Annotated in this window: 58 protein-coding genes (1 of these 58 cut by a window edge); 32 read left to right on the forward strand and 26 right to left on the reverse strand. The window is 47.6% G+C overall.

Features of this window, described 5'->3' with window-relative positions; genetic code table 11:
- Positions 1–99 precede the first annotated feature (99 nt).
- From ACM64D_RS12530 to ACM64D_RS12575, 10 genes are all read right to left on the reverse strand, one after another.
- Positions 100–789, reverse strand: a complete 690-nt coding sequence (locus tag ACM64D_RS12530; protein WP_415063561.1) for a hypothetical protein — start codon at positions 787–789, stop codon at positions 100–102.
- 33 nt (positions 790–822) lie between these two features.
- Positions 823–1,464, reverse strand: coding sequence for a sulfite exporter TauE/SafE family protein (locus ACM64D_RS12535; RefSeq protein WP_415063562.1), 642 nt, complete (start codon positions 1,462–1,464; stop codon positions 823–825).
- Positions 1,461–2,864 carry a cytochrome c oxidase accessory protein CcoG gene (gene ccoG / locus ACM64D_RS12540; RefSeq protein WP_415063563.1) on the reverse strand — a complete coding sequence of 468 codons (1,404 nt, stop codon included), beginning with the start codon at positions 2,862–2,864 and terminating at the stop codon, positions 1,461–1,463. The genes ACM64D_RS12535 and ccoG overlap by 4 nt, the downstream gene beginning before the upstream one ends.
- A gap of 9 nt (positions 2,865–2,873) precedes the next feature.
- Entirely contained in the window at positions 2,874–3,449 is a 576-nt protein-coding gene (locus tag ACM64D_RS12545) for a cbb3-type cytochrome c oxidase N-terminal domain-containing protein (protein ID WP_415063564.1), read from the reverse strand.
- A gap of 1 nt (position 3,450) precedes the next feature.
- Complete coding sequence (locus tag ACM64D_RS12550; RefSeq protein ID WP_415063565.1) at positions 3,451–3,615, reverse strand: cbb3-type cytochrome oxidase subunit 3; 165 nt, start codon at positions 3,613–3,615, stop codon at positions 3,451–3,453.
- The gene (gene ccoN / locus ACM64D_RS12555) at positions 3,612–5,735 is read right to left on the reverse strand and encodes a cytochrome-c oxidase, cbb3-type subunit I (RefSeq protein WP_415063566.1); all 2,124 of its coding nucleotides are present in this window, start codon (positions 5,733–5,735) and stop codon (positions 3,612–3,614) included. Before ccoN ends, ACM64D_RS12550 begins: the two co-directional genes overlap by 4 nt.
- A complete protein-coding gene (gene ccoS, locus ACM64D_RS12560) occupies positions 5,732–5,887 on the reverse strand; it encodes a cbb3-type cytochrome oxidase assembly protein CcoS (RefSeq protein ID WP_415063567.1) in 156 nt (51 codons plus the stop codon). Before ccoS ends, ccoN begins: the two co-directional genes overlap by 4 nt.
- Positions 5,884–8,157 (reverse strand): heavy metal translocating P-type ATPase, encoded by a 2,274-nt coding sequence (locus ACM64D_RS12565; RefSeq protein ID WP_415063568.1) that lies wholly within the window; start codon positions 8,155–8,157, stop codon positions 5,884–5,886. Before ACM64D_RS12565 ends, ccoS begins: the two co-directional genes overlap by 4 nt.
- Positions 8,158–8,344: 187 nt before the next feature.
- The gene (locus ACM64D_RS12570; RefSeq protein ID WP_415063569.1) at positions 8,345–9,049 is read right to left on the reverse strand and encodes a Crp/Fnr family transcriptional regulator; all 705 of its coding nucleotides are present in this window, start codon (positions 9,047–9,049) and stop codon (positions 8,345–8,347) included.
- Between the two features lie 15 nt (positions 9,050–9,064).
- Complete coding sequence (locus ACM64D_RS12575; RefSeq protein ID WP_415063570.1) at positions 9,065–9,799, reverse strand: hypothetical protein; 735 nt, start codon at positions 9,797–9,799, stop codon at positions 9,065–9,067.
- A 114-nt stretch (positions 9,800–9,913) separates the two neighbouring features.
- Between ACM64D_RS12575 and ACM64D_RS12580 the strand changes: the two genes are divergently transcribed.
- The 9 genes from ACM64D_RS12580 to ACM64D_RS12620 all read left to right on the forward strand — a co-directional run bounded on the left by ACM64D_RS12580 (position 9,914) and on the right by ACM64D_RS12620 (position 19,140).
- On the forward strand, positions 9,914–10,768 hold the full coding sequence (locus ACM64D_RS12580; RefSeq protein WP_415063571.1) for a DUF1524 domain-containing protein: 855 nt from the start codon (positions 9,914–9,916) through the stop codon (positions 10,766–10,768).
- Between the two features lie 9 nt (positions 10,769–10,777).
- The gene (locus tag ACM64D_RS12585; RefSeq protein ID WP_415063572.1) at positions 10,778–11,689 is read left to right on the forward strand and encodes an ADP-ribosylglycohydrolase family protein; all 912 of its coding nucleotides are present in this window, start codon (positions 10,778–10,780) and stop codon (positions 11,687–11,689) included.
- Positions 11,690–11,792: 103 nt separating this feature from the next.
- Positions 11,793–13,082, forward strand: coding sequence for a putative Na+/H+ antiporter (locus ACM64D_RS12590; protein WP_415063573.1), 1,290 nt, complete (start codon positions 11,793–11,795; stop codon positions 13,080–13,082).
- A 116-nt stretch (positions 13,083–13,198) separates the two neighbouring features.
- Positions 13,199–13,966, forward strand: a complete 768-nt coding sequence (locus tag ACM64D_RS12595) for a TIGR02147 family protein (RefSeq protein WP_415063574.1) — start codon at positions 13,199–13,201, stop codon at positions 13,964–13,966.
- Positions 13,967–14,019: 53 nt separating this feature from the next.
- Positions 14,020–14,997 carry a hypothetical protein gene (locus tag ACM64D_RS12600; RefSeq protein WP_415063575.1) on the forward strand — a complete coding sequence of 326 codons (978 nt, stop codon included), beginning with the start codon at positions 14,020–14,022 and terminating at the stop codon, positions 14,995–14,997.
- Positions 14,998–15,138: 141 nt separating this feature from the next.
- Complete coding sequence (locus tag ACM64D_RS12605) at positions 15,139–15,399, forward strand: hypothetical protein (RefSeq protein ID WP_415063576.1); 261 nt, start codon at positions 15,139–15,141, stop codon at positions 15,397–15,399.
- Entirely contained in the window at positions 15,392–17,866 is a 2,475-nt protein-coding gene (locus ACM64D_RS12610; protein WP_415063577.1) for a hypothetical protein, read from the forward strand. The genes ACM64D_RS12605 and ACM64D_RS12610 overlap by 8 nt, the downstream gene beginning before the upstream one ends.
- Positions 17,867–18,029: 163 nt before the next feature.
- Positions 18,030–18,617: a hypothetical protein gene (locus ACM64D_RS12615; RefSeq protein WP_415063578.1), complete on the forward strand. Its 588-nt coding sequence runs from the start codon at positions 18,030–18,032 to the stop codon at positions 18,615–18,617.
- A 154-nt stretch (positions 18,618–18,771) separates the two neighbouring features.
- Positions 18,772–19,140 (forward strand): cupin domain-containing protein, encoded by a 369-nt coding sequence (locus ACM64D_RS12620; protein ID WP_415063619.1) that lies wholly within the window; start codon positions 18,772–18,774, stop codon positions 19,138–19,140.
- Positions 19,141–19,218: 78 nt separating this feature from the next.
- On the opposite strand, the gene ACM64D_RS12625 is transcribed toward ACM64D_RS12620, so the two are convergent.
- The 5 genes from ACM64D_RS12625 to ACM64D_RS12645 form a co-directional block, all read right to left on the reverse strand.
- Positions 19,219–19,428, reverse strand: coding sequence for a hypothetical protein (locus ACM64D_RS12625; protein ID WP_415063579.1), 210 nt, complete (start codon positions 19,426–19,428; stop codon positions 19,219–19,221).
- Between the two features lie 87 nt (positions 19,429–19,515).
- Positions 19,516–20,973, reverse strand: coding sequence for a sensor histidine kinase (locus ACM64D_RS12630; protein ID WP_415063580.1), 1,458 nt, complete (start codon positions 20,971–20,973; stop codon positions 19,516–19,518).
- Positions 20,951–21,637: a response regulator transcription factor gene (locus ACM64D_RS12635; RefSeq protein ID WP_415063581.1), complete on the reverse strand. Its 687-nt coding sequence runs from the start codon at positions 21,635–21,637 to the stop codon at positions 20,951–20,953. The genes ACM64D_RS12630 and ACM64D_RS12635 overlap by 23 nt, the downstream gene beginning before the upstream one ends.
- The gene (locus ACM64D_RS12640; RefSeq protein ID WP_415063582.1) at positions 21,618–23,735 is read right to left on the reverse strand and encodes an LTA synthase family protein; all 2,118 of its coding nucleotides are present in this window, start codon (positions 23,733–23,735) and stop codon (positions 21,618–21,620) included. Before ACM64D_RS12640 ends, ACM64D_RS12635 begins: the two co-directional genes overlap by 20 nt.
- A 56-nt stretch (positions 23,736–23,791) precedes the next feature.
- Positions 23,792–24,181: a hypothetical protein gene (locus ACM64D_RS12645; RefSeq protein WP_415063583.1), complete on the reverse strand. Its 390-nt coding sequence runs from the start codon at positions 24,179–24,181 to the stop codon at positions 23,792–23,794.
- An 89-nt stretch (positions 24,182–24,270) separates the two neighbouring features.
- Here ACM64D_RS12645 and ACM64D_RS12650 point away from each other — a divergent pair, with 89 nt between their 5' ends.
- The 5 genes from ACM64D_RS12650 to pdxH all read left to right on the forward strand — a co-directional run bounded on the left by ACM64D_RS12650 (position 24,271) and on the right by pdxH (position 28,102).
- Positions 24,271–24,510 (forward strand): twin-arginine translocase TatA/TatE family subunit, encoded by a 240-nt coding sequence (locus tag ACM64D_RS12650; protein WP_415063584.1) that lies wholly within the window; start codon positions 24,271–24,273, stop codon positions 24,508–24,510.
- Positions 24,507–25,556 carry a selenide, water dikinase SelD gene (gene selD, locus ACM64D_RS12655; protein WP_415063585.1) on the forward strand — a complete coding sequence of 350 codons (1,050 nt, stop codon included), beginning with the start codon at positions 24,507–24,509 and terminating at the stop codon, positions 25,554–25,556. The genes ACM64D_RS12650 and selD overlap by 4 nt, the downstream gene beginning before the upstream one ends.
- On the forward strand, positions 25,549–26,697 hold the full coding sequence (gene mnmH, locus ACM64D_RS12660) for a tRNA 2-selenouridine(34) synthase MnmH (protein ID WP_415063586.1): 1,149 nt from the start codon (positions 25,549–25,551) through the stop codon (positions 26,695–26,697). The genes selD and mnmH overlap by 8 nt, the downstream gene beginning before the upstream one ends.
- A gap of 125 nt (positions 26,698–26,822) precedes the next feature.
- Positions 26,823–27,515, forward strand: a complete 693-nt coding sequence (locus tag ACM64D_RS12665; RefSeq protein ID WP_415063587.1) for an FKBP-type peptidyl-prolyl cis-trans isomerase — start codon at positions 26,823–26,825, stop codon at positions 27,513–27,515.
- A complete protein-coding gene (pdxH, locus tag ACM64D_RS12670) occupies positions 27,515–28,102 on the forward strand; it encodes a pyridoxamine 5'-phosphate oxidase (RefSeq protein ID WP_415063588.1) in 588 nt (195 codons plus the stop codon). The genes ACM64D_RS12665 and pdxH overlap by 1 nt, the downstream gene beginning before the upstream one ends.
- A gap of 47 nt (positions 28,103–28,149) precedes the next feature.
- On the opposite strand, the gene ACM64D_RS12675 is transcribed toward pdxH, so the two are convergent.
- From ACM64D_RS12675 to ACM64D_RS12690, 4 genes are all read right to left on the reverse strand, one after another.
- Positions 28,150–28,716, reverse strand: a complete 567-nt coding sequence (locus tag ACM64D_RS12675) for a GNAT family N-acetyltransferase (RefSeq protein ID WP_415063589.1) — start codon at positions 28,714–28,716, stop codon at positions 28,150–28,152.
- On the reverse strand, positions 28,688–28,996 hold the full coding sequence (locus ACM64D_RS12680; protein WP_415063590.1) for a hypothetical protein: 309 nt from the start codon (positions 28,994–28,996) through the stop codon (positions 28,688–28,690). The genes ACM64D_RS12675 and ACM64D_RS12680 overlap by 29 nt, the downstream gene beginning before the upstream one ends.
- Positions 28,997–29,117: 121 nt before the next feature.
- Entirely contained in the window at positions 29,118–29,507 is a 390-nt protein-coding gene (gene apaG, locus ACM64D_RS12685) for a Co2+/Mg2+ efflux protein ApaG (protein ID WP_415063591.1), read from the reverse strand.
- Positions 29,508–29,589: 82 nt separating this feature from the next.
- Positions 29,590–30,621, reverse strand: coding sequence for an endonuclease/exonuclease/phosphatase family protein (locus tag ACM64D_RS12690; protein WP_415063592.1), 1,032 nt, complete (start codon positions 30,619–30,621; stop codon positions 29,590–29,592).
- Between the two features lie 55 nt (positions 30,622–30,676).
- Here ACM64D_RS12690 and ACM64D_RS12695 point away from each other — a divergent pair, with 55 nt between their 5' ends.
- On the forward strand, positions 30,677–32,227 hold the full coding sequence (locus tag ACM64D_RS12695) for a M17 family metallopeptidase (RefSeq protein WP_415063593.1): 1,551 nt from the start codon (positions 30,677–30,679) through the stop codon (positions 32,225–32,227).
- Between the two features lie 50 nt (positions 32,228–32,277).
- Here the strand turns inward: ACM64D_RS12695 and ACM64D_RS12700 are convergent, their stop codons facing one another.
- From ACM64D_RS12700 to ACM64D_RS12720, 5 genes are all read right to left on the reverse strand, one after another.
- Positions 32,278–32,616, reverse strand: a complete 339-nt coding sequence (locus ACM64D_RS12700) for a carboxymuconolactone decarboxylase family protein (protein WP_415063594.1) — start codon at positions 32,614–32,616, stop codon at positions 32,278–32,280.
- Positions 32,617–32,791: 175 nt separating this feature from the next.
- On the reverse strand, positions 32,792–34,384 hold the full coding sequence (locus tag ACM64D_RS12705) for a hypothetical protein (RefSeq protein ID WP_415063595.1): 1,593 nt from the start codon (positions 34,382–34,384) through the stop codon (positions 32,792–32,794).
- A 54-nt stretch (positions 34,385–34,438) separates the two neighbouring features.
- Positions 34,439–35,995, reverse strand: coding sequence for a hypothetical protein (locus ACM64D_RS12710; RefSeq protein ID WP_415063596.1), 1,557 nt, complete (start codon positions 35,993–35,995; stop codon positions 34,439–34,441).
- 65 nt (positions 35,996–36,060) lie between these two features.
- Positions 36,061–38,172 (reverse strand): RCC1 domain-containing protein, encoded by a 2,112-nt coding sequence (locus ACM64D_RS12715; RefSeq protein ID WP_415063597.1) that lies wholly within the window; start codon positions 38,170–38,172, stop codon positions 36,061–36,063.
- A gap of 149 nt (positions 38,173–38,321) precedes the next feature.
- Complete coding sequence (locus tag ACM64D_RS12720) at positions 38,322–38,651, reverse strand: KH domain-containing protein (RefSeq protein ID WP_415063598.1); 330 nt, start codon at positions 38,649–38,651, stop codon at positions 38,322–38,324.
- A 145-nt stretch (positions 38,652–38,796) separates the two neighbouring features.
- Here ACM64D_RS12720 and ACM64D_RS12725 point away from each other — a divergent pair, with 145 nt between their 5' ends.
- The 17 genes from ACM64D_RS12725 (at position 38,797) to ACM64D_RS12805 (ending at position 55,689) form a co-directional block, all read left to right on the forward strand.
- Positions 38,797–39,630, forward strand: a complete 834-nt coding sequence (locus ACM64D_RS12725) for a hypothetical protein (protein WP_415063599.1) — start codon at positions 38,797–38,799, stop codon at positions 39,628–39,630.
- A gap of 9 nt (positions 39,631–39,639) precedes the next feature.
- Positions 39,640–42,570, forward strand: a complete 2,931-nt coding sequence (locus ACM64D_RS12730) for a glycine-rich domain-containing protein (protein WP_415063600.1) — start codon at positions 39,640–39,642, stop codon at positions 42,568–42,570.
- Positions 42,571–42,640: 70 nt separating this feature from the next.
- Complete coding sequence (locus ACM64D_RS12735) at positions 42,641–43,297, forward strand: hypothetical protein (RefSeq protein WP_415063601.1); 657 nt, start codon at positions 42,641–42,643, stop codon at positions 43,295–43,297.
- 118 nt (positions 43,298–43,415) lie between these two features.
- Entirely contained in the window at positions 43,416–44,225 is an 810-nt protein-coding gene (locus ACM64D_RS12740; protein WP_415063602.1) for a hypothetical protein, read from the forward strand.
- Complete coding sequence (locus tag ACM64D_RS12745) at positions 44,207–45,406, forward strand: hypothetical protein (RefSeq protein WP_415063603.1); 1,200 nt, start codon at positions 44,207–44,209, stop codon at positions 45,404–45,406. The genes ACM64D_RS12740 and ACM64D_RS12745 overlap by 19 nt, the downstream gene beginning before the upstream one ends.
- A complete protein-coding gene (locus ACM64D_RS12750) occupies positions 45,390–46,904 on the forward strand; it encodes a hypothetical protein (protein WP_415063604.1) in 1,515 nt (504 codons plus the stop codon). The genes ACM64D_RS12745 and ACM64D_RS12750 overlap by 17 nt, the downstream gene beginning before the upstream one ends.
- Before the next feature lie 12 nt (positions 46,905–46,916).
- Entirely contained in the window at positions 46,917–47,531 is a 615-nt protein-coding gene (locus ACM64D_RS12755) for a hypothetical protein (RefSeq protein WP_415063605.1), read from the forward strand.
- A complete protein-coding gene (locus ACM64D_RS12760; RefSeq protein WP_415063606.1) occupies positions 47,518–48,357 on the forward strand; it encodes a hypothetical protein in 840 nt (279 codons plus the stop codon). The genes ACM64D_RS12755 and ACM64D_RS12760 overlap by 14 nt, the downstream gene beginning before the upstream one ends.
- 17 nt (positions 48,358–48,374) lie before the next feature.
- Complete coding sequence (locus ACM64D_RS12765) at positions 48,375–49,571, forward strand: hypothetical protein (protein ID WP_415063607.1); 1,197 nt, start codon at positions 48,375–48,377, stop codon at positions 49,569–49,571.
- Positions 49,572–49,610: 39 nt separating this feature from the next.
- Entirely contained in the window at positions 49,611–49,820 is a 210-nt protein-coding gene (locus tag ACM64D_RS12770) for a hypothetical protein (RefSeq protein WP_415063608.1), read from the forward strand.
- Between the two features lie 74 nt (positions 49,821–49,894).
- Positions 49,895–50,215: a hypothetical protein gene (locus ACM64D_RS12775; protein WP_415063609.1), complete on the forward strand. Its 321-nt coding sequence runs from the start codon at positions 49,895–49,897 to the stop codon at positions 50,213–50,215.
- Positions 50,212–52,071: a hypothetical protein gene (locus ACM64D_RS12780; RefSeq protein ID WP_415063610.1), complete on the forward strand. Its 1,860-nt coding sequence runs from the start codon at positions 50,212–50,214 to the stop codon at positions 52,069–52,071. Before ACM64D_RS12775 ends, ACM64D_RS12780 begins: the two co-directional genes overlap by 4 nt.
- Positions 52,072–52,098: 27 nt before the next feature.
- Positions 52,099–52,506, forward strand: a complete 408-nt coding sequence (locus ACM64D_RS12785) for a hypothetical protein (RefSeq protein WP_415063611.1) — start codon at positions 52,099–52,101, stop codon at positions 52,504–52,506.
- A gap of 87 nt (positions 52,507–52,593) precedes the next feature.
- Entirely contained in the window at positions 52,594–52,974 is a 381-nt protein-coding gene (locus ACM64D_RS12790; RefSeq protein WP_415063612.1) for a hypothetical protein, read from the forward strand.
- Positions 52,975–52,985: 11 nt separating this feature from the next.
- Positions 52,986–53,309, forward strand: coding sequence for a hypothetical protein (locus ACM64D_RS12795; protein WP_415063613.1), 324 nt, complete (start codon positions 52,986–52,988; stop codon positions 53,307–53,309).
- 444 nt (positions 53,310–53,753) lie between these two features.
- Positions 53,754–54,554, forward strand: coding sequence for a TIGR02147 family protein (locus ACM64D_RS12800; RefSeq protein ID WP_415063614.1), 801 nt, complete (start codon positions 53,754–53,756; stop codon positions 54,552–54,554).
- Between the two features lie 121 nt (positions 54,555–54,675).
- Positions 54,676–55,689: a hypothetical protein gene (locus ACM64D_RS12805; RefSeq protein WP_415063615.1), complete on the forward strand. Its 1,014-nt coding sequence runs from the start codon at positions 54,676–54,678 to the stop codon at positions 55,687–55,689.
- A gap of 105 nt (positions 55,690–55,794) precedes the next feature.
- On the opposite strand, the gene ACM64D_RS12810 is transcribed toward ACM64D_RS12805, so the two are convergent.
- Positions 55,795–56,925, reverse strand: coding sequence for a hypothetical protein (locus ACM64D_RS12810; protein WP_415063616.1), 1,131 nt, complete (start codon positions 56,923–56,925; stop codon positions 55,795–55,797).
- Positions 56,926–57,035: 110 nt separating this feature from the next.
- Positions 57,036–57,058, reverse strand: partial view of a universal stress protein gene (locus ACM64D_RS12815; RefSeq protein WP_415063617.1) — the end only. Its footprint extends 904 nt past the window's final position; only the last 23 of its 927 coding nucleotides appear in the window; the start codon falls outside the window, past its right edge; its stop codon occupies positions 57,036–57,038.

Consider the following 57,058-nt stretch of genomic DNA (forward strand, 5'->3'; position numbering starts at 1 on the left):
CTAAACTCAGGGTATTCCCTTTTATTTAAAAGTCCACTTTTTGGGGTACAGATCATATGAACTCTCCTTCTTTAAATAACCTTGTTGATTGTCAATGAACTAGAATGCGTAACCAAGTCGGATGACGGCGTGAGGAAGAACCTGCTTCCCTAATTTTTCAGCCAGGTCCGTGACATCTTTTTTGTTTTTAATATATTCGGGATCATTTAAGACGATGGCGTTGAGATTGCTATCATCGACTTCCACTTTCGTTGAAAGAGGAATTTGGGCTCCGACTTCAACGCCGAAATTAAGACCTGAATTGAATTGCCAAAACCATCCGACTTTGGGAGTTGCAAAGGTATTGCCTACGCGAATCTCTGCCGTTGCCGTTTCCCCAGAATACACAGCCGTTTTCTTCGCCGTCACGCCTTGGGACCCCAAAGCGCCCGCGATATAAAAGGAGCTTGTGAAAGGGTGATAGCGTCCTTCGATCGCAACACTTCCTAAGGAGACTTCCTCTTTGTCATTCAATTCATCCTTGGGGCGATACCCAAAGGCACCAAAATCCAACGCCATAGACCACGTGCGCGATTGATCCAGGTATTCAATGCCGCCATTAAGAACATGAGGGGCTCCGAATCCGCCATAAACTCCCCAAAGGCTGCGAGGCCATTCGCGAGTAGAACTTGGCGTGACTGCTTCCTGGGCCATTTCTGTTGGTGCAGCCTCAGAAGACTCTTCCTGAGCCCAGGCGGTGGTTGATAAAGTAAGAGCGACAAATGATGAAAATAAAAGAGTGTGTTTCATAGACTTTAAAGTCTAAACAATGAGGACTTATTTTCAATGGAAAAACATGAAGCTGGCCAGAGAGTAGAGTCCAGAGACGACCAAAACCAGACCGGCAATCTTCTGTTGTCGAAGCCCTGCAGATTGGACGGTTTTGCGAACCATAAATGGAACAGCACTCAGAGTGGGGAGTCCCCCCAGCCAGAAAAGAAAAAGCGTCAGTGCGCCCGCCCAGGGACTTTTTGTGGCGATAGCGGCAAGGACGTAAGTGTAAAGCCAACCGCAAGGAAGAAAGGCGGTAAGGAGTCCCACGCTAAAACCAGAACGCCCGATGTGAAAAGCCTGCGCTTTTTTGATGTAACCCAAGGCGCGATGCCCCCAGGACCATTGGTTTACTTTTTCAGAAAGAAGTTTTGGAAAGATCATCGAAAGGCCTGTGCCCAAGAGGATCAGCGCCAAGAGTCCGCTAGAGATCCAACGAAGGGCCACAAAATCACTATTTAAAAAAACCTGACCCACACCTCCAGCGATGGTGCCTAGCAAGGTGTAAGAAATAAGGCGCCCCAGATTGTAGGACCAAAGACTTTTTCGGGTGCTCATCAGGGTGGCGATCGGACCACACATTCCCGCACAGTGCCAGCTTCCAAAAAAACTTGAGGAAAGAATGCCCAATGCGAGAAAAGTGGTTGAGATCACTGTTTCGGTCCTACCAAGATCAGATCTCTTTGTGAGGTGTAACCTTTTTCGCTTAGGAGATCGCGAATTTGGAGTTTGGCTTTAATCTGCCCTTTGGGGTCGAACAAACTTGGTTTTACTCTGATAAAGAAATACCACTCTCGGAACTCGCCGGGCTTCAAAGAGACCGGATTTTCAGCGACGGTGAGTTCGACACCTGTTTCAATGAATTCAGGGGGAAGTGTCAGGAAGTAAAGGGCCGGGGCTTGTCCCTGATTTTGAATGTGAACTCGGAATTGATTCAATACCAACTCTTCGTTATTGGCACCTTTAACGAAGGAGTAGGGAAGTCCACGACCACGAAGAATTGTAAAGTCAGCCGGCTCGCGGGTGACAATGGCATAAGTGAGGCCACCGATCAGAGCCAGAATCGCAATCATATAGAGAATCGAGCGAGGTTTAAAAAGAGAGATCTTGCTGCCATCCAAGGTGTCATAGCGAATAAGCCCTGTGGGTTTTTTCACTTTCGTCATGATTTCGTCGCAGGCATCAATACAAGAAGTACAAGCGATGCACTCCATTTGCAGACCATTGCGAATATCAATTCCAGTTGGGCACACTTGCACGCAGCGATTGCAGGCAACGCAGTCTCCGGTTTTTTCGCCCGGCTGAGCCGTGCCTTTACGGGGTTCTCCGCGTTGTACGTCATAGACGACAGCTAAAGATTTTTGATCAAGAAGAACGGATTGAATACGTCCATAAGGACACATGATCACGCAGAACTGCTCGCGGAACCAGCCAAAGTCAAAAAGAACAGCGGCGGTAAAGAAAACCACCAATGTGAAGTAGGTGAGATTTTCAGAAGGAGAGTTTTGAACCATCTCCAAAAGCTCTTTGGCACCGATGAAGTACGCCATAAAACTGTGAGCGATCAAAGAGGAAACAAGAGTAAAGAGGATCCATTTCGAAGTGGTTTTAAAAAACTTCTCAGAGGTCAGGGGTCCGTCACGAAGTTGGCGTCTTTTGATATAAGAGCCTTCCACCCATTGTTCAATACGACGGAAGACAGCATCGATAAAAACGGTTTGTGGGCAAGCCCAACCGCACCAAACACGTCCCCAAATAGAGGTGACAAAAGCCAACCCTAAAGTCAGCGCACCTAAAATGAAAAAGAGAAGGGGAGTATCGTGGGCGTGGAACATGGCCCCAAAGAGAGAGAATTCTCTTTGGGGGATGTTTAGTAGAACTGTTTGATAGCCATTGATGGTTGTCCAGGGAATGGCCAAGAAGATGATCAGAAGAACAATCTGAGTCCAAGTCCTATGTCGTCGAAAAAATCCGGTTACTTCGGCGGGGATGATATAGATACGGTCCCCATTTTTGTCGACGCTTGTGAGTTTGCTTGGATCCAGATTGCTCATATCTTACCTTTACTTTGTCAAGTAGTCCTCAACGGGTTCTCCTTGAGGGGCTTTTGCTCCAGCAGGCTGAGTGCCTTTTTTAGAAAGAATGAACGCTGCTACGGCGTAGATTTCTTCTTTCTTCATTACCGGTCCCCATGGTGGCATTCCTTTTTCAGCAACACCTTCGCGGATCACCTTGACGATGTCCATGCGAGTTCCTTTTCCGTGGATCCAGTATTTATCCACTAGATCAGGACCGATTAGACCACCCAACTCGGGTCCGTGGCAAGAAGCACACTTAGCAGTATACTGCTCAGCGCCCAGGGCGACAACACCGTCTTTGGCAAAAGCGGCTTGCAAGGACTCCTCGGTTTCCATAGGAGCTGCGGAAGTCGCAGTCGCTTTGGTCTTGTCGATTTCCTGCATGGCCACGTTCAACTCTTCAGTCAAAGTTTTGCCTCCGCCACCCATTTCGTAATGGATGTAGTAAATAAAGGCAAAGATGATCGTGATAAAGAACGTCGCCAGCCACCAGGTAGGAAGCGGATTGTCGTGTTCAATGATGCCGTCGTATTCGTGAAATTTTTCTTGTTTGTCGCTCATGTTATTCTCCGTCCTGCAATGGTATCTGCTCCATCTTGTGATAAATTTCTGTGCTGGATTTGCGATAAACCCAGAACAGAACTCCCACGAAGAAGATGAAGAAAATCAGAAGGCCCATACCTGTCAAATGTGTGTCGGTAAAGTACTTCAATCCTTCTTGTTTCATTGCGCTTTCCCTTTCTGACCTAGGGCTTGCAGATAAGCGATCAAAGCGATGATCTCTTTCTTCTCAAGACCTTTTGGAGCCCCATTGGATTCCAGGTCCGCAGCGATTTGTTGCGCTTGCTTTTGAGCATGGATGTCAGCGTTTGCGACCACGTCGTCAGCGTAAGGAACACCCACCATTTTCATGACAGAGAGTTTTTTACGAAGAGACAAGAAGTCCGCGTCTTTTTCAGCCAACCAAGGATAGCTAGGCATGATAGACTTCGGAGTCACCGCACGAGGGTCGACCATGTGGCTATAGTGCCATAGGTTCGGATACTTCTTACCAACGCGAGCCAGATCCGGTCCCGTACGCTTAGAACCCCATTGGAACGGATGATCGTGCATAGACTCTTCAATAGTTGAAGGTTTTCCGTAACGAAGAACTTCCGCAGCGATCGGGCGAATTTGTTGAGAGTGGCAAACGTAACAGCCTTCTTTTACGTACACATCACGGCCCGCAAGCTCAAGTGGAGTGTAAGGATCTGTGATGCTGTCAGGTCTGACATACTTATGCAAAGACAGAGTTGGATAGATCTCGATGACCGAGCCGACTGCGATCGCAAGGAACGCAAGAACAGAGAACAAGAAGCCCATACCTTCCAACTTACGGTGAGCAGTGCCGCCCACTTCGTCGTAACCAGAACGAGCCACTTCGACGGCTTTTTCTTCCTGAGCTTTTGGAGCCAACTGAATGGTTTTGTAGATATTGTAACACATCAAGATAAAGCCGATGAGGAACAACAATCCACCCAATGCACGAACCCAGTAAAGAGGCACGATGCGGATCACAGTTTCAACGAAGTCAGGGTAAACGAGGTTCCCTTGTCCGTCGATTGCACGCCACATAAGACCTTGAGTGATACCCGCTACAACCATGGAGATGTAGTAAAGAAGGATACCAGTCAGACCCAACCAGAAGTGGTTTTCAAGAAGCTTTTTAGAGTAAAGCTGAGTTTTCCAAAGGCGGGGAACGAGATAGTAGATCATTCCAAAGCCCAAGAAACCGTTCCATCCAAGCGCACCGGCGTGAACGTGTCCGATGATCCAGTCAGTGTAGTGACCCAAAGAGTTCACAGACTTGATGGAAAGAAGAGGTCCTTCGAAAGTCGACATACCGTAGAACGTGATGGCGGCGACAAAGAACTTGATCAAAGGTTCTGTTTTCAAAAGATGCCAAGAACCTTTCAAAGTCAAAAGACCGTTGATCATACCACCCCAAGAAGGAGCCCACAACATCACGGAGAAGATCATTCCCAGAGTTTGTGCCCATTCAGGCATGGAAGTGTAAAGAAGATGGTGAGGTCCTGCCCAGATATAGATGAAAACCAACGCCCAGAAGTGAATGATCGAAAGGCGGTAAGAATACACCGGACGATTCGCTGCTTTAGGTACGTAGTAATACATCAAACCAAGGAAGGGAGTTGTCAGGAAGAACGCCACGGCGTTATGTCCGTACCACCATTGAACCAAGGCATCCTGGATCCCTGCGTACACTGGATAAGAGTGCAAGAAGGAAACAGGGATTGCGATAGAGTTCACGATGTGCAGAACTGCTACCGTGATGATGGTCGCAATATAGAACCAGATCGCCACGTACATGTGTTTTTCACGACGTTGACGGATGGTCATAAAGAAGTTCAGACCAAAGATCACCCACACAACCGCGATAGCGATATCAATCGGCCATTCAAGTTCAGCGTACTCTTTCCCGTGAGAATAGCCCAAAGGAAGTGTGATCGCTGCAGCAACGATGATAAGCTGCCATCCCCAGAAGTGCATTTTTGAAAGCAAGTCTGAGAACATGCGTGTTTTTAAAAGTCTTTGAGAGGAGTGATAGATCCCCGCAAAGATCGCGTTCCCCGCGAACGCAAAGATTGCCGCATTGGTATGCAGCGGGCGCAGACGACCAAACGTGATCCATTCAAGGTTCGCGTTCAGAGGCCAATACGCCAGTTGAAGGGCTGCGATAAGACCAAATAAGAAGGCCGCACCCGCCCAAACCATAGTCGCAAGAGTAAACTTTTTGACGATGTCATCATCGTAAAAAATCTTCTCGATGAGATTTCCTGTTGTTTTCACAATTGTTTCCTTTCGTTGTCATCATTTAGAATTCTATGCGCAGGAGTCTCTAGGTCATCAAATTGACCTTTGGAAGTGGCCCAGAGAAAGGCGGAGACAAAGCCTATTCCCAGCAAAAGAGCCATTGGAATCATAATCACAATAATATTCATCGGAACCCCCACAAGGTCGATAGAATAATCGCCACGGAACTAATGGGCATTAGGATAGCGGCCATCATCGGGTTGATAAAGCCCAGCAATGCAAGGCCACCGCCTAAGGTGTTGTACACCAACGAGATAGTCAGGTTGCGAACCAGTACGCGACGTGTTTGTTCTGAAAGTTGAATCAGATCAAACAGGGGAGTCAGGCCTCCACGAGTGAAATAGACATCCGCACTGTTCAGGCTTAAGTCCACACTGCCTTTGACGGCAATACCCACGTCCGCCGACTTCAAACTGAGAGAATCATTCGCACCGTCCCCAATCATGCATGTATTGCGGTACTGATCGACGATTTCCTTTTTGTCTTCAGGGAAGAGTTCCCCATGAGAGTTCTCTCTTGGGATGCCACAGATGTCCGCCACTTGATAAACGCGGGATTTTTTGTCGCCAGAAAGCAGATAACATTGGATCCCTTTTTCTTGCAGCTTCTTTACGGCCGAAGGCGAGTCGGGGCGCAATGTATCCATGAAGTAAAGGCGGCAGATGCTATCGTGACCGCGAATCACTTCAATCGCTGTTTCGGCTTCATGAGTGCTTTCAGCCAAATGACGAATCTCGTATTGAACCCCGTCAATCGTGCCGCGCACACCGCGCCCCAGGATCTCTTGCGCGTCTTGCACTTCATAGAGGGCTGCGGGGTGAGGCCAGGCTTTACGAAGAGCAAAAGCGATCGGGTGATAGGACGGAGCTTCCAGGCTGAGGATGATCTTTTGAATATCCTGAGGAACCATGGAGGGCTCCGAGTGAGAGAATTGCAAACTGCCCTCGGTCAAAGTCCCGGTCTTATCAAAGAAGACATTTTTAATTTGCAGCATTCTTTCAAGGCTGGTGGCGTCCTTCAGAAGGATGCCGCCTTTCTGCGCCTTTTTAAGAGCAAGACCAAAGGTCAAAGGCGACCCAAAGGCTAAAGCACAAGGGCAAGCCAACACAATCAACGCCAAAGAGCGATTGAACGCTTCGGTGGCATTGATGTTCATATAGATAAGGAAGAAAAGGGCGGCGATTGAAAAGACGACAACAATCAACTTTTGCGCAAGTCGATCGGTCAACGCAATGAACTTACTTTTTGCCAAGGCGCTATTGTCGAGCTGACGAAGAAGTTGGCCGAGCTTACTTTCCGTAAAGGGGATTTTCACTTTGACTAAGATCTCTTGGTCAAGGACTTGAGTTCCCGCAAAAATCGTCATGCCTTGAGAAAAAACCTTCGGCATGGACTCACCGTTAAACAAAGACATATCCACGGTTGCATGGGCCGAAAGAAGTTCGCAGTCAGAAGGCAGGGTTTGGCTGCGCTGGATTTTTAGAGTGTCACCGGTTTGGACGGAACTCCACGGGATGTCTTGTTCGGTCTCGTTTTGAATACGGCGGTACTTCGCCGTTTGGAAGAAGGACTTAATGCGTGAAGGGGACAAGTAGTTCTGTTGCACGCGCTTTAAAATGTAGCGAGCCGACAAGATGAAGAACATGAAGCTGGCCGTACTATCAAAGTAAATAGCTTCGTTGCCGATGATCAGGTTGTAGGAGGAAAGGAAGAATCCCGAAAGCATGGCGATGACAATCGGAAGATCGACATTGATAACTTTGTATTTAAGAGAGTTCCAAGCACCGCGATAAAAAGGAATGGCGCTATAAAAAAGTATGGGAAGGAATAGAAAAAAACTCAGCCAGTTGAAAATCTGAGCCCAAGATCCTGCCAAGCCCGCATAAACCGGGATCACAAAAAGCATGGTATTGCCGGCGCAAAAACCCGCGACCGCGATGCGGTTTAAGAAAGCTCTATTTTCAATTTTATATCTTTCCGCCAAGTTGTCTTGCTTAGAAAGAAGAGTGGGGTTGTAGCCAAGTTCTTTGATGACGTGAGCGACTTGCGCCAAAGAGGCAGAGTCAGAAAGCTTCACTGCCACCGTGGACTGCGCAAAGTTCACTCGTGCACTGAGGATCTCGGGATAAAACTCGGGAAGCTTTTCTAGAAGGTGAACACAGGAAGAACAGTGCAGACCTTCGGCGAAGAAAAGATAATCATACTCTGCATCTTGATCGTGGCGATAAAGATCGCGAAACTCTTTTTGATCAAAATAAGAGTAAGGGTTTACGCCCGCTTTGAGTACCGGCAGGGGGCCTACTCGCAACGCCAAAACTTCGCAAGCACTACAGCAGTAAGCTGCCCCGGTGGTGGGTACTCCACAATAACCACAATTATGTTGAGACAAGACCTCCATACATCACTCCAAATGCCCAAAGTATGTGGACAAGCAATAATCAAGTATATGATCCAAATCATGTCGCTTGGAATTTCTTGATTCTGATCAATTTTTATTGGGAAACAGACGAAAGGCAAGTTTTAGTCGGATTCAAAAGGCAAGATGCGCAACGAAAAGTTGCGCATGAAAAACAAGCTCATGTTTCTTAGCGAATCTCAGTGCGTTCGCGCAAAAGATCTCTTGAGAGAATACGAATGCTACGGCCATCCGTCTGGTCGATCAAACCTTCTTTTTCAAACTGAGAAAGAGTGCGAATGACAGTCTCAGGTGTTGTTCCCGCCCACTGCGCGATTTCACGACGTGTCCAGTTCTGATGTGCAAAATGCTCTTGAAGGAAAAGCAAAGCTTCCGCAATACGCTCGGAAGCTCCTTTGTCCATTTGGTCCATCCATTTTTCTTCAGCCATGCGCAAATCTTTTGAGATGTGCGACAAAAGTTTCATCGCCAAGTGAGGATAACTTTTGAAGATGTTCATGATATCGGCCTTAGGAATAAAACAAAGTTCGCAGTCTTCAACCGCCACAGCCGAAGCGTGATAAGGTTCTTGCGCGAAAAGAGAACGATAGCCCAAAGCGCCGCCCGGTCCAACAAGACGAAGCGTGTGAGCAGCTCCTGACGGAGACATCACTTCCAACTTCACAAGGCCTTCTTGAATCGTGAAAATTCCCAAGGGATCGTTGCCAGAATAAAAAATAACTTGTCCCGCTTTGAAACGACAAGTGACGCGCGCCTTTTCCACCATGAGCAAAACGTCAGGAGAAGAGCATAAGAGACTTTCATTGCGCATACCGCAGGTTTGGCAAGAAGACAGATTATGGACCGAGAGGGTGGACTCTTTTTTACTTGGCATAGTACGTATATACTATCAGAGAAGAAATCTTTCGTCATGAAAGTTTAACGATAGAGCCAGGTGCAACAATTCGTCGTCTTGGGGACCTTTGTAGAGGGGGGTATTAAGCCTCTGAGTCGCGAAAAGGGCCTCCGGAGAGAGATTCCAGGGGACTAAAACGGCTTCAAAAAGGCGCATAAACTCATATTCTGCCGGTGCGGACAAAGAGGACAGCATCGGAAGGTGGTCCCGCCGTTTGAAATATCCCAGCAAAATCGCCTTGAGGGTTTTCAGGAGATGGAGAGGGACGGAGTTCATGTCAGACATAAGGTAATGGAACTCCCCGGCGAATGTGGGGTCTTGAAGAAACATCTTTTGAATCTCCGGGAGTAAGGGGATCGAACGCCAACTCAAAGAACAGAAATGATCTACAAAAGCGTGGGGGCTTTCAAGCCTGGTCAAAGACTTGGCGTGGCGCAAAGGCGGGGGAAGATTTTTGCGCAGGACTTCCACAATCTGCGCGGAGGAGATCGAGTTGTGACCTTCAACAGGCCTGGAAAACTCTTGGTTGTGCGGGCCACCTAAGAAATCTTTGGGCCGACGAAGAAATGAAAACACGAAAATATAAGTGGCGGCCATCTCCACATCAGTGAGCAGACCTTGGCGCCAGAGTTCGATATAACTTTGCAGGCATTGATGTGCCAAAAGGCTTTGATTTTTGAGAAACTCATCATCCAAAAGACGATGACGAAAACGACCGGCACGTAACATAATCTCTGTTCTATTTAAATACCTAACGGAAGTCTAACAAATTACTCGTTGCCAAAGTGTGGTAAGGCCGAATCTAATGGGGAAACAACAAATCTCTAATGGATTGGAGACTTCATGAAGACCTCGCTTCTTATGATGCTGTTGCTGGTGGCTTTGTTTGCGCCGACGGATCGGGTGCAAGCTCAGGAAACATCGGGAAATGCGCAGTTTGATAACTATTATACCGTCAAAGAACAGTCTTCTCTTTCCAGTGAACCTTCCGTTTCAATAAATCCCGTGGACGCCGCCGAAAATTTTTGGGATCTCAGTGAAAACCTTCAAGAACTCACTGCTAAAATCTACTCCTTGCTTGATTTTGATAACCATAATGAGAAATACGGAAACGTCAACGAACCCTACAGTCGCAAAAAACATTTTGGAACCTGGATTCGAGATCGCCGAGATACTAAATGTTACAACACGCGAGCTAAAGTTCTTATCCGTGACTCCGCAGTGAATGTGAATTTCAACAGCAGCGGTTGCACGGTGGCTTCGGGAAAGTGGGCGGACCCTTATTCTGGAAGGGATTATACTCGCGCCAGTGATATTCAGATTGATCACTTCGTCCCACTAAAAAATGCTTACATCAGCGGTGCTTATAAATGGGACAAGGTGAAGCGTTGTCTTTATGCTAACTTTTTAGGGAATGACTTTCATCTTCTGCCGGTCTTTGGCAATGAAAATAGCCGCAAGGGGGATAGAACTCCCGAAGAATATATGCCTTTGAACCGAGCCTACAACTGCCAGTATTTGGCGCAGTGGCTGAAGGTGAAATTGATTTGGTCATTAGGGCTGACGCCGCCAGAAAAAGAAGCGATCCTTTCTTTGGTTCGCGACAATCACTGCAATAAAACTGAATTAAGTTATACGTCTCAAGAATTAGACCAACAAAGACGTTTTATTGCTGACAATATGAACCTCTGCCAGTAAGCAGAGGTCATGATCTACTCTCAAGAAAAAGTATTAGGAATGTTGTGGGGACTTCATGCCGGGGATTCCTTAGGGGCGCCCTTGGAGTTTTTGCCGCCGTCTGCGGTGTGGAACCAACACACCGAAATTGTCGGCGGTGGAAAATTCAATTGGAAGGCCGGGGAGGCGACGGATGACACGGATCTGATGCTTTGTGTGCTTCGCTCGATTGAAAATCCTCAGACATTTTCTTTTGATATTTTAAAACAAGAGATGTTGGTGTGGTTTGCAAGCGAACCGCCGGATATCGGGACGACCACCATCAAGGGGCTGCGCAATCTCAAGGCGGGTCTGCCATTGAGGGAATGTGGTTTTGTCGATGAGAAATTTCAAGGAAATGGTTCCATCATGCGAGTGGCCCCTTTGAGTCTTTTGGATGAACAGGTGGAGGGTGTCTATCAGGGACAGTCCATCGTGTCTTTGCAAGAGGTGTTAGAGACGCAGACGAAAATGACTCATGGTCATTCTTATTGTGTGGAGGCGGATCGTGTTTTGATCGCCGCGCTGAAAGCTGCGTTACAAGGAACCTCAAAGTCCGAAATTTACCAAGCGGCTTTGCAAGAGGCGCAAAAACAGTCTCGGCTGCTTTGGCAAAGAGTGCAAGACGTTCCGGCCTTTTCTTGGGAGACACTCCCGACTTCGGGATTTTGTTTTGACACTTTGTGTGCGGGGCTTTGGACATTTCTGAATTATGATAATTTGCAGGATTCCCTGGTGGCGATCGTCAATCGTGGAGATGATTCAGATTCCTGCGGTGCTGTGGCGGGAGCTTTGTGTGGAGCTTATTACGGAAGCTCCGCGATTCCGGAGCGTTGGCTTAAGACGCTGGAATTTCGTCATGAAATTGAGTCTCTCTTGAAGGCGAAAAAACTGTTTTGTTAGCTTGCGGTGTCAAGGAATAGCGATAAGTGGACTCGACGCAAAAACGAGCCCCTTGTTTCGGTTCTCATTGGCAGCTTCTTCCGAGTTTGATTAGGATGTTCTTATGACGTACACAACGATAGAACTTCTTGGAACGATATTTTTTGGTCTTGCAGTCATCCACACTTTTATGGTGGGAAGAATTTTGCAATGGTCCCATCACTTTCCCAAAGATTCGTTATGGAGCAACGTGCTTCATCTTTTGAGTGAAATCGAGGCGGTTTTTGCCATTTGGGCTTCGTTGTTCATGGTCATTTACATTGCCTTGGAAGGGTGGGGAGCTGCGATCTCCTATCAAACCTCACTGAACTTTGTAGAACCCTTCTTTATTTTTGCGATCATGGTGGTGTGTTCGACTCGGCCCATTTTGACGGCGGCTCGGCAAGGAATTTTAGTTATCAGTACGGCGATTCAAAAAGTTTTACGAACGCCTGCGGTGCTGACAGATCTTTTTGTGGTTCTGGTTTTGGGACCTTTAAGTGGAAGTTTTATCACCGAGCCCGCCGCCATGACAGTGACGGCTTTTATGCTGAACTCGATGTTGCAAAAAGAATCCAGTAAATTGATTTACGCTTTGATAGCGGTTCTTTTTGTGAACGTTTCCATTGGTGGAGCTTTGACTCCCTTTGCCGCGCCTCCGATTTTAATGGTGGCTCATAAGTGGAATTGGGACTTCGCCTTTGTTCTGACCCATTTTGGTTGGAAAAGTGCCGTGGCGATTTTCATCAACACAGCTTTTCTTGTGTGGATCTTCCGACGGGAGCTTTCGCAAAACTGTATCACCTTGCGGGAGGTGGAAACACGTTTGTCGGGCTCCCAAGCGCAGATTCCAGGTCCGGTGACTTGGGTTCATTTGGTTTTTTTGGCGGCGATTGTCGTGACGGGACACCATCAAAATGCCTTCCTGGGCCTCTTCTTGCTGTTCTTGGGTGTCGCCAGTGTGACTCAAAGATACCAGGACTCACTTCGTCTGAAAGAAAGTTTGCTGGTGTCGATGTTTTTGGGAGGCATTATTCAGTTTGGTGCTTTTCAAAAATGGTGGCTGGCGCCCCTCTTGGGAGGCATGAGTGATCTTCTTCTCTTTAAGGGCGCCGTGGGGCTTACGGCGATCACCGACAATGCGGCCTTAACCTATCTGGGATCGCAAGTGGAAACTTTAAGTGAATCCAGCAAATACGCTCTGGTGGCGGGGGCTATCGCCGGGGGGGGATTGACGATCATCGCCAATGCTCCTAATGCCGCGGGGTACTCGATCCTCAGCCACAAGTTTCCCGGCGGTATCAAACCTCTTAATTTGCTTATTGCTGCTCTGGCCCCCACGGTCGTCGCCATTGCCTGCCTCTGGTTGCTCTAGAAAGCGCTTAATTTCTTGCTGATGTGGCCATAGCGCAGGGAGTTAATGCAACATTCGTTTAAAAAAGGGGTTTGCTTTCTGTTGATACTGTTATGCGGCAGTGCTACTCACACGCCATGGCAAATGCTTTTCAAACGGCACTGGTAAATTTATTTGAAGATCGTAGGAAAAAGAATAAGCGATACTCTTTAAGAGCTTTCGCAAAGGACGCTCAAAAAGACCCCTCCTCCTTGAATCGAATTATGCAAGGAACTCGCATTCCTTCAGAAAAGGTCATTCGCGAGATCTCCCGAAAGCTGAAGTTTACGGATAAAGAACTGGAGATGTTTGTCCGAGACTGTAAGGTCTCAAGGCTGCATGAAAGGGAGTTGGCCTCTTTAAAACAGAGCGCCTTAAGAACTATTTCCCGTGATGAATTCAAATTGATTTCGGATTGGATCCATTTTGCAATCCTGGAGTGTCTGAATCTTAAAGATTTTGATCACACGGTCGAGTACATTGCCCGCCGTCTTTGTACGCCGGTTGAGGTCGTCGAAGAGGCTTTGGCGCGATTGATTCAATTGGAGTTTTTAAAGTTTGAGGACGGTCGGTATGAGCTTCTTAGCGGAAATACCAGCATCTTCCATTTGCGAAAATCAGACGAAGCAATGATGAAAATGCAGGGAGATCTTTTGGACGTGTCTAAGGAGGCGCTTATGAATGTGCCTCTGGAAGAGCGTCACCATAGCTCGTTGATTTTTTCATTCCGCTCCTCCGACCTTCCGGTCATCGCGGAACATCTTCGGGTCTTGAGAAAAAAATTGAATGACCAAAGTAATCAAACGAAGGGACGGGCCGATCAGGTTTATTGCATCAGCCTCTCCGTGGTTCCTCTGACAAAATAGTGTGTGGTGAAAAAATGAGATATTTATTCTGTCTATTGGTTTGTTTTTGGAGTGTGGCAGGGCGAGCAGAAAACGTCGTGATTCCTCAGGGACACGAGGCTTTCGGGGGCAGCGGAGCTGTGCTGGAGTTTCAACTGATCCTGAAGGATGTCATTCGCATTCTGGGAAAAGTGGGGCCCGCGGAGGAAATGCCGACCCCCGATTTTGTGAATCAACTCAAGACCTTGTCAGAGCATATGCAGGTTGTTGCCGTTGAGCGGACGATCTTGGATGGTCATGAAGTGGACGCCATCAACTACCCTCATGAATCTCCGGTGCGAATCGAAATTTCATTGTCACGCTGGCCTTTGATGAGTGAACAGGCACGTATGACGTTGGTGATTCACGAAGCTCTTCCGGCGTTGGGCTTGACCGATTTGGATTATCATCTGTCCATGGATTTGGCTCAGAAGATCTTTTCTTTTTTGAATGAGGGGCCTCGTTGGAAAGAAGAGATGGAGTACTCTCTCAAAGAGTGTTCACCGGCCAGCGGGGAAGCGATTTATCGTTTGCTTCAAGTTACTCACCAGGCACGAGAGAAGCGCGAGTATTTTTTTCGGCGCTCCTATGAAGTGGGTTGCGCCGCGGTCTTAGAAAAGCTCAGTCTTCGTGAAACGAATCCTTTGGCCCAAGAGATCGAGGGGCAAAGTTATCTGTTGTGGATGATAGAGCGTCTTTTAAAGTCCCCCCGACCTGAGTACTCAGAGAAACTGAGTTACTTCAAGGACGCCTTGCAGTTCCAGAATGATTTCAATGCCTCTTTTGTTTTAAGTCCTGAGGTGGAAGTCCGTGTTGTTGCGTACCTCGCTGTCCAAAATGATCTTCAGCGATTCGACAGGGTGGTGGCTCTGTGGAAGATCATTAGCGCTTCTTCTCGGTCACCGATTTGGATCAGTCAGCAGGACATCTATGAGGCCAGCTATTCCTGGAACTTGAATCTGGCCCAGGCCCTTGAGAGCTATCGAGCCCGTTGGTGGTCGAGCCAAGAGTGAACTTGGGGTGGAGCTTGCATGGGCTCCAATACTGAGCCTGTAGCTTCCAAGACTGATATAGGCGCTACAGAATGTTGTCTTATTTAAAATCAAACGTACATTCGTCTTTAGTGGGAATTGCGGGACTCCGATAAGTCCCTTATGAGGACTGGTGCGTTGTTCTTGGCATTTCTACTGACCGGCTGTTCGCTGGATGCAAGCTTGATAGAGCCTCGCTCCTTAACCTCCCCGCAAGATCAAACAGACCCAAGTTTAAAAATACAACGAACCTCTCCTGATTTCATTTCAGGGGAAGTTGTGACCACCGGAAACGGCGTGGTCATGATGGGAATCTTTGGCGAGATTTCAGAAAAAAAGACATTGTCCAATGGTGTGACCATTGAGGGAGCCTTCTATGAATAGGTCATTTCTATTAACCCTGGCGATGTTGAGTTTTCTGGTGTCCCCCAAAGCGATGGCACAGGCTCATAAGGGTATCAGCTTTCAAGGTGTTATTAAGTTGCCTTCCGGCGAATATCCCACGCGAGCGGGTTTGACGGTGACGGCACGAATTCTTTCTCCGAATGATTGTATTCTGCGTGAAGAGCGCTTTAGCGGTGTGAATCTTTCCAATGGTTATATTAATCTGGCGATCGGAACCGGGGTGGCGAGTGGGTATGATCCCGGATTTTCAATGAAGAAGATCATGGACAACTCCGCGAGCATCGCAAATCTGACGTGTCTGCATGCAGATGGCAGCGTCAACAATCTGGTGACGAACTTTGATCCGACTATGACCAGTGGAGCCCGCAAACTTCGCGTGAGCCTGGTGATTGATTCAACACCGGTTGATGCAGATTTCAATATGCGCTCTATGGCTTTCGCGGTGAACGCCGAAAGCCTTGATGGTAAAACGAAAAGTGATTTCATTCAGGCTTCGGGATCTTTGACTCAGGCCCGTCTTGAGGATTTTATCAGTGCGATCACTTCGGCTTCGGGAAGTTCCGTGATGTGGAACGGTTCAAGTTTTGTGACTTATGATCCGGTTGCGAGCAATTCTATTCCAGATTCCGCCATCGGAGGGTTGTCTTATAGCAAGTTGACGAGTGTGCCGACACCGGTTTCCGAGATCGGAGCCCTTTCTTGCGCCAACGGTGAAATTCTGAAGAAGGTGTCCGGCCAGTGGGCCTGTGCTTATGAAAGTGGCGTGGGGCTTGAGAGTGATCCCACCGTTCAGACGTTTGCCAAAAATGCTCCAGGCGCAGGGCTTGAAGTTGCAGGAAGTAATTTGCAAGTAAAGATGAATGATGTGCGTCTGAATGCAACAGGGACTTGGGGCATTCATATCACCGGGAATGCGGCAACGGCGACGACGGCGACCAGCTTTTCAGGATCTTTGGTCGGTGATGTCACGGGCACTCAAGGCGTCACCAAAGTAGAAAAACTGCAAGGCAACGCGGTGGCTTCAGGGGTTCCCGCAGATGGCCTTCTGACATGGAATACGACGTTGACTCGTTGGGAGGCGGTGAATCCTCCGACGTGTTCAGGAGCACAAGTTCTTGTGTGGTCTTCGGCTTCGGACAGTTTTTCTTGTCAAAGCATTTCGATTACAAAATCTCAAGTGAGTGATTTCCCGACCTTGGGTTCTTTGGCAGGGAAGTCGTCTGTGGATTTATCAACGACCGAGGCAACGGGAACCTTAGCTGCGGGGCGAATGCCAGCATTGTCAGGAGACGTGACATCGACGGTGGGCACGACCACAACGAGCATTTCAAATTTGGCGCGAACAAAATTGGCACTGGGAACGGCAAACCATGTTGTGATCAACAGTGGAACGGGAGCTCTTTCCAGTGAAGCACAACTGGCGATTTCTCGTGGGGGAACGGGGGCCGCGACGAAGGCGACCGCCTTTAATGCCCTTTCTCCCAATACCACTAAAGGGGATATTATCTATTTTGATGGCGCCAACAATGTGCGCTTGCCTGCGGGGACAAAGGATCAGACTTTGATTATGGATTCAACGGGAGTTCCGAAGTGGGATACAAGATTTATTCGTCCGACAAATCTGGCAGTCACGCAGACAATCACAGGCGGAGCAGCTTTCAGTGTGTCTTGGACGGGAGGCGTGGGAAATGGGAACTGCCTTCTTCAATATTCGGGAGACAACGGAACAACATGGACTAACTTTGGGGCCACGACTTATAACTGCGATGCGGACGTGACGGCCTCGTTGAATGTTATGACGACTTTGGGAGCCAGTTTTTTAGGACACGCTTGGACCTCGATTCCTCTAAGATTGGTTGCGGCCAGCGCGGGCAGTGCCGTGGAAGATGTGGTCATAGCGAAATTCCCTTCAGGATTGGCCTGTGCCGGTTATGAACCATCGCAAGCATCATTAGCCGCAGCAAATGCAGTGGATGCTGACTGTAATGGGGTTTTTAATAACTATATTCTTGCGAGTTTTAATGTGTCTTGTGGGAAGGCAGCTCCGTTGACTTTTGGGGTGACCTTACCGGCGACGGGAACCTGTGGTGTGGCGGAAGGATATGTTCGTTCTTGGACTGGAGTTCCCTGGAACTCGTACAATTGGGACATCGGCGCTGTGGTTGTTCGAGGATATTCTAATTCAACGTGTACAACCTATGTCGGAGACTTCAGCATCTATCGAACCCTGCAAAGTGGAGTGGATACACTCCCTGCCAATGTCCCCAGTGCGGGATTCATCGCGGGGTCGCCTTGGGGAGGCGGAGGACTCCTCACCCTTTCAGGAACAGCTTGCGTTTCCTTGGGAGCTGCTTGCGCTCCTTGTTATTACAAGCAGCCCGGTATGACCGCCTGGGCGTCGGGTGGCGGGGCAGGCTATTCGGGCAGCATGAATGCGTATTGGTAAAATAGGGCTTCCTATTCTTTTATTCCTGTCGATTGCGCACGCAGAGCCGCAATGCATTTCTGCTTGTGTAGAAAAAAACTGTCGAAAGGCGGCGTCTGGCTTTTCAAAAGAATGTCGAAACTACTGTTCAGACAGTTGTTTCCTTGGCGATCCAAAGAGCTTCTTGCGAAATCATAAAAACTCCAAACACTCTCCCGAAAGTCTTTTGGTGCAGTTCTCAGAACAGTGTGAGGCCGTTACGACTGAGACTGAAAATCAAACATACTGCTTTCAGTGTCTGTGCAAAAATGGCTCTTGGGACTATCTCAAAGACTCGGCGGGAAAGCCGGTCCTTCAGTCGCTGTGCAAGGGAACTGGTGCTGAGGCAAAGATCTGCATTAAGAATGACTCTTTGTTGATTCGCGAAAAATATATTCTGCAACTTCAAGAACCATTCTTTAGCACTCTGGTGGCGGAGAATCTGAATCATGAAAAGAACGTCCCAGTTCAGAAGATTCTGACAGATCGAAAACAAATCGGCGTGATGCAAAAAAGATGGCCGCGAGAGGTTTTGTATAGGGAAAGTCTCAGATCCGCTAATATGGCAGCGCTGGCAAAAAGAATCGCGGTTTCTGAAAGAACGCGGCATCTCTCCGGGAAGTCCAAGGAGAGCTCCGCCATGGAATATGTGAATTCAAAAAAAGAAGATTTGTTTTTAATTATCAAAAATAAATATCTAGAAAAAATCCAGGACCACTATTTTGTCGAATGATTTTGAACTCAGTTAAAATACACACGTTTCCTCCTTGGCGCTGAAGTGTTTTCAACGGAAAGTGAAAGCCATTCCGATGAAAGCAGGAGGCACCATGGAAGTGAGCCGTCAAAAAAGCAGCGAACCGAAAAACAAACAACAGATTGCCGTTGCCATCGATCAGGTGGAACTACGCAACTTCGCCCGGGCCGAGGAAGTGAGAACTTTTCCCTATGGGAAGTTGGAGCTTCTAAAAATGGGCGGTATCGTAATAGGACGGGCAACGTTGGAGCCGGGCTGGCGCTGGTCCACGTCGGTCCAGCCGTTGGCCAAAACCACAAGCTGTGAAGCAGCACACTTTCAATATCATGTGTCGGGAAGGCTGATGGTTCATATGGACAATGGCAAAGAATATGAATGCCGTCCTGGAGATATTTCTCTTATACCGCAGGGACACGATGCTTGGGTGATTGGCAATGAACCTGTTGTGATCGTGGACTTTCAGGGAATGATGGACTACGCGAAAGAAAGTTCTCATCACTAAAAGACCCCAACAAAAAAAGGGAACCGCGAACGGTTCCCTTTTAAGAAAAGTGAAGCATCACTCTCCGCAAAGCGGGGATTAGTGACCTGCAGGAGCAGCAGCTTCTTCTTTTTTGTCTTCTTTTTTAGCGTGCTTTTTCTTAGCAGCTTTTTTCTCAGCTTTAACTTCAGCTTTTACTTCTGCAGTTGCAGGAGCAGCAGGAGCTGTAGTTGCAGTGTGAGCAGGTTCGTTAGCTTGAGCAACAACACCAGCGAAAACAAGAGTCATCAAAACAGAAGCGATTTTCATAGTAACCTCCTAATGGTTCTTAGTTAGCTTCGTTAATGGAACGAACTCAGATTAGCAGAGGAGGTTAAAACTCTGATTAAAAGCAGATTAAATGTTTTTAATTTCGAAGGTAAATCGCGCGCCGTGTCCTGAGTGGTTCTGCGCACTTAGCTTGGCATTATGAAGAACAGCTATTTTTTGAGCAATCGCCAAGCCCAGACCAAAGCCTTTGACTCGTGTTTCCATATTAGAACCGCGAGAGAATCGATCAAAAATAAAGGGCAGTTGATCTTCGGGAATTCCCGGGCCGTTGTCTTCAACGATAAGTTCACTGACCTCTTGTTTCCAGTTCAAGGTGACCGTGACCACTTCCTTGTTCGGAGAATATTTAATCGCATTCTCAATCACATTGATTATCAGATTTTGCAAAAGGTCGTTGTCTCCACGGACCAGCTTGCGATCTTCGGACGTTTCGTTATTAATATCGAATTTCAGTTTGATCTCTTTGGAGAGTGCCAATTTCTCACACCGAGCAATCACTTCGAAAATCATTTCGTCCAAAGCGATCTCTTGCATATTCAGGGCTCCGATGCCCGCATCGACACGAGATAAAAGAAGCATCTCTTGCACAATGCCCGAAAGGTTGTCCACTTCCTGAAGGGCACTTTTAATAAACTGATCGACGTCTCGCTTTTCAGACTTCTTTAAAAGTTCCAACTCGCCACGCATGATGGTCAGCGGGGTCAACAGTTGATGAGACGCATCCGCGACGAAACGTTCCTGACTATGAAACGCCTGTTGAATCCGGTCGAGCATTTCATTCAGAGTCAACGCCAGCTTTTTGATCTCGTCATTGGCGTGAGGAATCGGAACGCGCTGAGAAAGTTCACTGGCTTTGATTTCTTTGGCGATATTGATCATGTTATTCACGGGATTCAAAGCCCGCGCCGACAAGAAGAGTCCGCCCAAGGTCGCTATCAGCAGAACCACGGGAATCCCGATTTGCAGCAAGGTCAAACGCTGACTGATTTGTGTTTCTAACAACGTCATCGGAACGGCAATTTGCAAAAGCAGCTGCGGTTTGGCGGCGTTATCCAGAGGAAAAGAAATCAGGCGATACGAGTCGGCTTCCGCCGAGGGGATATTGCGAATGTGTTCAATGGTTCGATACGTGGCCTCTTCTCCGGCCCAGATCCGTTCAAAGTCTTTTTTATAAGGCGGATTGAACTCTCCAAAGTTTCCCACGCGGGCCAAGACAGCGCCCGAACTATGGCGAACCTGAATCAACGCGGTCCCCAGAGGGAAGGGCAGAATTTTCCCATGATCTAATCGCAGCGGAGGAAAACTCAGGTCCCCTTTGACGCCGATCTCGATGCCTTCCGAAACGTCGACGGAATAGTTAAAGAGGGCGTCGTCGAAATCCTGCTGAAGAGTATCGATCATCATCTTATAGAGGAACATATTAAAGAAGATGGTTGTGGCCCCGAAAATCAAGACAAAGATCAGCGAAAGGCGAAGTCGAATGCTGAAACTTGAAAAGAAGTTATAGATTTTCTTTAAGAACATAACCTGTGCCTACCACAGTGTGGAGCAGCCTTTTTGCAAAAGGGGCGTCAATTTTTTTGCGAAGCAAATTGATATAAACATCAATGACGTTGCTTTCAGAGTCAAAATGAATGTCCCACACATGCTCCGCGATCGAGACGCGTCCCAGGGGTCTTTCTGGGTTTCTCATGAAGTATTCTAGCAGAGCAAACTCTTTGGTCGTTAAAGAAATTTCTTGCCCGGCCCGACGGGCTTTACGTTGGATTAGATCAAGCTCCAAGTCGGCGTATTTGAGAATATTCGAATTCACCCCGTTGGATGCCGGAGTCTTTCGGCGAAGCAAAGCGCGAACCCGGGCATGCAGTTCATCGAAGGAGTAGGGCTTCGTCAAATAATCGTCAGCACCAGCGTCAAGTCCATGAACTTTGTCCTTGGTTGTTGAAAGAGCCGTCAGCATCAGGATCGGGCCCTCGTAGCCATCGCGACGGATATGTCGAGCCGTATCGATGCCGCTTTGATCCGGCAGCATCACGTCCAAGATCACAAGATCATAGTCCCCTTGAGCCATATAGGACTCTGCCGTGGCTCCACACTCGGCAATATCCACGGCATAACCGACCTCATTAAGGCCTTGCTTAAGAAAATTCGCCATTTTGACTTGATCTTCAACGACCAGAATCCGCATTTTGCAAAGATCCTTTCTTGTCCTTTTTCTCTTTCATAAAATAGTAATCCAAGACTCCCATCAAGGATTTATATTTCACGGACAAAGATTTTTTATGATCCGTATTTTCACCGGGAATCAGGCGATCATAAGTCCCTTCCCAGTTCAGTGCGGTGTCCTCAGAGGCGGAGCCTGCGGCCAAAATGCCGCCACTGCGATCGACAATAAAATTAGAAGCATTCACCGCAAAGTCACCGGAAGTCGAAAACAGATCCCGTCCCAAAGAGTAGTATTCTTGATTTGAAAGGGCTTTATTATACAGAGTGGGTGCAATATCAGCTTGGGAGCCAAAACTTTCTGTGTCCATTTTTTGACGGATTGCTGCTGGTAAATAAATGTAAAATGGCACAGAGCCTTTTTGCAGAAGCTCTTGTTCAGTGAAGTTGACGATCCAGAAGGTGTGATCCCCGGTGACCGCAATAATCACTTTGTCTTTTAGGGAAGAGTTTTTCACTTTGGTCAAAAACTCGGCCAGTTTGTCGGTCGAGTAGCGATAAGTTGCAAAACGTTTTTGTGCTAGCTCGGCATCGACAATCAAACGCGCCTTAAGTTCGTCAGGCACTTGCAAGGTCGGAGTTTTGTAAGTGGTGGGGAGCTGATAAGGGGGATGGTTGGCCGTGGTCATCGCCAAGACAAATTGGGGTTCTTTGGACTCTGATAAAGTCTTAAAGAGGTAATCAAAAAGATCTTCGTCGTAAACACCCCAGTCGTGTTTTTCTTTAAGTCCTCCCAAGCCGTCACTCATTTCGCTTTCGCCTTCAACAGTATCGAAATCTTGCATCAGGGCGAACTTGTTCACTTCTCTCCAGCCGGGATTTCCGCCGTATAAAAAGCGGGCTTTGTAGCCGGCCTTTTTGAAAGTGCGCGCGGGGCTTGAGCGGAAGGGAACTTGCAGATAATCGCTTTCCGTTAGAAACTCGCTGATCGGTCTTTGGGGAGCTCCGATCATCAGACAACTGAGGCTGCCGATAGTGGCGTTGGTGCTGGAAAGAAAATGTGTCAAGAAAGTGTCTTCTTGGAGGTGTTTTTTGAAATCTCCAAGAAGGTCGAAATTTTCGTGCTGATAGTGAAACCAATAAGCCCCTAAGGACTCCATCGTTAAAAGGATGACATGGGGGCGTGTTTTTTCGGCCCATTCATTCTTAGGAGTTCGGTGGCGAAGCAACTCCAGGGGATCCTCAGGAACTTTTTCCACGGGAATTTGATAGTAGTCGGCAAATGCTTGGCGATAGTTTTCGCCATAGCCGTAGTGCCGAAGGTTGCTATCCCATTTGGAGGTTTGCAGTGATTTCAGTTCAATCGCTCTGGCGAAGGCGCGGGTTCCGTTGAAACAAAGATGGTTGACGAAGATGCTCTTAGAAATTCCCGTGTCCATTTCACTTAAAGGGAAAAGGGCTAAAGAGCCTCGGGCCCCCACGCCGTTTAAAACAAACAAGACAAAAAAGAACAGGAGAAAAACGGGATAAGAAACTTTTTGTGCCCGCAAAGGGAGCCACTCGCGCCCTTGGGTGAAGTTGATTTTTAAGCCCTTCCACAAACTGTAAGTGAAAGCGCCCAGTCCCACAAAGATCCATACGATGGGATAATTTCTCCAGATGGTTTTAATCAAGGCCATCGTGTCATCTGTGAAGAAACCAAAAATCAGGACATTGATGCGATCTTGATAGAAACTATAAAAGCCGAAATCCACCGCCGAAATAAATGTCACGATCAAAAGCATGACGGTGTAGTAGGGGATGAGAAAACGTGTGAATCGGGAAAAAATCTTATCAAGGAAGGGCTCAAGCAGTTTTGCGACGGCGAGCACGCTGAGGAACAATAAAATTAAAAACGGAATGGAGTTAATATAAAATAATACCGTGCCATCAAAGCGAGCTCCCAGGAAAAAAGCTTTAGGGACGTCACTTTGAACTTGCGTAAGTTCTTGAGTTTTTCCGTAAGTCAGAAGAAAGGCGGCTCTCCATAGAAAACCGATAAAAAGAAAAACCGCATTCACGATCAAGATGCGTTTAAGGTACAGCCAAGATTGATTCAGCCAGCGAGCGCGCGAAGTTTCCATGTAGGGCCAGAAAATCTCACTTCCTTAGCCCTTTCGCAAGAGAATCCATCAGGAAATCACTCGGGCGCTTCGCCCAAACCCCAGGATTTTCCGGGATCAGCCCCACCTGGAGCGGCGGCTTTTTCGACTTTCTTTATGCGTTTATCCCCATCGATGGTCACGCTGACGGCGGAGCCTTTGGGTTTTCGGCTGTCTTCGAGGATTTTTAGAAGTTTGCCATAGTGCTCCACAGAGCGATTTAAAGAGTAGGCGCCTTTTTGCTTGTCCCCCTCAAAAAAGACTTCCACGCCGTCACTTTCTTCTCGGACAACTTTCACTTTTGCGGTGAAGCTTTTATTAGACTCTTTTTCGGGTTCCGCCTCTTGTTCATAGAGGTTGGTATTGATTTTACCTGTTTGGGCCTGCGCATCACCCATTAGGAAGAGTGTCATGATGAGACTCAGCATTGTCCCCCCTTTTTGATATAATGCCTGGCCTTCTATTGCCATGCAATAGGGCTTATAGTAGGGTCTTGGGCTTGTAACGAGGAGATCTTATGAATCTTGGCTGGACTGAAATACTTTTGATTGGCGGTATTGCATTACTTCTATTTGGACCTAGCAAGCTTCCCAATTTGGGACGTTCGTTGGGGGAGTCGATCCGTGGCTTTAAAAAAGCTTTGAACGAAGATCCCACTCCAGAGCGCGAGACCAATAAGCAGATTTCGCAAAATGCGGAAAAGCCGCTGAATCAGACTCAGACTCAAGAAGAAAAAGACACTCATAAACAATCATGAGTTCTGAAAAAATCGCACTGACTCAGACTGTTCAAAAAGGAGGCTGCGCTGCCAAAGTGGCGGCCTCGGAATTGCGCCGAATTTTACAGCAAGTAAAGTTCCCGGCGGCCCATCCCGCCTTGATGGTGGACGGGGGGCTTTTTGATGATGCTGCGATTTACAAAGTGAACGAGGAGATCGCCCTTGTTCAAACCCTCGACTTTTTTACCCCGATCGTTGATACGCCGAAACTTTTTGGTGAAATCGCTGCGGCCAATGCGTTGAGCGATGTCTATGCGATGGGAGGAAAACCCAAAACAGCTCTGGGAATTTTAGCCTTCCCTCTGGCGACAATGCCTGAATCCGTTATTGTCGACGTCATGCAAGGGGCCTGTGATAAGGTGGCGGAAGCCGATGCGAATTTCGTTGGCGGGCACTCCATTGATGACGACACCTTGAAATTCGGACTTTCCGTGACGGGTTTTGTGCATCCTCAGAAGGTGTGGTCCAATGCCGGCGCTCAAGTCGGCGATCATTTGATTCTGACCAAACCCTTGGGGACGGGCACGATGACGGCCGCCTTAAAAAGGCAAGAGGCCCAAGAGGAAGACATCATGGAGGCTCTGCTGAGCATGGCCACCGTGAATAATGCTGTTGATTATATGACCCCGATCTTAAAGGATCAGGTTCATGCGGCGACGGATATCACCGGTTTTGGTTTTTCTGGTCACGCGATGCAGTTGGCGAAGGCCAGTGGAATCAGTCTTAAAGTGCACTCTGAAAAGTTGCCTCGTTTTTCCAAGGCATTTTCTTGTTTGGAAAAATCCTATCTGACGAAGGCCCATCGCACCAACGCTCAGTACACAGAGCAGGACATCGATGTGGCCAAGCTGGATGCTCTTTATAAACTTCTTATTCATGACCCCCAAACCAGCGGGGGCTTGCTTCTTTCTGTGTCTTCCAATGTGAGCCAGGATATGGTTCAGGCCTTGCGCGCCAAGTTTAAATCTGCTGAGATCATTGGAGAGGTTTTGCCTCTTCAAGACAAAGCGGTGATTTTTGAGTAATGCCAATATTCCAGTAACTGAACTAAAAAATCTGTTTCTTCAGGATACGCCATTCATCGATGTGCGGGCGCCGGTCGAGTTTGCTCAAGGCAGTTTGCCAGGGGCCGTGAACCTTCCAATTTTAAATGATGAAGAGCGGGCTTTGATCGGGACGACCTACAAGCAGTCCGGGCAAGATGCGGCCGTTCGTTTGGGTTATCAGTTGATCTCAGGGGCCGTCAAAGAGGAGCGGGTTCAGAGGTGGCAAAGTTTTATCTCGGCCCATCCGCAGACGGTGCTTTATTGTTTTCGCGGGGGAAAACGTTCGCAAATCACCCAACAATGGCTGAAGGACATCGGCGTTGAAAGACCGCTGATTGTGGGGGGCTACAAAGCCACTCGGCAGTTCTTGATGAATGAGATTGAGGCCTTTGCGAAGAAGAAGTCTCTGTTGGTGGTCTCGGGGCCGACGGGGAGCGGGAAGACGGATCTGTTGAAGGAGGCCGCGGCCTTCTATCCGTCCATCGACTTAGAGGGGTTGGCCCATCATCGGGGGTCTGCTTTTGGCTCTTTGGATAGTGCTCAACCCTCGCAGATTGATTTTGAGAACCGTTTGGCCGTGACCCTTATCAAGGTTGAGGACAAAAATGACCTCCAACTTCGCCCAATCGTTGAAGATGAAAGTCGATTGATCGGTCGTGTGACTCAGCCCATGATTTTTTTTGAACGACTTCGTACTTCCGAGGTGCTGTGGATTGATGAGCCTTTAGAGGTTCGGGTCGAGAATATCTTTAAGGATTATATCGAAAATACCGACTTGGGGATGGCCCATTCGCAGACGGCTCGCTGTGCCGAAGAGCTTCAGATTCTGCGCAGTCAGGCGCTGCGGGTCTTTGAGAAGTATAAAAAATCTTTAATGTCGATTCATAGAAAGCTGGGCGGCTTAAGGACTCAAGAGATCATGGCGGATCTTGAAACTTCAGAGCACAATTTTCTGAACAGCAATGAAGTCTTGAGCAATAAGGTGTGGATTGAAAAGCTTTTGAATTATTACTATGACCCTCTTTATCTGGGCTCGTTGGAACGGCGCCAGGTGAGTGTTTGCTTTAAAGGCACTAAGAAACAGGCTTTGGAGTACCTTCAGGAAGCTGTTTCCAGGTAACCCCTTTGGGTCGCCTTGTTAGAAAGAAGTCTATTTTCCCTCTGCGTTATCTATTTGAAAATCCAATAAATCGTCGCAAGATAAGTCGTTCGTATTATTAAACAAACTCATTTAGAGGAGACAGCATGAATAAGTTAGTTCTTGGTGGTCTTGTTGTTGCGGCGATGGCCTTCACAACAGCATGCCAAAAGAAAGTGAAGCTCGATACAGATATGAAAAAAGCGAGCTATGCAATCGGTCAACAAATCGGTGGCAACTTGAAACAACAAAACATCGATTTCGATGCGGATGCTTTGGCAATGGCATTGAAAGATGCAGCTGCGGGTAAAAACGAAATGTCTAAAGAAGACATGCAAGCAGCGATGATGAAACTTCAAGAAATGGCGATGAAGAAACAACAAGAAACTGCTGACTCAAATGCAAAAGCAGGTAAAGACTTCTTGGAGAAAAATAAATCTGCAGCCGGAGTTAAAACAACAGCTTCTGGTCTTCAGTACATCGTTGAAAAAGAAGGAACTGGCGCGACTCCTCATAAAGAAGATGTTGTAAAAGTTCACTACAAAGGAACTTTGACTAATGGTGAGCAGTTCGACTCTTCTTATGACAGAGGACAACCTGCTGAATTCCCAGTGGGCGGCGTGATCCCTGGTTGGACAGAAGCTCTTCAGTTGATGAAAGTGGGCGGTAAAGCAAAACTTTTCATTCCACCTGAATTGGCATACGGTCCTTCTGGTCGTCCTGGTATCCCACCAAACTCAGTTCTTGTTTTCGAAGTTGAGTTGATGGATATCGTGAAGCAAGACAAAAAGAAGAAGTAATGATCGACTTTAACAAAGACCCTTTTGAGCAATTTGATCGTCTTTTAAAAGAGGCGACAGAAAAGCAAATCCCAGAGGCCAACGCGATGTCGGTGGCCACTGTGGACGAAAAGGGTGTGCCCTCCGTGCGAGTTTGCTATCTCAAGGAAGTCTCGCAGGGGGGCTTTGTTTTTTATGGCAACTACAACAGTCATAAGGGACAAAGTATCGAACAAAACTCAAACGTCTGTTTGAATTTCTATTGGCCCGCCATCTGGCAACAAGTTCGTATCACGGGAAAAGCAGAAAAGATCAGTGCCGCTGAAAGCGATGCCTATTTTGCCACGCGCCCGCGCTTGAGCCAAATCGGAGCCTGGGCTTCGCATCAAAGCGAAGTCATTCCTGATATCGATTGGCTTTCTCGTCGCGTGCAAGAGTACGAAAAACAATTCGACGGACAATCAGTTCCACGTCCTCCCCATTGGGGCGGCTGGCGCGTCATCCCTCAAGAAATCGAATTCTGGTTCGGCCTCACCGGCCGCCTGCACCACCGCTACATTTTCCAGCGCGAAAACACCACCTGGAAAACCTTCATGCGCAGCCCCTAAAAAAAGGTGCCTGGTGACTTATTCTGTCTATGGCGCGTCGGGGGAGTTTAGAGCTCTTCTTTGGTGATGGCGAAAAGCAGGACGTCGACCCACTTTTTATTTACGAACAAGCGGCGTTTGCTCAAGCTCTCTTTTCTGAGGCCGATGGCTTTGGCTGTTTTAATAGATCTTTTGTTGGCAGGGGAGATGCCAGCTTCGAGGCGGTGAAGTTTGAGGTCTTTAAATGCGATCGACATCGCAGCTTTGCAGGCTTCTTGGGCGTAACCTTGCCCCCAGTAGATGTTGAAAATGCGGTAACCCAGGTAGGCGTTTTGAAAAATTCCGCGGGAAACATCCATCAGTCGTACGGTTCCTACTAAAACCCCGTCGTCCTTGCGAAAGATGCCGAAATCATAATTGTGATCTTGCTGGCTCTGCTTGTTTTGCAATTTAAGAAGTTCTTTGAATTTCTTTTTCGTCAGTTCGCTATCGACCCAGTTGGTTTCATCCCACTCGTTTTGAGCGGGCTTCAGGCAAGAATAAGCTTGCACCCAATTTTCGTAGTCTGTGAGTTCAAGAGGGCGCAGGACAAGACGTTTGGTGTTCTTAAAGAGCGGCAGATTTGTAGATTTCATTGTGAATCAGTCTAAGAGGAATGCGCTCGAGGTTGCAATGATAATACGTGAGATTGTGTGAACTTCTCACGAAGGCGGTGTGATCTTTATGAGCGATCAGTTTTACGGTGATTTTGACTTCCGTATCTTTAGGGAGTGCGACGAGCTTCGGAGTGACATAGTTGGTTTTTTTGCCATCAATCCAGATTTCAGCGCCCTCTTGTTCGGAAACGACCATGCAGAGGCACATTTCATTTTTTTGTATGCCTAAAAGTTCACGAAGATTTTTGAACCAAGTCATAAAGCCTCCTCCAAGTCGGAGAAGGGTTTAGCACAGCTTTCTTGGGGTTTTCTAGCGAATTGATAAAAAACTAGACCACAGAGGCCAATCTTAAATTAACTTAAAAAAACCCATTCATCGCCTAGTGAAGCGCCTGGGGAGAGATCAAATAGAACTCTGGGATTTCGACGCTAAAGCTTTCGCCACTTTCGGCGACAAAGTGGTAGCGCCCTTGCATGCTTCCGGTCGAGGCATTGAGGGGGCAGGCGCTGTCATATTCAAAAGTTTGTCCAGGTTGGATTTTCGGTTGTATTCCGACAACTCCAGGGCCGCGAACTTCTTCTTTGTGTCCACGAGAATCCGTGATGACCCAGTGACGACTCATAAGTTGAGCGGGGGAGGTTCCTATATTTTTAATGGCAACTTTGTAAGCGAAGAAGTGGTAGTTCTGCTCAGGGCGCGACTCTGAGGGGATGTACACCACTTTCACAGTGATTTGAAAATCAGGATTTTGAGTTTTTTGCATTGCCATAGTGTCATTAAGAATAAGTTCGTCTTAAAAAAAGGTCAACGGGGGAGGAGGTGGGTTTTTTGCAATTGGCTAAGTGATAGATTTATTTCAGTTTCAAGTTCTCAATTTCGAACACGACAGGATAGTGATCCGAAGGAAGATTTAATTTTGCATCCATATTTCGGGGGATGTCATGTGGCATACCAAATTCATCTTTGTAGCGATGCACATGGGCAGATCTCTCTTTCAAAAGGGACGCTGTTGATGGAGACAAAAAGGCGTAATCAATCTGCCGCCCATCCGCCTTTCCGCCATTGCGAACCTGATAGAAAGTAGCGCGTTCTGGAGCGGGTAGATTGCTGATTTCGAGAACATCTTTAAGATTTGTCAGGGAGTAAAGATCTTTAAACTCCTCATCCGTGTTAATAAGACTCGCGTTGCCGTTGAAGTCCCCCGCGACAATCAAGGGCAAGTCGGGGTGAACAGTTTCAAGCTCCTTATGGATCTCAAGAAGGGTTCTAAGTTCAGCCTGCCGTCTTTCAAACCCATTGGGATCAATCCGTTCGGGGTCAAGGCGTGATTTCAAGTGCGCCAGTAAAATGATGAGGGAGGGCTTTTCCTTGTCTTGAGTGAATAGTCTGAGTTCAGCGACATCGCGAGAAAATTTATGGCTGCTGGTAAGCTTGCCTCCCTTGACGGGGTAACCATGCAGAAGGCTTTGTCGTTCGTGTGGATAGAGGTAGTTGATGGGTCGATTCTTGTTGGATTGAAGATCAAAGTAAAAGGGAACTCCTTTGCGAATCAAAAAACCAACGTCGATATTTCGTTCTGAGTTTCCCTCAATCAAACAAGGTGAATAGGCATCATCCATAAAGAGAAGGTTGAAGTTTTTAAGCGACTCAAAACCGCCGACTTCGCAGAGCATAATGATATCCGCGTCGATCTCTTTAAGAGTTTTGGCGATGTCATGGCACTTCTTTAAAGACTTATTCTCATATACGGACGTGGAAAGACGTTGCCACTGAGCTTCCTTCAGATCCAGGATTTCTTTGCCAGGCGTCCCATCGAACATCAAAAAGAGATTCTCTGCATTGAGTAAGCAAAATTTTAGATTTGTGGTCTTTGTCCACGTCATATTATGATTTTACGGAATTTATCACCCCAATCACAAACTAAAAGTGAGGAATAAAGTGGCGAAAAGAACGGCAGCGACGAAAAGTGCAGGAAAAAGCTCAGGAAAGCTTCAATTTCACTCATGGATTGAGACTTTTAATCTTGGCAAAGAACTTAAAGTAAAGAATGAGCTGACGGGTTTTGTCTATTTGCTGGGGGTTGACGACGCGAATAAGTTCACATCCGTTATCGAAGAACACGCATTGGAATGGCAAGAAAGCTCTTTGAAGGTGAATGATAAGGATTTGGTTTATTTTATCGGACAGCAGGGGCCTGTTTGGATTTTGCGTTCCCGCAAAAAGAACTCTTCAGGGCATGGGGGGCTTATTGATGAGGCGAGCTACACTTGGGCTCGCGATCAATTTGGTTCTTTAGTCAGTCACTTTAAAGCGCATCAACTCAAGTCGGTGCAAATTGAACTTCACGGAACCGAAGAAAATCAAGATCTGGGAGTTTTAGTCGGACTCGATATTGCCTCATACAATTTCCGCCAATTTATTGACGGCAAGCAACTATTGGATCTGCCCCAGGTCAGTTTGAAAAAATCTTTAGGTGGACTTGAAAAATCCCTTGTGAAAGAAGCCATGATCCGCGCGCGAGCCGTGAACGTGGCTCGTCACTTGGTGAATCTTCCTCCGAATGAACTTCATCCAAAATCTTTTGCTGAGATCGCGACTAAAAAATTATCACTCCCTAAGACGATCAAGGCATCGATTTGGGATGCAAAAAAACTGATTCAAGAAAATATGGGTCTTCATGCAGCTGTCGGGCAGGGAGCTGAAAACGGACCTTGCATGGTTCACTTGAAATACCGCCCTGCGAAGAAATCAAAATTAAAACCCGTTGCTTTTGTTGGTAAAGGCATCACTTTTGACACCGGCGGATTGGATATCAAACCCTCTTCGGCCATGCGCTTGATGAAAAAAGACATGGGTGGTGCGGCCAGTGTTATGGGGTTGGCTCTATGGGCGGCGGAAAGTAATTATCCGGGTCCTTTGGATTTCTATTTGGCTTTGGCTGAAAACTCTGTGGACGGAAAATCGTTCCGTCCCAGTGATGTGATCACCGCGCGCAACGGTCTGCGTGTTGAAATCGACAATACCGATGCGGAAGGTCGCCTGGTTTTGGCCGATGTTTTGGATGTGGCTTGCACTCAAAAAGGCACCGACGAGCCTGAATATGTGATTGACGTGGCCACTTTAACGGGAGCGATCAAGGTCGGTCTTGGTGCCGAGATCGCAGGTCTTTTTGCGAACGACGATGAGCTGGCGTCAGAGTTGACTCTAGCTGGACAGCGCTCAGGGGACTTGAACTGGAGAATGCCATTGTTTGATAAGTACTTCGGCGAAATGTCCTCTCCGTTTGCGGATTTCAAAAACTCCGGCGGTGGTTTCGGTGGAGCCATCACGGCAGCTTTGTTCTTGCAAAAATTCGTGCGCGGAAAAAAATGGGCTCACTTGGACGTTTACGCTTGGACCGACAAAGCTCAAGGCGCGCTGCTTGCCAGCGGCGGCAACGGCCAACCCGTACAATGTCTGATCGAGTTCCTCACAAAACGAAGCTCGTAGGCACCGGCTTTCGATCGTGTTGATTTGGGGTGCTTCAAAGTGCCCCAAGTTTAGACTGAGATGTTTGTATAGGCATCCAGAGTTCTTGCTGAAAAAATCAACGTCGTTCCAGCGTTGATGGCTACAGCGATTCCCAAGGCCTCTAAGACTTCTTCTTGGGTGGCCCCATGTTTTTTCGCCGCTTCGACATGCACAGCGATACAACCATCACAGCGAGTGGTGACGGAAACGGCTAGAGCAATCAGTTCTCGAGTTTTTGCATCTAATGTGGGCTCTGCGATTTTTGCATTTGAGATAGTGCTATAGCCTCGCACGATATCTGGATTTATTTTCGCAATTTGACTGATACGGTTTTTTACTTCCTTAAGATATTCGGTCCACTCGAGCATGAACGGCTCCCTTTGCGAATTTCTGAAAAATTTTTGGCAAAGAGATATTTTAAAAAAGAAGAGGACTTTTAGACAAGCGAGGATGTCTTTGTTTGCTGAATCGCAGGCATTCAAAGGGGGGCGAGATCGCCGGTACAGTTTGAGGGCGTGGTGAGGGCGTACCTTCAGTCATCTTTTAGTATTCTTGGACGACGAAATTCATGGCCCAATCGTTGCTGGTCGCGCCGGATGTGGTTGCAACTTGGCTTTCATGGCAACGACATTGAGTCGTTGATGAGTTGAAATGCGCACAACCGCTTTTCATGTTGTTACCCATATCAACAAACATGCCTTTGCAATAGTAGGCACAAGCAATGGCGGGGTATGGGAAGCTGGCGCCCGAGATAGTGATGTAGCTGGTTGTTCCCGAATCGTTGCATTTATAGTTTTGGTAAGGAGTTTGATAGGGCCAATTGGCGCCGGACCAATCCCCCAGGATTCGGGGACGACTGAGTGTGCCGGCTTTTCCGAACATTGTAGTTCCAATCTGGATTTTTGAGGCATCAATGGTACTCGTGTCGACTCCGACGCCGTTGTAGTATCCGGCCGAAGAAGATGTTGTGCTGGAATTGGCCGAGAACCATGCAGTGTTTTTCCATTCGCCTGCGTAATAAGAACCGGTGGTGACACAACCTTGCTGCCCATTGCCGGTACAGTTCGAAGGGGTCGTGAGAGATCCACCCACTCCAAAAATCGTTACTCCACTTTTGATATTCGCGGCGACGAGATTTGTGTCATTAGCAGTCGTCGTCTTACTGCCGTCGTAATAACCCGCGGGGATGGTGATAACACGAGCGCCGCTGGCTCCAGTGACGTTACCTCCCAATACAGAACTGACGTAACGATTCGGAGCTGTCGAACATTGGGCGGCGTTGAGGACATTGTCAGTACAGGCATCGTAAGCTGACGTTGTCATCGTTCCGGTAATGCCTAAGACCGTTGTGCCAGAACGAATGTTCCCGGCAACGAGTTGTGCATCTGAAATTGTACAAGACTTCGAGCCGTCTTGATAGCCAGCGGGGATTGTGGCGTTCAATCCTCCAGAGACAGTGACGTTGCCACCAAGAGTAGAGGCGACGTAGCGGTTGTTTGCCGTTGTACAAGAAGACGCATTTAATCCGTTATCGGTACAAGCGGGTGCGGAGGGGACGAGGGACCCTGAAACTCCTAAGATGGAAGTTCCAGTGCGGATATTACTTGCCACTATATTTCCATCAACAACATTCGCAGACTTTGTCCCATCGTAAAACCCCTGAGGGATCAGAGCACTTAAGGCACCGCTGATCGTGACATTGGAACCCAAGGTCGAAGTGACATAACGATTACTGCCTGTTGAACAGGGGCTGCCGTTGAGGCTGTTGTCGGAACAGGCGTCGTAAGCGGATGTGGTCATCACTCCCGTGACACCTAAGATCGTGGTGCCAGCCTTGATGTTACTTGGGTCGAGGTTCATATCAGAGACGACAGCCGTTTTGTTGCCGTCATAGTATCCGGCGGGAATCGCCATAGAAGTGGCGCCACTAACTACAACGTCATTCCCAGCCGACGCGGTAACGTAACGATCTTTTTGAGTTCTGCATTCGATCGCATTTAAAGAGTCATCAACACACGCAGGGTAGGCGGAGCTTGTGAGGTCTTCAGTGAACTTCAAGCCCGCCTTCATGTCCCCACAGCCAACCAAGAGGGATGCGGAAATATAGAGAGTGTTTATTTTACTTCTGACGCTCATAAAAATTCCTTATATTCCTGTCGCGCCGCACTTCAAAAAGGTACGGCGTACCTTCTAGTAACCCACGTATTCGAGGTTTGCGGCAGTGTCATTAGCTGTGGCTCCGGTTGTTGTTCTTGATCCTGTCTTACAGTTACAAGCTCTGGTGGAGAGGTTGAAGTGGGCACAGTTTACACCGCCACCTCGTCCAATGCAGAGGCTTGCGCAGTAGACCTGTGAGTAATCGTTCGGCAAGCCAGCGGGGAAGATAATGGTGGGATATAAACTGTTGTGATCCGACCCTGTGCAGACATTATTGGGCTGCAAGTCTTCGGCCATGTGTAGTCGACCGAAGGTGCCGGCTACGCCGTTGATGGTATTTCCGATGGTAATGTAATTTGCGGCTGGTGGTGCTGAGCCAGCATAGAAGCTTCCGGTTACAACGCAACCTCGTTGACCATAGCTCGTACAGTTTGCTGGAGTGGGATCTACGGGAGCGACATAAGAACCCGCGGGGGCGGTACAATTTGAGCTATTATATTGATAGTTCGAACACCACGAGTACGCAGGAGTTAAACTTCCCGAAACCCCTAAGATACTTACTCCGGATTTAATATTGGACGAACTTAAATTCCCATCACTGACCGAACAAGTTCGCACTCCATTCTGATACCCTGCCGGAATCGTCGCAGAAGTGGAACCACTCAGCGTGACATTGCTTCCCAGCGTGGCAGTGACATAACGGTTTGCGGCCGTCGAACACTGACTGGCATTCAATGAATTATCAGAGCAAGCGGCGTAAGCGGCAGTCGGAAGTGTTCCCGTCACTCCAAGGATCGTTGTTCCCGAACGAATATTTCCCGCAATCAACTGACCGTCTGTGACAGTACAGGATTTTGTTCCATCCTGATATCCCGCGGGAATTGTTGCATTCAATCCTCCAGACACTGTGACGTTGCTTCCAAGAACCGAAGCAACATAGCGACTTGCAGAGGTCGTACAAGCCGAAGAGTTAAAGGCGTTGTCAGAACAAGCAGGCGCTGATGAGACTAATGTTCCCGAGATACCAAGAACGGAAATTCCAGAGCGGATGTTGCTGGCAATAAGATTGCCGTCAACGACGGTCGCCTTCTTTGTTCCGTCATAGTAGCCTTGAGGAATATTTGCACTCAGCGAACCACTGATGGTTAGGTCAGCTCCCAAAGTCGAAGTGACATAGCGATTGACTCCCGTCGAACAAGGACTGGTATTTAATCCATTGTCAGCGCATGAATCATAAGCCGTTGTCGTCATAACCCCCGTAACACCCAAGATCGTCGTACCCGCTTTGATGTTGCTGGGATCTAAATGGATATCCGATACGACAATATTCTTAGAGCCGTCATAATATCCCGTTGGAATGGGGATCGTCGTCCCGGCACTAACGACGACGTTATTTCCAGATTTAGCCGTGACGTAACGATCAAGCTGTGTGCGACATTCGACGGAGTTTAATTCATCATCAATACATTCAGGATAGGCAGCATTGAGAGCTTTTTCAGAAAACTTCATTCCAGCTGTCAAATCGCCACAGCCGATCAGCAAAGAAGTTGTGGTACTCAAAAATATGGCGGGCATAATTGTGCACTTCATAGTTAGATCCCCCTCGGTTTTCTTAGAGGCCGTCCATGACGAGACGGCCTGACTTCAATCTTTCCTTAGAAGCTCACCTTCGCAGGAGTCGAATAAATATTTCCACTGATAGCAGGAAGCCCCAGTTGCTTCGAACTGTTAAGACCCCAGCAGTAAAGTTCCATCTGACTTGAAGAGTTCTTCACAAAGGCACAACCATGGTAACGGCTTCCGGCCACAGCCTCGACGCCTTGTTTAAGGTCGGCATGAGCAGCAGGAGCTGTCACTGAAACAGTCGCTTTGTTACCAAGCTGGTAATATGTATCTGAGTAGCCCCAATAGTAGGCGCTGTTTGAGTCGCTGCGAACCATAAAGTAGTTCCCCCAACCCGAGAAGATCTTCTTCGCGTCTGTGAAGATACCCACAGTCGTTGGATTCGTGACCTTCGTGTCGGGAGTTCCCAAACCTAAGCGTCCGTTCGCGGCATAACCCCAACATTTTAAAACAGAGTTTTGCACGGCGCACGTTGAATGAATTCCAGCAGCGACACTCGTCACGCCGGAAGACATACCCGGAACCGCCGTCGGTTTGTCGGTCTTCACGGGCTGAGTTTTTCCAACAAGGGGCAGGATCTGACCTAACTGCGAGTATGTATTATCTCCCCAGCAGTAAAGAGCGCCGCCTTTGATGGCGCAAGTGTGAGTGTAACCGACACTGATATCAGTCACTCCACTAGAAAGATCCACCGCTGCCGTCGGAGAATTCAGAGTTACATATTTCGCATCACCAGGTCCGGCTTGGCCTTCGGAATTTCTTCCCCAGCAGAAGACAGCCCCATTATTGATAGCACAAGTTGTACTAAGATTCGCGGCGATAGTTCCATCGGTGTTGGTTGTGAATCCACCGAAACTAGAAACCGCACTCACATTGTCCATACCCGAGACCGCTTGAGGAGCGGTGTAGTTACCACCAACCTTACCAAGACCTAACTGACTGACGCTGTTCGAGCCCCAGCAGTAGAGTTGCTTTTTGCCGCTTGTTTTAGAAACAGCACAGGTGTGGTGAGCTCCGGCTGCGATGGCATCCACATTGGATTCAAATCCTGAAACACCGGTGAAGGTGGCATTTCCAGTCGCTGTGGCCGCCGCGATTTGACCGTAGGCATTGTTGCCCGCGCAAAGTAAGGCGCCGCCTTTATTGATACAGGTATGCACACGACCGACGACAACTTTATAGTTCGCAGGTGTCGCTTGCGGAGTCGGAGAAGGCGTTGGCGTTGCTGCGGCAACACAAGAACGACTTTCTTTCCAAGATCCAGAAGATTCACAAGTGAATTGGACCTGACCAGTCTCTCCGCTATTGCAGGAGCCCGAACGAGACTCTCCAACGGAATAACTTTGTCCGCTGTAGGAACAAGTCACGCTCTGTTGAGGTGTGGGAGTCGATGCCGGGGCCGCGCAAGTTCCCCCTTGCGTGATTCCCCAAACGCCTCCAGTCTGACAAACATATGTTGGACCGGAACCACTGTACCCGGCAGGGCAAGCTTCCGTTCTATACTGTCCAATACTATAAGGTGTATTGCTAGGGGAAAGACATTGAGGATCCGCGCAGGAACCACAGGTGTAGCTGTTTGAAGAACTGCACCAGCGACATGCGGGCACCTTGATATCGGCACTGAAATTGGCGATTGAGCTCGCGTCATCGGCAGCGGAATCAAAGATAGAAAGATTCACGCGGCAACCCCAGGGCAGGTTATTGAAGGTCATCTTCAGTTTTCCACTGGCTTCGCGGGTGACAACAGAAGGCGCCTTTCCACAAAGAGTCAGTGCAGAGCAAGACTTCGCTTCTTGGCTGACGTCAAAGTCGGAAACCACGATACCAGATTGGCAAGTCGTTCCCAACTTCACGTTTGGAATGAGTTCTGAAAAATCACGGCAAGTCCCGCGTGAGTACACGGAGCTATCCATAAGGAGGACCAAACGGTTCGATTTGGTACAGGTCTCTTGAAGAGTCGACGAGTTTTCGTAAAGACTCACGACTTTATTTGAAGAGGAGGAGCTTGATGAGGACGAACCTCCTTCTAAGGAAGAAAGGTCATTCGCTGCAAAGTCTTGAGGCTTGCCGCAGTTTTGAAACAAAGCCGCAGTCAAAAGCACAAGCAGAAATCCCATAGGATAACGCAAGAAATGGTTTCTCATTTTTCCCCCGATACAAAGTCTAGGTTTACTTTATCGGAACGGGATCTGCGTTTTTTGAGGGGGGCTCGGCATGAAGTGGGTACGCCGATGTACCTATCGGAAACGTCTCAAGTTGAGGTGGGCACGTCAAAGCACCCACCGGGAGTGTATTAATTGTTGTCAGGGAAGTAAGGAATTTCGATTACAGAACGGAATCCCATGCGCGAGGACATGGCTAATGTAATCACGCGAAGACTATTGATAGTTTTTCCCTTGGCGCCAATGATTTTACCAAGTTCTTCCTGTGTACAAGAGACATTATAAACAGTCGTTCTTTCGCCAACCATGAACGAGACAGAAATGTTTCTGCTGTTATCAACAATCTTCTTAAGGGCATCCTCGAGGAATGAGCGGAGGGTCTCTCTGTGAACAGTGACATCCTCAGAGGATTCCACTGTTGCAGGAGGTGAAACTTTTCGCATTCGAATAACTTGAGTCATGTGACTTTCCTTTGCATCTCTAAAAATGTTATCGGACGACAGCTCATATTGAAACGAGACCTTGTTTTTTTATTGCGTACATAAATGGCGCGATTTGATGGGGCAATTCTTTAAGAGTGCGAATCTGAGATCCGATAAAATGAGTATGTTTAAAGGTTTTTGTAAAGCTTTTGTTCTAGTTGGGGTGTGGAGTCTTCTTGGTTGTGGTGAGATCGGTACGGCCTTGAACGATCCTGCATCTGTTCGTGGCGGCGGAAATGATTTAACGCTCAATCGGCCTATCTATATTAATAATCAATCGTCACCGATCGTGGTTCTTAACGGCAAGTGTCCACCTGGAGTTGAAAAGGTGGAGGTGGGAGAACCCATCAATCAATCTTCGACTTGTGAGAAGGAAGGCTACTCGTTCAGCTTTAATACCTCTGCTTGGAGCGAGGGTGAAAAGAAGATCGAAGTGAAGTCCGGGTCTCTCACGTCTTATTTTTCTGTTATTAAGGACATCACAAACCCCGTCGTGGCCTTTACCTCTGGACATTTGACCTCCGTGACGGCAGGCAATGCTTCTGCGTTCTCTGTGACGGGGACGTGTTCAGAAGAGGGGCTTCCTGTGTATGTTCGAAGTCCCGCCGTGCAAAAAGATTTGCTTTGTACGTCAGGACATTTTTCTACCAATTTAGATCTTTCGATTTTTTCAGATGGAACTTTGGCAATTTCAGTGACCCATGTTGATGCGGCTGGAAACATTGGAAGCTCTTCGTTGGCTTTAAATAAGAGTACAACGGGGGCGCCGATCGCTTCGACCGCTGGAAAGCTTAAGAAAAGTGTTTCGGGAATTTTAGGGGGAGGCCATCGTGAAGTTGTGCAAGATGGCTATAAGATTTCTGCCGGTGTCGGCACGGAAAGCTCCTCTGTTCGCATCGAAGGTTCTAACGGTTATGTGATTTACGGCAGTACGCAAGGAATTCAATTTTCAAAATAGAGGCGGCAAATGAAAAACTATCAGGTAGCGTTTTTGGCGATGATGATTCTTGCGCAGACGACGTGGGCTTATGTTCCCGGAGGAGTGAACTTCCAAGGGCGAATCATTAAACCCACAGGGGAACCTCTTGAGGCTTCGTCGGTTGTCTTTACAATGAAGGTCATGGACCCGACGGCGAATGATTGCTTGCTGTATGAAGAAACTCAGACTGTGAATATGAGTAACTCTGACGGTGTCTTTAACGTGGTTGTGGGACAAGGAACACGAACTGCCAGTGACCCCGGAAAAAGTGTCAGTGCTGTTTTTTCAAATTCATCAACTCCACTCACGGGCCTGACCTGTTTAGGAGGCGTCACGGCGTACACTCCTTCTGTAGGTGATATTCGAAAAATTCGGGTGATCTTTAACGACGGCACGCAGACAGTGACTTTGGGATCTGATTTTGAAGTTCGCTCTGTTCCGTATGCGATGTATGCTCAGTCATTGCAAGGTAAGACGCCGACGAACTTTGTGCAGACGTCTGCCAACATCACACAGCCCAATGTGGAAAGTGTGTTTTCTCATTTCACGGAACTGATGGATATTGTTTCCGGAAGTTCAAGTCTGTATATGCGCTCAGGTGCGGGGGCTCAGTCTTTGTCAGGAACATATACTTTCTCTGGCGGGGTTTCAGCACCGGATCCGACGGTGGGTTCCAATGTGGCAACAAAAAGCTATACAGATTCTAAAATCGCGGGGCGTGATGCTGATTTGACCGGGCTTTCTGATGGCATGGTGATCAAGTGGAATGGTGCTCAATCCAAATTCATCGTGGCGACCGTCAGTGGTGGCGGTGGCGGAAGTGTCACCGCCGTGACAGCCGCGGCTCCGTTAATCAGTAGCGGTGGCGCCAGTCCGGAGATTTCGTTGGAAAGCGGAACCGCGACCAGCCAGGTTCTTTATTGGAATGGGGCTGCGTGGACCAAACAATATCTTAAAGCTTCGGATTTAAAAAACACTTTGGGGCAGGCGCAGATTCCATCTTGTACAAACAAACAAACTCTCTCTTGGAATTCCGGTACGGATAAATATGACTGCGTAGATATTTCGATTGCGGGAATTCAGATTTCGACGGATCTCATTGTCAATGCGGCGGGTTTCACGGGTTCGTTAGCAGGTGATATCACTGGCACTCAAGGCACGACGTCTTTGGATAAAATCAAAGGTAAACCGTTAGCGACAAATCTCAATGCGTTGGCCGCCGGAGATAACGGAAAAGTTCTGCAATGGGATGGATCGCAATGGATCGCGGCCTTGGCTTCTGGCGGAGGCGGAGGAAGTCTGCCCAATGGTTCCGCGACAGGACAAGTGCTTCGCTGGAACGGATCTTCATGGGTGGTTTCATTCTTAAATATGACAGACCTCAGAAGTTCTGGCTTCTTGGCGCAGATGCCATCTTGTGCTCCTGGGCAAACGATCAACTATCAAAGCGGTACGGACACGTATGTTTGTGCGAACATCGCCATCACGGGCGCGCAGGTGTCAGGTAATATTTCGGGAAGTGCGGCAAGTTTCTCAGGACCTTTGGTCGGTGACGTCGTGGGTACTCAAGGGGCGACTTCGGTTGAAAAGCTGCGTGGTAAAAATTTGGATTCCACGTTGGGTTCTTTGAATAATACGACTGATGTTTCAAAAGTTTTAGAATGGAATGGAACCAACTGGGTCGCGGCGACGGGAACAAATCAAATCAATGCTCATTACAAAACAGGAGCGGCGAATCAGGTTTTGGTTAGTAATGGGTCGGGGAGCAATCCTTCGTGGGTATCAACCGCCAACATTGGTGGTGGTGTGACTCAAGTGGCTCCGAACGTGACGAACTCACAAGTGCTGACCGGAACGGATAAAGGAAAGTTCTATATCTTAAATCCTTCGGCGTCGGGGATGACCTTAACATTGCCAACAGCTCCTTCGGCGGCAACGGCATTTAGCTTTGGCGCGCGCAACGTGAGCAGCTTCGATGTCACGATCCAGCCTCAGGCGGGTCAAAATATCAACAGTATTTCTAGTTTTGTCATTAAGCCAGGTGTCAGTGCGATGTTTGTTTCTGACGGAACAAATTGGCATTCGATCGACACCAGCTATTCTGCGCCTGGTGGTTATAACAACTCTCAACCTTACGCAACCAATGGAACCTTCGTTGTTCCGACCGGGGTTTATCGTATTCGCGTGACCCTTGTTGGTGGTGGCGGTGGCGGTGGGTCGGGGAATTCTGCGCAAAGTAGCATCGCTAGTGGCGGTGGGGGCGGAGCCGGTGGTTATGTTCGCTGTGAGCTGAATGTCATTCCTGGTGCATCTTACACGGTCACAGTAGGTGCTGGTGGCGGCGGAGCGCCGTTTGTGAATGGGGGAGGAACGAACACAGCAGGTATTACCGGTTCTGCGGGTGGTAACACTTCATTTGCTGGGGGTGTTACGGTGACAGCTAATGGTGGTTCGGGCGGCGGCGGGGCAAGTGCAGCAGGTGTTAATGGCGCCGGAGGCAGCGGTGGAGCAGGAACAGGCTCTGGCTGTCAGATTGCGACAGGTGGGGCGGGTTATGTTGGCGGATCATATGATAGTAGATGTGGTGGAGGGGGAGGAAGTGCCACGGGACTTGCTGGTGGTGGAAATCCTGCTTTGAACCCTCTGGGAGCTGTTGGTTCGGCAGGGGCCCTTGGGGGACGAGCACATCCAAATTGTCATGGTACTGGATCTGATCAAGATGGCGGCGATGGCGCGAATGGAATAATTCCTAATACTGGTGGTGGTGGTGGTGGATCCTATGGTTCACAGGGCGGCTCTGGCGGAAATGGCGGATTGTATGGTGCCGGTGGTGGTGGTGGTGGAACTTATGGCGGCTTCAACTACAGCTCCTCCAAAGGCGGCAACGGAGCCCCAGGCTTCGCTTACGTCGAATGGTAATCGCATTGAGCAATGACTTAGTTTTTGTTTTCGGGGAATGAGTTTTTGGTTCTAACGAGGGGGAATGAGTATGTTGGAGAACAAGGGTCTTCTATTAAGCCTATTGTTGGTGGCGTTGCTGGGCAGTGGTTACGCCATTGTAAAATCAAATGAAGAAAAAGAGGGCGTTGAAGCTAAACAAGAACTGACGCCATTAGAAATGTTCTGCGCCAACTTTCCCAACAGTGCCAAGTGCGACAAGTTAAAAGCCGAAGACAAAAAGGCTGAAGAAGAAAAACTTGCCGAAGAAAAAAAGAAAAAAGAAATTGAAGAGAATCTAAAAAACGTCAAACAAGAAATCGCGGACATCAAGACCAAGCAGACCGCCTTGGATAAAGTCATTGCAGAAAACGCAGTGGAAAATCGTAAATGCTTTCGTTCTAACGATGTAAGAAAAGCCATTCAAAAACGTCAAAGAGATTTGGCCCAGGCGCAACGACAAGAAAAGCTCTTGAAAGCTCGTTCTAAGGCTCAGGCCCAAAGCAATCTCAGCAGCGAAGCTCCCAAAGAAGAGTCTTATGACGGTCTTCAAAAGCAACTCTCTGAAGAAAAGGCCGCTTACTTTGCTCTTGTCGGACCAATGTCGAAGGACGCTTCCTGTGAAAAACTTCTGAGCAGTCTGGGTGAAGGAAAGGCAGATCAGTCTCAAGAGGTGAAAACTCAAGAGCAAACCAAAGGTGTTCATTAAACTCGGCGTGCGACGAACTCGTACGCAGTTGTTTTCAATAGACGTATCTAAAAGAAGGTAAACAACATAAAATTCACTGGAAACCCAAGGAAGGGCTTTCGAGGGGAATCCAGTCTGTATGCGAAAAAGATCGGGGTGGCTAAATTCAGCGGGCGTTTCTATTGCGGAACTGCTCATCGGAATCGGAATCAGCAGCGTGGCTATATTGGTCAGCGCTGATACGCTGCTATTGATTAAACGCCAGGAAAAATCTTTTTCAGCCAAAGCCGCCGTGCTCAGTCACCAGTTGGATCTTCAACATCAAATTCGCAGCCAAAAATTTGTTAGAACAAAAATTTTAGGAACCAGCCAGATTTTGCAAAAGTGTTTGGACGGCGAGTACTTCGGAAAAAAGAAAGACTATTGCAGTGGGTTCGAAGCCCCTCAGGCGGTTCAGCTTAAGGACGATAAAAGCCTTAGCTGTTTTCGGATTAACGGAGAAAGCTGTGATTGCACCTCTAAGAAGTGCGATTATCGTGTTGATGTGACGTACTCGCTCAAGTGCTCTGAAGAAAAATTGAATTATTGTCCGACGATCTACATCCAGGGTAAGATTGTCCCTCTTCAAAATGATTCAGGCATCAACAACCCTAAGTATTTCTCTAGCTTATATAATCAAACCAATAACAGTGTAAAAATGAAACCGCTCAGTAACTGTATTACGACTTCAAATCAGTACAGTGGTATTGACTTCGATAAATCCGCGACGGTGTGCAAGTCTTTAGGGTCCTACGTTTTGGGCTGTGATCAAAGCAAAAGTGCTTTGATAACGATGGGCGTGGGACTTGAAAGTGACATGTGTTTTCAAACCGCGAAAGAAACCTGTGTTGGTGGCTTTTCTGAATTGGGGCTAGGGGAGGGGCAAAAGAAATGTTTACCTCTCAAATAAAAAACAAGAAAGGTTTTGCTATCGTTGAAGGGCTTGCTGCGACCTTTATCATCGCCATCTCGTTGACGTCGTTTGTCACTTATTTGGCGACCTCCTCTTTTGGAGCATTGAAGGATGCGCGGGTGAAAGCGCAAATGTTGGATCTTGAGATTCGTATGGTCGCCGGCCTTGCGGATGAAAGTAACTTTTCGAAATCGGCGGTCTCCCAAATGCAAGCCGGCGTGGTGCCAGTGGGGTTTGTTGTTAAGTCCGAGGGAGTGATCATTGCCGAAAATGGACAGGCGTCTTTCTTTGATGTCGATGGCAACCGATGCCCCGCTTATGATGCCAGCAAATGTTTTATTAAAACAGAGTTAGAGATTAAATGTTCAGGCTCCTGTGTGGCGGCCTATCGGGTGTCGGCCCTTCATCAGGACAAGGACATGGAATTAAAGCCTTTAGGGGCCAGTGTTGAAAAGAACGATGCCCAATACAAAGGTTTTGCGCTGAAGGATTTCTACACGGCAGTTCCTTTGCATCTGATGACGAAAGAAGCCAAAACCGAGTGTGTAGGCAATGAACTTATGATGAACGGTTTTGACCTGGAAGCTCGGGAGATTTTCTGTCTTCGTTTGTCTACGGAGCTAAAGTGTAAACCCCACCAGATCGCCAAACGAGTTCGATACATCGGCAACAATAGTGATGGAGGAGGAAGCATTGGTCTGGAGTGCGAGGATCTCCAGACGATCTCTTGTCCAGATAACTATGTTTTAAATTCTGTGGATCCGTCGTCGTTGGACCCTGGGCAGGCTAAAGCGGGTACTTGTGTTTATATCGCGAAGTCCTCCATGCCTTGGAAAAATAAAGTGATCGGAACGGGAAAAGTATCTGCGACAGTTTGCCCCGTGGGGTATAAAGCCACCAACATCACCTGCAAAGGGACCGGGAAGCCGGTGAAGAGTGGCTCCGTGGATTGTTCATTTAACGGCACGGGTCAGTGTTCTTGTAGCGCCGACGTCAACGCTTTCACTATTCAGGCCGGGGTCGGGGCAACACCTCAGGAAGCGTCGTGTGTCGCCGTCAAAAAAACCCAGACATGCAATAACAATCCACGCCTTTTGACGCCTCCATCGATCTCGGTGCTTATTGAAATGGACGGTCAGTGCGAACTTGTAGGGAGTGAAAGTGTTACTGCAAAATAGACGAGGAAGCGCCCTCATTTCTGCGATGATTATTGTTGTGACGGTCTCGGTGGCCGTGACAGGAATGATGGTCATTGAAAAGAATATTGCCAAAGGCTTTCTCAATACACGTAATGCCACGAAGTTAAATTTGGCGGCGACGCAACTGAAGTCGATTTTGAATAGTCCCTTGGCTTATAAGTGCACCAGTAACTCGAGCGAGACGGCCACTTGTGAGATCGACACAACACGTCTTTCTTTTTTTGAAAATGCGGGAGTCACTTTTGATCCCAATCCCCCCAAAGTAACGCAAAAAGATCCGGCCTACTTCCATGTTTCGACGACGATCAAAAAGAAAAGTGAAGGGGACGAGTCCCGAGTGGCTCCGATCGCTTTTGAGATGGACGTTCCGAAGACGGTCGTATTGGCGTCAGGTCTGCGTTGCCCGCCAGATAAACCGATCTTGAAAAGTATAGATACAAAGAACTACACGATTGTCTGTGAAGCTCTTCCTCAGTGTGCGGCGACGGATAAGCGTTATATCCAAAGACTGGATGCAAAAACCTTATCACCAACTTGTGCACCTTTGCCGGGGACTATTTCCTGCGCGAAGGATGAATATTTTGATCAATTTCAGTGGGACCCGGCAGATGCCAAAGCACCATTGAAGGTCAGTTGTGCAAAACGACGTGATCCCTATTCAGTTTTTACGGTGAACCCCTCCGAGGTTCCCGATCCGGCCTTGGAACCTCAGGATTGCGAAGTGAGTTATTCAAACTCTGGCTGCAATGCGACTGGTTGTAATAAAGGTGGAACGATCACGTACACTTTTAAAATTCTGAAGGAAGCCAAGAACGGTGGGGTGGCGTGTCCTGCCAGCCTTACTCAGACTTTCAACTGTACGGGATATTGTGTTTCTTGTTCACCCCCGCAGGTTCGGGATGATGCTTCCAATACTTGCTATTGCAGTTATGGCACCCAAGCCTGTGGCGGAGGCAGTTGTTGTTGTCCTTATAACGGGCAAATATTTGATACCTCGGCCCGCTCATGTGTTTGTCCACGTGGTCAGTATTTAAATGGTTCAAGCTGTGAAGATCTGCCACCAGAAAAATTTTCTTTGAACGTGGAAGTCGACATGAATCTTAATTGGAAAGTGGAAACCGAAGTCAATGGCGTCGTGGATCCAGCAAAGACTCAACATTTTCCAGGATCCTGTTCGCTCACCCAGAATAACGTTATCTTAGAAACGGCTCCGGGAGGTGGTTCGGGCAGTACAACCGTAGAGTTGGATGTCAGCAGTTGCAAGGACGTTTCTGACGAATGCTGGGCACGTCTGGACCCTGTGAAGGTCCTCGGAACTGTGACCTATACGCCCGCAACAGATTCTTATACATTTGCGCCGGGAAGTTTGTCGGGTTTGCCCAAAGGGCATGAAGGCGATCTGGGAATTGATAAGGGCGGCAACCTGGTTATTGATAAGTATTTATGTAATCCAAAGCCTGCAGAGGCTAAGAAATAAGGGGGACATTGCGTGGACGTGAGATCGAAGAAGATCATCAGCTTTGTTGTTATTTTCATCGCGATCTTTGCGGGTATTTTTCTTTTAAGGCCCAAGGAGCTTGTAAAACATCAGAATGTTGCAGCCCCCACGGCTCCTGAGCCCGAGGTGACTTTGCCTAAAGACGAAAAGACGGATGTCATCGGGATCTATAAAGAAAAAGTTGCTCGTGGTGAACCCATCTCAGAAGAATTACAGAAGTCTTTTGAGGGCGCATGGTCGGTTTTGATTAACGAGTCCAACAGACAGATGTTTCGCTCTATGCAGAACTGGCTGGGGGTGGCCATTGAACGAGAATACATTTTTATAGATCGACGGTCCATTGTGCAGGAACGCCTCAAGGTGCCGGGGGTGCAATTACTTGAAAATGTCACTCAAGGCCTGAATCGCCTTTCGGTGAAGGAGTTTGCGGCAAAACATTCAGAAAAAATCGCGCTCTATCGTTTGGAAGATTTTAGTAAGTTGGAAAATCGAACCGTAGAGCTTTCAGAAAAGAAAATAAATGAGTTTGTAAGTGCGAATAATAACAAATTGGTGATGATCGTGGATCGTCACTATGACCCGGTGGTGGACTATGTTATCAAATAGTAAATTTACTTTTTGGTTGAAGATGGCTCTTTCTGCTTTGTTTGCGTCGCATGGAACATTGGCTTACTTGGCAAGCAATAACTTTGCTTCAGAGTGGCGCATGTGGTTTGTGGTGCTGTTTCCAGCCCTGGCCGCCAGCACGGTGGGATGGATTTTGAAGTCGATCTTCGTGTTGGATTTGATTGTGGCCGCCGCGATTTGGTTTCCCAAGACTTCGCGTTACATCATCTTTTGGGCGTTGTTTTGGACGACCATGACGGCGGTTTTGCGCGTGATTGTCTATTGGGCGCCAGATCCCGTACTGGCGGCAAAAGCCATCGGCGAAATGTTAAAACGGACCTTGAACGTCGGAGGCACCTTTGCGTTGCTTTTGATGTTGTATCCGCAGTTGTCAAGCCGCCTGCGGGGGGCCTGGGGAAGTCCTTCTTTTATTCTTCGTTTTTCGATGGTTTTCTGGTTTATCGGCAAGGGGCTGGTAGAGTTTGAAGAGCAAAAAGACTTAATGCACGCCATGATTCACTATCCTTTTGTCAGCAATCTCGAAAGTATTTCCTGGATCCCCTATGCGTTCTTCTTTTTTGCGTTTATCAGTTATCTACTTTATTTCGTTGCTCCGTCATATTTGAGATTTAAGTCCTCAGGGTTGCTTATTTGGTTGGTCATGGTGCTTTCGTTCATTCCCGAAGTGATCGTGTGGACCCAAGGTCGTCCGTTCTGGATTATGGCGATTGAGCATATAAATATTTTTATCGTTTTTGAGTTGGCGAATCAGGTGGAGTCCTTGGAAAAGAAACGGACGGAACGTCTTAGTTTGAGCTTTCAATAGGATTTGAGGGGGGAATTATGAACTACGTTAAATATATACCAGTGATAATTTTGTTGTTCATCACTTATTGGCAAATCAGGCCCCAGGCCCTAGAGGGGACTTGTGTGAAGGATGCCAACGCACCGATCATTTCAAACTGTCAGTCTATTGCGAGTGGAAGTTATTTTAAGATTCTGACGGAAAAGGCGACTAAGGAATTTAAGTTTGAAAGCGATCAAGTTACGATCGGCGCCTACACGACGAACTTTACCTTAAAAGATTTCTATGAAGTTCAATATGACTTCAAAGAATCCTCCAAGACAAAGACTCTGTTTCGTATTTCAACGGCTTATGGCATCTCGTGCTCGGTGACGTCCGCTGGAGGATCGCCCTTAAGTCAAGCGGGGGGTATTTTTGCTCTGGGAGGTTATAATTTGACGCCTCTCCAGTGCGCGCAACTAGGGGGAACCAATACGGACTATTCTGACGAAAACGGAAACGGAAGTTATTGTTCAAGCCCTGTTCTTGCTAGAAATTTCCCCACTTTTAAAACCTGGTGCGGAACGGGGACCTGCGAAAATTGCGATTGGCAAAAGTGGACGAAGAAAACAGAGAGTGTGAGTTGTACTAAAACGGGCCAGGGGAAGGATATGTACGGGCGTCCTCTCACGGTCAGCACAAAATACGTCGCTTCGTGCTCTCCTAATTACGATATCATGGTAAGACCTCTGACTGTGTATCTTGGAAAATACTGGAAGCAAAACTTCTGGGTGGGAGGGAATTATGCGGCCGCAACTTATGATTCTTTCGTAACGGAAGAAATGAAGAAGACCCCACAGTTTTCAGGACAGTGGGGGATTGATAATGGACTGGTTTTGTTATCACCTGAAAGCGACGATGGAAAGAATGTTCAGGTTCAAGTGTATCTGATTTCGGCAAGTAATATCGCTCAACCTTATGCTTCTACCTTTGCGGGATGGAAGAAGGTGTTTCAACAAATCGCCAACGCCATGGCAAAGGACACCGGAAGAACCTACACCATCAATGACACTGTGAAATCGGCGGACACCACGGCCGTGTATAAGCCGGGTTCCGTGATTGCCATCTATGACGACACCCCCGATATGGGAGGATACTTCGATGTGAATGGGATTTTGGCGCAAACTCGCGAAGTCGCGCATCCCTCAGGATCAGGGGACTTTAAACTTAAAAAGGTCAGTAAGCAAAAGCTCTAAAGACAGCATGACGGGGCGACGAGTATGGGGATAGGTGAAATGAAGAAAATGAACTTTGATGGAGTGACCGTTTTGAAAACGACGGAGAACCCCGAGACAAAAAAGAAAGGCTTGGGGACGCCCAAGTCTGTTCCTCCTGCTCGCAGCTCCATGGTGTCGGTGTCCAATTCAACGACTAGTCGGAAGTCTTGGGCTTTTTATGCTTTGCTTTTTGGTCTTGGAATTTTAATAGCATATATACTTGAATAGCAGTGCGTACATCGTTGTCGCACTTACATTTGACCGTTCTTTAGCAGGCGTTAGATTCGTTCGATAAGAAAGGTATGAAGATTTCTTCGAACGTCCTAAAGATCCTCCCGAATCTTGACTTGAGACAATGGCTGATGGCTTTGTTCTTTATCTTGTTATCGGCTTGCTCCTTGGATGCTCAACTAATCAATAACAGTTTGAAATCGGATCTTGAGAAGCAAAAATCGATCAATCAGGAACTGACCTCAGGCAGTCAAATCAATGCCATCACAACCAGAAACTATAAAGTTCACGCCTCTTTGGGAAACATGGTGAATCAGATAGAGTCGGTCAGTTCGAATAACTACAAAGTCTATCACTCTTTGCAGGGATCTTTGGCAGGAGAAGAAAAGTGAAGAACGTCGTAGGTTTTCTTATTTTTCTTTTTAGTTCGATCGGATACGCGGGTTCTATTTTGACCTATCAAGGTCGCATCTTGAAGTCCGATGGCAGTCCTGTCAAAACAGCGACAAGCTTTACTATCTCCATCACCAATCCCAGCGGAAACTGTATTCTGTGGGCGGAACCATTCAGCTCTTCCATGAGCAGTGGTGATGGTTCGTTCTCATTTGCCATTGGCGCGGGGACCAGATCCGATGCGGGCACTAAAGAGTTTAAAGATATTTTCTCTGACGGCGTGGTGATTGCACCCAATAGCAGTTGCCCTGCGGGATACACCAAGCTGTCTTCAGACATTCTCAAGCTAAAGGTTAGTTTTAATGACGGTACGGGGGCACAAAGTTTACCGGCCATGGATATCACAGCGGTTCCTTTTGCGATCGAAGCACAAAAAGTGGCGGGAGTTGCCAGTGAAAACGTCGTGCGTGTCAGTGATGGAGTGGCGACGCCTTTGAGTTCTTCAAGTTTTACAGAGCTTCTTGCATTGCTTGGCGGCTCAAGTACTAAGTATCTAAAAAACGATGTTGCTTCAGGAGCCAGTTTACCCAAGATGACGTCAGACCCTTCCGGCTTGGGACCGGGAGACGCCGGTAATGTTATTTATCGATCAGATACGAAAGAAGTTAAATTTTGGGACGGGACGAGTTTTCGGTCATTGACCAGCGCGGGCGGGGGCATTAGCTCCATCACAGCGGGGACAGGGCTTACCGGAGGAACGATCTCAAGTTCTGGTCAAACAATCGCAGTCGATGTTGGGCTCTCCGCAAATAAAATCCCTCAGGTGGCGGCCACCATATCAGCGAATCAAGTTATTGTTGCCGACGAAACAGCTCCTGGGTTGATCGGTAAAACTCTACAAAATGGACAGATCCTCATTGGTTCTACGGGAGCTGCTCCTGTGGCGACGACGCTTACTGCTGGTACGGGAGTTTCCATTACCAACGGTTCTGGTTCAATTACAATCTCTTCGTCGGGATCCGCGCCAACGGGGAGTGCTGGAGGCGATCTTTCAGCGACCTATCCTAATCCCACGGTTTCAAGAATCAACGGCGTCAATGTTTCTTCGGCTGTTGCGGGCGATAATGGCAAGTTTTTGAAATATGAGAGTGGCACGGGCTGGTTGCCTCGCTTTGTGAAGTTGTCTGATTTAATGAATAGTTCAGGAACAGGGTCCGCGTTCACAGTCGGAAGTTGTTCTGCGAAGCAGACGTTGGCTTGGTCGTCGTTGACGGATCAGTTCACTTGTCAAGATATTGGAAGTTTGGACGTCGCCGCGATCACAACCGGAGTGTTGCCCGTAAATCGTGGTGGATCGAAGTGGTCCGCCTCCTCAAGTGATATTTACTATAATGCCGGAAAGGTCGGAGTCGGCAACACCAGTCCCTCTGCAACTTTGGATGTGACAGGGACGGTGAAAATCGCCGATGGTTCTCAAGGTGCTGACAAGGTTTTGACTTCAGACAGTGCCGGTAATGCCACGTGGAAGCTTCCCACAGGAGGCTGGCAAGTTACGACCCAGGCCTCAAGCTTAACGGTGACGACGTCTCATCGAGGTCGTTACTTCTTGGCTTCGGGGACCATCACTTTTACTTTGCCAGCGGCAGCGACGGCGGGAAATGGTTTTGTTGTCGCGATGAAAAGCAATGTCGCGGGAGGCATTGTGACGATCCTGCCTGATGGATCAGAAAAGATTAATAATCAAAGCAATTTAATACTGGAAGACTTGGGCGCCTCCGCCGTGTTGATTTCAGACGGCACCAACTGGCATGTGCTTTCTTCGACGGCGGCAGATGAGGGTATTCATTATTATTAGGATGATTTTCTAGAGGGGATTTTGACTATGCAACGACCACGAACATTAACGAAGATATTTTTTGTTTCTTTATTGGTGGCCACAGGCTTCACATCTGCCTCTTTCGCAGCCAGTCCCCCCGGCGCTTACTGTGCGACGATTCCCACGGGATGCCAGCTTTTGAATGTGGAGGTTTATCCGATGACTTCTTCGGGAACATCAGCAGCAGCCGGAGGCGGGGGGGGTGGCTGGGGGGCAGCTATTGAATCTATAATGAGTGTTCCCAAGGTGTTAGTGATAAAAAAATACTGTAATAATGGTGCATTCGGGATTTCTCATATGCAGATAGAAGGGACGCAAGTGTTTGCTACAGTTAGTGACAATACGGGCACGGTCACAAAAGGAACTCATCAAGCAGGAGCAGCATACGTACCCGGTGCCTTTAGTTGTCCCTGATGGGGATGCTGTATAGAGATTGCATAGAAAGATAACTAGAAATTTTGCGAGGATAGATTGATTAAAAAAGAACTGACACTAAAAAGAATGTTTGCGCTAGCGGGAACTTTATTGCTGGGAACTTTGGGGGGGCAGTGCGATGCGTTTGCGGCAAGCCCTCCGGGGGCCTATTGCGCGACGATCCCCACGGGATGTCAGCTTTTGAATGTAGAAGTCTATCCGATGAATCCGATATGGTCTGCAAATTCCGCTAATTCTGCAGAGGCAAAATCTATTGCAAGTATTCCTAAAATGCTTGTTATTAAGAAGTACTGTAATAATGGAGCTTTTGGCATTTCTTACCAACAGATCGAAGGTCCCCAAAGTTTCAACACTTTTTATCAGGCGTCTAGTGGATATGTGGCGCCTACAAAGGAAAGCTCGTCATCAGGTTCCGGAGCAGCCTCAGGAACATTTTCTTGTCCGTGAGGAGGGGCATCGTGTTGCAGAGTCTTTTGGGCGGCATCTTTCTAGCTTTCCTGCTTGTGGGGTGTACCCATACCTCCAAGCCATCGCCTCCGTCCGAGGCGATGCTTATTTACCAGACCGAAGGCCATGAGGTGGATTTAAACTTTCAAGGATTTCAAGCAATGCCCTCCGAGTTTCAAAACGCAGGCCCCTCATCCGCCAATGATACTTATGAAAATGAATTCGGAGTTTTTCAGAAAAAAAGGGATCCTACCTTTGGTCATACCATTCAACGCCTCAAAACTCCTAAGGCGGGAGGCAACAAAAAGCAAGCTGCTGAAATCATTTGGTACTGATGAGTTTTTTTCGTCTCGCTGCGAACACCGCGAAACTGCCTCGTCAAGCGTGTTCGTCGTGTTTGTCTCTGCCGTATGCAAATACAAGTAAAAGTCCTCGATAAATCATTTCCCCAAAAACACTCTCCATCCAGAAATGCAGCTCCTTAAGAACCAGGCCCATCTTCACTATGAAGCAGATAAAAATCGAAGTGACGTGTGCCCGATTGGGTGGGGAGCGTCTAGGTTCAAAGACCTATGATGCTCTTGAGTTTCTTGAGTTGACTAGACCTAAAAGCAAGCTGCTGAAATTATTTAATATTAGTGTAGCGTTGTTGAAAATAAATTTAAGTTTACACCAACCTAGGGGGAGGGGTGGGTACGCGCGTGTACGCAACTAATGTTTAAAACGTCAGCACCATTTCATTGCAAACATACTACTGTTGTAATAGATCTCGTACGCCTATGAGTGAATCTATTGATTTTGTTGACTACATGATTGCAGAGCTGGAACGAAGGAAAGCAAAAAACCAGAGATACTCATTACGAGCTTTTTCTCGGTTGTTGGGGGTGGATAGCTCCCGGCTTTCAAAGATTCTTCGAAGAGAGCGACCTTTATCCGCAGAAATGATACAGGATATGGGGGCAAAGCTTAACTTGTCGACGCCGGCTGTGCGCCGCTATCTGGATCACGCTAAGATTTCGCAGCTTCAAAAACGCCAAGAAGTTGGCGGCCAGGAGCCTATCCATGTCTCTTTAGAGCAATTAGGTTCTATTTCTGATTTCCGCCACTATTGGGTTCTGGAGCTTATGAAGCTCACGGATTTTGTTCCAAAAGTCGAATACGTCGCGAAGAAAATTCAGATTTCTAAAGAGCTGGCTCAGGTTTTTATCGATAACTTGCAGACCGTGGGACTTTTAAAGGTCCATGATGACGGAACATGGGAAGATCTTTCCCATGGGGCATCGACCGACGTTATTTCGACGAATGTGAAGTGCGCCATTCACGTCAGTAATCAGGATCAGGTTCTTCAGCTTTCTCAAGAGGCTCTTAAAAAAGTTTCCATGAAAAGTCGCGATCATTCTTCTATTATGGTGGCAACGAATGTTGAAAAACTGGAGGCCGCTCGTCAGATGATTAAGGCATTCCGTCGAAGTCTTGCGACTTTTCTTGAAGACACTCCCGAAAAGAACTGCCTGTATCAGACAAGTATTTCTTTGTTTCCATTGACTCAGTTGGATTCCAGCGACGAGACAATTCCATAATAGGACCGATGTAACACCTCGTGCTATTTGTGGGTGAGTTTGTTGATTTTGTTGATTGCCAGCGGGGAACGAAGGAAAACAACAAAACAAAGTGCTCATTACTCAACGAGGGGGCTAGTCGGTGTTCAGAGTTATCACAGTCATACTTTTCGCGATGTCTTTGCAGGTGTCCGCTTTTGCTTGGCGTGAAAGTAATGGCGGCATGGTTGTTAAAGATGGCGAAAACTACGTCACTATCGGCACAGCAAAGACGGAAGTGAGTTTGTGGAAAGCAACAGAAGATGCGACCTTCTTGGGGGTTGAACAAGAACTTCTATCTTTGAAACTTCCGATTGATGTGAAGATGCAGTTATGGACTTCGTTTTTTCCTTCTGGATCGCGAAAGTACTTCGCGCTGGATGAACGGAATGTTCCGCAAAAAGATCTTGAGGCCCTTCTCTATCAGTATCACTTTGTAAACTTAGAACGATCAGAGGGAAAGAAAGTGATTGCGGGTTTCACCAGCAAGACACAAACGTTTCTCTTAAATCCATTCTTCAAGCTGAGTGAGCGCGGAAAGATGGCTCTTCTTTTTCACGAAATGTTGTGGGTTCAGTTCCCTATGGCGAAGACGGAAGATGTCATGAGCGCCGAGATTCATTTTGAGAACTACTTGGCGGGAGGATCTCCGAAAGCTCTTATTTACTCTTTAGAGTCCATGTTTGGTCGCCCGGACTTGTATTTGCGCCATATCTTAGAAACCCAAGGGACCTTGCAGGTGGCGACGAAAAGTCTATTTCCAGAGATGCCCGCAGATATGCAGGCTCTTAAAGATTTGAACGACATCCCATTGCCATTGAGTGCGGAGACGAAAGAACTTTTCCTGCGTAATTATACGAGCCATAAAGATGAGTTCAGTCGTTGGTTGATGTTAAATCAAGCGAAACTCTTTATCATCAAAGACCCTCGTGATGAGCCCTATTCGGGGGGCGCCGCTTGGGATAGAAAAGCAGAGGTCATTTCCGAGGCCTTTGCTGATGGAACAATCGACTTCCATAATCCAATACGCTTTTCCGACGGAGACGGCCGAAAATACATCTGCTTCCCGGTGAAAAAAGAAACTCAAGAAACCGGCTTCCGCCTCTGCATCAACTAGCAGGAGCAGGTGTCAGCTATTGTTTCTAAATAAAAAGAGCCGCTCATAAAGCGGCTCTTTTTATTTTTTTGACTGATCGCACTGCAAAAAGGTACGGCGTACCCTCTATTTCTTCATTTTTTCGATCATTTCTTTCATGCTTTTTAGTTCGCGCTCGACGTCTTTGGGGAGGTGAGTTCCTGAAGAGCCTGTGTAAGCCATCATCACGAGATCTTGATATTCTTTTAAGCAAGAAGGGGCAATGGCTGAACCGGGATGCTCAAGGACACATTGTTTGAGGTAAAGCTCTGGTAAAGAGTAGAAGGCCTTCTGTTCATAGCGTCTTTCGCAGAAAGAAAGCCAGTATAAGATCTCAGGCTTCAATGGTGTTTCTGGGTATTGATCCAGATACTTGTAAAGGACGCTTGAAATTTTTAAGTAAGCGATATCCTTTTGCGGAGTAAATTCAAAATCCCCCTGAAGCTCATTTTTAAGTTCCGTCTCGGCGTATTTCTTAAGGTCTGCTTGTTGGGACTCATTGAACTCAGGATAAGTTTCTTTTTTCATCTTTTCTGCTGCAGATCTAAGGCCGGCGATTCGTTTCTTCACCATTTCGGGAAGCTGTTTGTTTTTTTGATTTTTCTCTAAAGACTTAATCAAGCCGGGGAGGTCTCGTTTGACCCGCACAAAATAGTACACTTTACGAGCCACTGATTTTTCCACGTTTTCCTGGGGGACGCCGTTTGCCGGGAAACCATCAATAACCTGATCGTAGAAGGACATCGCTTTATCAAAATTACGAACGATGAATAGGAACTCCGCCTCATCGAAAGGCTTTGCCAAGAAATGTTCTTTATTAAAGAACTCAAATTTTGTTGAAGAGCTGGGAAGTTGAGTGTGGCAAGACATACAGACACTTAAAGTGGAGCGTAACATCCACAAGGAGTAGTCCTTGTTGCCGACGCGATAAACCAACTCCGCTTCTTTAAGCTGTTGGTTCAGGGCGTTGCTGGAAATCGCAAAACCAGATTTCTTAATCTTTCCTTCGTGAGAGATCTTCTCACTCAGGGCGACCATGTTCTTGAGGGATTCGTCAATTTTTTGAAAATTCTTAGGATCGCGGTATTCCACATCCGAAACGATGTAAGGCTTCAAAGTGAAAATTTCTTTGAGCATTTGATCCATGTAAGGCTTTACTTCAGCGTGGGCCATTGAGCTAAGGCCAAAAGATAAGACGATACTTAAAAACTTGAACATATGTGTCCCCCTAAACATATCTAAGAATAAGGGGCGGGAACGGAAATGCAATAAAATTAAAGGTGCCAACACCACCTCCGTGGTGTGACACCTTACCGCGAAGAAAGATTCTAAGAGCGAACCACCACAACGG

Origin of the sequence: Bdellovibrio sp., from assembly GCF_047637665.1 — a bacterium.
Lineage (GTDB): Bacteria > Bdellovibrionota > Bdellovibrionia > Bdellovibrionales > Bdellovibrionaceae > Bdellovibrio.

Bases quoted from the DNA above. Each gene is read 5' to 3' on its own strand.
- ACM64D_RS12530 (WP_415063561.1), bottom strand. From the start codon at position 789: ATGAAACACACTCTTTTATTTTCATCATTTGTCGCTCTTACTTTATCA.
- ccoG (WP_415063563.1), bottom strand. From the start codon at position 2,864: ATGAGCAATCTGGATCCAAGCAAACTCACAAGCGTCGACAAAAATGGG.
- ACM64D_RS12545 (WP_415063564.1), bottom strand. From the start codon at position 3,449: ATGAGCGACAAACAAGAAAAATTTCACGAATACGACGGCATCATTGAA.
- ACM64D_RS12550 (WP_415063565.1), bottom strand. From the start codon at position 3,615: ATGAAACAAGAAGGATTGAAGTACTTTACCGACACACATTTGACAGGT.
- ccoS (WP_415063567.1), bottom strand. From the start codon at position 5,887: ATGAATATTATTGTGATTATGATTCCAATGGCTCTTTTGCTGGGAATA.
- ACM64D_RS12565 (WP_415063568.1), bottom strand. From the start codon at position 8,157: ATGGAGGTCTTGTCTCAACATAATTGTGGTTATTGTGGAGTACCCACC.
- ACM64D_RS12570 (WP_415063569.1), bottom strand. From the start codon at position 9,049: ATGCCAAGTAAAAAAGAGTCCACCCTCTCGGTCCATAATCTGTCTTCT.
- ACM64D_RS12575 (WP_415063570.1), bottom strand. From the start codon at position 9,799: ATGTTACGTGCCGGTCGTTTTCGTCATCGTCTTTTGGATGATGAGTTT.
- ACM64D_RS12580 (WP_415063571.1), top strand. From the start codon at position 9,914: ATGAAGACCTCGCTTCTTATGATGCTGTTGCTGGTGGCTTTGTTTGCG.
- ACM64D_RS12585 (WP_415063572.1), top strand. From the start codon at position 10,778: ATGATCTACTCTCAAGAAAAAGTATTAGGAATGTTGTGGGGACTTCAT.
- ACM64D_RS12590 (WP_415063573.1), top strand. From the start codon at position 11,793: ATGACGTACACAACGATAGAACTTCTTGGAACGATATTTTTTGGTCTT.
- ACM64D_RS12595 (WP_415063574.1), top strand. From the start codon at position 13,199: ATGGCAAATGCTTTTCAAACGGCACTGGTAAATTTATTTGAAGATCGT.
- ACM64D_RS12605 (WP_415063576.1), top strand. From the start codon at position 15,139: ATGAGGACTGGTGCGTTGTTCTTGGCATTTCTACTGACCGGCTGTTCG.
- ACM64D_RS12610 (WP_415063577.1), top strand. From the start codon at position 15,392: ATGAATAGGTCATTTCTATTAACCCTGGCGATGTTGAGTTTTCTGGTG.
- ACM64D_RS12625 (WP_415063579.1), bottom strand. From the start codon at position 19,428: ATGAAAATCGCTTCTGTTTTGATGACTCTTGTTTTCGCTGGTGTTGTT.
- ACM64D_RS12630 (WP_415063580.1), bottom strand. From the start codon at position 20,973: ATGTTCTTAAAGAAAATCTATAACTTCTTTTCAAGTTTCAGCATTCGA.
- ACM64D_RS12635 (WP_415063581.1), bottom strand. From the start codon at position 21,637: ATGCGGATTCTGGTCGTTGAAGATCAAGTCAAAATGGCGAATTTTCTT.
- ACM64D_RS12640 (WP_415063582.1), bottom strand. From the start codon at position 23,735: ATGGAAACTTCGCGCGCTCGCTGGCTGAATCAATCTTGGCTGTACCTT.
- ACM64D_RS12645 (WP_415063583.1), bottom strand. From the start codon at position 24,181: ATGCTGAGTCTCATCATGACACTCTTCCTAATGGGTGATGCGCAGGCC.
- ACM64D_RS12650 (WP_415063584.1), top strand. From the start codon at position 24,271: ATGAATCTTGGCTGGACTGAAATACTTTTGATTGGCGGTATTGCATTA.
- selD (WP_415063585.1), top strand. From the start codon at position 24,507: ATGAGTTCTGAAAAAATCGCACTGACTCAGACTGTTCAAAAAGGAGGC.
- ACM64D_RS12665 (WP_415063587.1), top strand. From the start codon at position 26,823: ATGAATAAGTTAGTTCTTGGTGGTCTTGTTGTTGCGGCGATGGCCTTC.
- pdxH (WP_415063588.1), top strand. From the start codon at position 27,515: ATGATCGACTTTAACAAAGACCCTTTTGAGCAATTTGATCGTCTTTTA.
- ACM64D_RS12675 (WP_415063589.1), bottom strand. From the start codon at position 28,716: ATGAAATCTACAAATCTGCCGCTCTTTAAGAACACCAAACGTCTTGTC.
- ACM64D_RS12680 (WP_415063590.1), bottom strand. From the start codon at position 28,996: ATGACTTGGTTCAAAAATCTTCGTGAACTTTTAGGCATACAAAAAAAT.
- apaG (WP_415063591.1), bottom strand. From the start codon at position 29,507: ATGGCAATGCAAAAAACTCAAAATCCTGATTTTCAAATCACTGTGAAA.
- ACM64D_RS12690 (WP_415063592.1), bottom strand. From the start codon at position 30,621: ATGACGTGGACAAAGACCACAAATCTAAAATTTTGCTTACTCAATGCA.
- ACM64D_RS12700 (WP_415063594.1), bottom strand. From the start codon at position 32,616: ATGCTCGAGTGGACCGAATATCTTAAGGAAGTAAAAAACCGTATCAGT.
- ACM64D_RS12705 (WP_415063595.1), bottom strand. From the start codon at position 34,384: ATGAGCGTCAGAAGTAAAATAAACACTCTCTATATTTCCGCATCCCTC.
- ACM64D_RS12710 (WP_415063596.1), bottom strand. From the start codon at position 35,995: ATGAAGTGCACAATTATGCCCGCCATATTTTTGAGTACCACAACTTCT.
- ACM64D_RS12715 (WP_415063597.1), bottom strand. From the start codon at position 38,172: ATGAGAAACCATTTCTTGCGTTATCCTATGGGATTTCTGCTTGTGCTT.
- ACM64D_RS12720 (WP_415063598.1), bottom strand. From the start codon at position 38,651: ATGACTCAAGTTATTCGAATGCGAAAAGTTTCACCTCCTGCAACAGTG.
- ACM64D_RS12725 (WP_415063599.1), top strand. From the start codon at position 38,797: ATGTTTAAAGGTTTTTGTAAAGCTTTTGTTCTAGTTGGGGTGTGGAGT.
- ACM64D_RS12730 (WP_415063600.1), top strand. From the start codon at position 39,640: ATGAAAAACTATCAGGTAGCGTTTTTGGCGATGATGATTCTTGCGCAG.
- ACM64D_RS12735 (WP_415063601.1), top strand. From the start codon at position 42,641: ATGTTGGAGAACAAGGGTCTTCTATTAAGCCTATTGTTGGTGGCGTTG.
- ACM64D_RS12740 (WP_415063602.1), top strand. From the start codon at position 43,416: ATGCGAAAAAGATCGGGGTGGCTAAATTCAGCGGGCGTTTCTATTGCG.
- ACM64D_RS12745 (WP_415063603.1), top strand. From the start codon at position 44,207: ATGTTTACCTCTCAAATAAAAAACAAGAAAGGTTTTGCTATCGTTGAA.
- ACM64D_RS12760 (WP_415063606.1), top strand. From the start codon at position 47,518: ATGTTATCAAATAGTAAATTTACTTTTTGGTTGAAGATGGCTCTTTCT.
- ACM64D_RS12765 (WP_415063607.1), top strand. From the start codon at position 48,375: ATGAACTACGTTAAATATATACCAGTGATAATTTTGTTGTTCATCACT.
- ACM64D_RS12770 (WP_415063608.1), top strand. From the start codon at position 49,611: ATGAAGAAAATGAACTTTGATGGAGTGACCGTTTTGAAAACGACGGAG.
- ACM64D_RS12775 (WP_415063609.1), top strand. From the start codon at position 49,895: ATGAAGATTTCTTCGAACGTCCTAAAGATCCTCCCGAATCTTGACTTG.
- ACM64D_RS12785 (WP_415063611.1), top strand. From the start codon at position 52,099: ATGCAACGACCACGAACATTAACGAAGATATTTTTTGTTTCTTTATTG.
- ACM64D_RS12790 (WP_415063612.1), top strand. From the start codon at position 52,594: ATGTTTGCGCTAGCGGGAACTTTATTGCTGGGAACTTTGGGGGGGCAG.
- ACM64D_RS12800 (WP_415063614.1), top strand. From the start codon at position 53,754: ATGAGTGAATCTATTGATTTTGTTGACTACATGATTGCAGAGCTGGAA.
- ACM64D_RS12810 (WP_415063616.1), bottom strand. From the start codon at position 56,925: ATGTTCAAGTTTTTAAGTATCGTCTTATCTTTTGGCCTTAGCTCAATG.